At 47.7% G+C, this 57,671-nt stretch carries 50 protein-coding genes and 3 tRNA genes (1 of these 53 only partly in view); 30 read left to right on the forward strand and 23 right to left on the reverse strand.

What is annotated here, in order from left to right; translation table 11 throughout:
- From AC2T0J_RS15205 to AC2T0J_RS15265, 13 genes are all read left to right on the forward strand, one after another.
- Nucleotides 1-1,966: the 3' portion of a chemotaxis protein CheA gene (locus AC2T0J_RS15205; RefSeq protein ID WP_489806628.1), read on the forward strand. Its footprint begins 278 nt before the window's first position; the window shows 1,966 of its 2,244 coding nt (coding positions 279-2,244); its start codon lies off the left edge, out of view; it ends in the stop codon at nt 1,964-1,966.
- 27 nt (nt 1,967-1,993) lie between these two features.
- A complete protein-coding gene (locus AC2T0J_RS15210) occupies nt 1,994-3,166 on the forward strand; it encodes a protein-glutamate methylesterase/protein-glutamine glutaminase (RefSeq protein ID WP_489806629.1) in 1,173 nt (390 codons plus the stop codon).
- Nucleotides 3,167-3,197: 31 nt separating this feature from the next.
- Nucleotides 3,198-3,965 (forward strand): ParA family protein, encoded by a 768-nt coding sequence (locus tag AC2T0J_RS15215; protein ID WP_489806630.1) that lies wholly within the window; start codon nt 3,198-3,200, stop codon nt 3,963-3,965.
- A gap of 1 nt (nt 3,966) precedes the next feature.
- Nucleotides 3,967-4,719: a chemotaxis protein CheW gene (locus AC2T0J_RS15220; RefSeq protein ID WP_489806631.1), complete on the forward strand. Its 753-nt coding sequence runs from the start codon at nt 3,967-3,969 to the stop codon at nt 4,717-4,719.
- Between the two features lie 18 nt (nt 4,720-4,737).
- Nucleotides 4,738-5,226 (forward strand): chemotaxis protein CheW, encoded by a 489-nt coding sequence (locus AC2T0J_RS15225; RefSeq protein ID WP_489806632.1) that lies wholly within the window; start codon nt 4,738-4,740, stop codon nt 5,224-5,226.
- Nucleotides 5,227-5,316: 90 nt separating this feature from the next.
- On the forward strand, nt 5,317-5,667 hold the full coding sequence (locus tag AC2T0J_RS15230; RefSeq protein WP_489806633.1) for a DUF2802 domain-containing protein: 351 nt from the start codon (nt 5,317-5,319) through the stop codon (nt 5,665-5,667).
- 252 nt (nt 5,668-5,919) lie between these two features.
- Nucleotides 5,920-6,858: a homoserine O-succinyltransferase MetA gene (metA, locus tag AC2T0J_RS15235; protein WP_489806634.1), complete on the forward strand. Its 939-nt coding sequence runs from the start codon at nt 5,920-5,922 to the stop codon at nt 6,856-6,858.
- Nucleotides 6,859-6,861: 3 nt separating this feature from the next.
- Nucleotides 6,862-7,917, forward strand: coding sequence for a homocysteine S-methyltransferase family protein (locus tag AC2T0J_RS15240; protein ID WP_489806635.1), 1,056 nt, complete (start codon nt 6,862-6,864; stop codon nt 7,915-7,917).
- Nucleotides 7,918-7,926: 9 nt separating this feature from the next.
- A complete protein-coding gene (metH, locus tag AC2T0J_RS15245; protein ID WP_489806636.1) occupies nt 7,927-10,551 on the forward strand; it encodes a methionine synthase in 2,625 nt (874 codons plus the stop codon).
- Between the two features lie 5 nt (nt 10,552-10,556).
- On the forward strand, nt 10,557-11,147 hold the full coding sequence (locus tag AC2T0J_RS15250; RefSeq protein WP_489806637.1) for a DUF938 domain-containing protein: 591 nt from the start codon (nt 10,557-10,559) through the stop codon (nt 11,145-11,147).
- 212 nt (nt 11,148-11,359) lie between these two features.
- Nucleotides 11,360-11,890: a PAS domain-containing protein gene (locus AC2T0J_RS15255; RefSeq protein WP_489806638.1), complete on the forward strand. Its 531-nt coding sequence runs from the start codon at nt 11,360-11,362 to the stop codon at nt 11,888-11,890.
- 13 nt (nt 11,891-11,903) lie between these two features.
- Nucleotides 11,904-13,388, forward strand: a complete 1,485-nt coding sequence (locus AC2T0J_RS15260) for a methyl-accepting chemotaxis protein (RefSeq protein WP_489806639.1) — start codon at nt 11,904-11,906, stop codon at nt 13,386-13,388.
- A 133-nt stretch (nt 13,389-13,521) separates the two neighbouring features.
- Nucleotides 13,522-15,183: a vWA domain-containing protein gene (locus tag AC2T0J_RS15265; protein WP_489806640.1), complete on the forward strand. Its 1,662-nt coding sequence runs from the start codon at nt 13,522-13,524 to the stop codon at nt 15,181-15,183.
- Between the two features lie 325 nt (nt 15,184-15,508).
- Here the strand turns inward: AC2T0J_RS15265 and AC2T0J_RS15270 are convergent, their stop codons facing one another.
- The 5 genes from AC2T0J_RS15270 to AC2T0J_RS15290 form a co-directional block, all read right to left on the reverse strand.
- A complete protein-coding gene (locus AC2T0J_RS15270) occupies nt 15,509-17,125 on the reverse strand; it encodes a methyl-accepting chemotaxis protein (protein WP_489806641.1) in 1,617 nt (538 codons plus the stop codon).
- Between the two features lie 84 nt (nt 17,126-17,209).
- Nucleotides 17,210-17,620 carry a type 2 periplasmic-binding domain-containing protein gene (locus AC2T0J_RS15275; protein ID WP_489806642.1) on the reverse strand — a complete coding sequence of 137 codons (411 nt, stop codon included), beginning with the start codon at nt 17,618-17,620 and terminating at the stop codon, nt 17,210-17,212.
- Between the two features lie 12 nt (nt 17,621-17,632).
- Complete coding sequence (locus tag AC2T0J_RS15280; RefSeq protein ID WP_489806643.1) at nt 17,633-18,775, reverse strand: porin; 1,143 nt, start codon at nt 18,773-18,775, stop codon at nt 17,633-17,635.
- Between the two features lie 1,025 nt (nt 18,776-19,800).
- A complete protein-coding gene (locus AC2T0J_RS15285; RefSeq protein WP_489806644.1) occupies nt 19,801-19,974 on the reverse strand; it encodes a hypothetical protein in 174 nt (57 codons plus the stop codon).
- On the reverse strand, nt 19,968-20,651 hold the full coding sequence (locus AC2T0J_RS15290) for an FMN-dependent NADH-azoreductase (protein WP_489806645.1): 684 nt from the start codon (nt 20,649-20,651) through the stop codon (nt 19,968-19,970). Before AC2T0J_RS15290 ends, AC2T0J_RS15285 begins: the two co-directional genes overlap by 7 nt.
- Nucleotides 20,652-20,783: 132 nt before the next feature.
- On the opposite strand from AC2T0J_RS15290, the gene AC2T0J_RS15295 reads away from it, so the two are divergent.
- Nucleotides 20,784-21,638, forward strand: coding sequence for a LysR family transcriptional regulator (locus AC2T0J_RS15295; protein ID WP_489806646.1), 855 nt, complete (start codon nt 20,784-20,786; stop codon nt 21,636-21,638).
- Nucleotides 21,639-21,711: 73 nt separating this feature from the next.
- Here AC2T0J_RS15295 and AC2T0J_RS15300 read toward each other — a convergent pair whose 3' ends face one another.
- The 3 genes from AC2T0J_RS15300 to AC2T0J_RS15310 all read right to left on the reverse strand — a co-directional run bounded on the left by AC2T0J_RS15300 (nt 21,712) and on the right by AC2T0J_RS15310 (nt 26,044).
- Nucleotides 21,712-22,479, reverse strand: coding sequence for a 3-keto-disaccharide hydrolase (locus tag AC2T0J_RS15300; RefSeq protein WP_489806647.1), 768 nt, complete (start codon nt 22,477-22,479; stop codon nt 21,712-21,714).
- Nucleotides 22,480-22,719: 240 nt separating this feature from the next.
- Nucleotides 22,720-24,792, reverse strand: coding sequence for a M13 family metallopeptidase (locus AC2T0J_RS15305; RefSeq protein WP_489806648.1), 2,073 nt, complete (start codon nt 24,790-24,792; stop codon nt 22,720-22,722).
- A gap of 16 nt (nt 24,793-24,808) precedes the next feature.
- A complete protein-coding gene (locus AC2T0J_RS15310) occupies nt 24,809-26,044 on the reverse strand; it encodes a GNAT family N-acetyltransferase (RefSeq protein ID WP_489806649.1) in 1,236 nt (411 codons plus the stop codon).
- A 94-nt stretch (nt 26,045-26,138) separates the two neighbouring features.
- Between AC2T0J_RS15310 and AC2T0J_RS15315 the strand changes: the two genes are divergently transcribed.
- The 6 genes from AC2T0J_RS15315 (at nt 26,139) to AC2T0J_RS15340 (ending at nt 30,290) form a co-directional block, all read left to right on the forward strand.
- The gene (locus AC2T0J_RS15315; RefSeq protein ID WP_489806650.1) at nt 26,139-26,594 is read left to right on the forward strand and encodes a regulatory protein RecX; all 456 of its coding nucleotides are present in this window, start codon (nt 26,139-26,141) and stop codon (nt 26,592-26,594) included.
- A 216-nt stretch (nt 26,595-26,810) separates the two neighbouring features.
- Nucleotides 26,811-29,408, forward strand: a complete 2,598-nt coding sequence (gene alaS, locus AC2T0J_RS15320; protein ID WP_489806651.1) for an alanine--tRNA ligase — start codon at nt 26,811-26,813, stop codon at nt 29,406-29,408.
- 125 nt (nt 29,409-29,533) lie between these two features.
- Nucleotides 29,534-29,725 carry a carbon storage regulator CsrA gene (gene csrA, locus AC2T0J_RS15325; protein WP_105936514.1) on the forward strand — a complete coding sequence of 64 codons (192 nt, stop codon included), beginning with the start codon at nt 29,534-29,536 and terminating at the stop codon, nt 29,723-29,725.
- A gap of 280 nt (nt 29,726-30,005) precedes the next feature.
- A tRNA-Ser gene (locus tag AC2T0J_RS15330) sits at nt 30,006-30,096 on the forward strand.
- Nucleotides 30,097-30,117: 21 nt separating this feature from the next.
- Nucleotides 30,118-30,194 (forward strand) — tRNA-Arg (locus tag AC2T0J_RS15335).
- Nucleotides 30,195-30,213: 19 nt separating this feature from the next.
- Nucleotides 30,214-30,290, forward strand: a tRNA-Arg gene (locus tag AC2T0J_RS15340).
- A 392-nt stretch (nt 30,291-30,682) separates the two neighbouring features.
- On the opposite strand, the gene AC2T0J_RS15345 is transcribed toward AC2T0J_RS15340, so the two are convergent.
- Entirely contained in the window at nt 30,683-31,255 is a 573-nt protein-coding gene (locus AC2T0J_RS15345; protein WP_489806652.1) for an NAD(P)H-dependent oxidoreductase, read from the reverse strand.
- Between the two features lie 112 nt (nt 31,256-31,367).
- Between AC2T0J_RS15345 and AC2T0J_RS15350 the strand changes: the two genes are divergently transcribed.
- A complete protein-coding gene (locus tag AC2T0J_RS15350; RefSeq protein ID WP_489806653.1) occupies nt 31,368-31,934 on the forward strand; it encodes a TetR/AcrR family transcriptional regulator in 567 nt (188 codons plus the stop codon).
- 81 nt (nt 31,935-32,015) lie between these two features.
- Here the strand turns inward: AC2T0J_RS15350 and AC2T0J_RS15355 are convergent, their stop codons facing one another.
- The 4 genes from AC2T0J_RS15355 to AC2T0J_RS15370 are packed head-to-tail and all read right to left on the reverse strand — an operon-like array spanning nt 32,016 to nt 36,250.
- Nucleotides 32,016-32,435, reverse strand: a complete 420-nt coding sequence (locus AC2T0J_RS15355; RefSeq protein ID WP_489806654.1) for a group I truncated hemoglobin — start codon at nt 32,433-32,435, stop codon at nt 32,016-32,018.
- Entirely contained in the window at nt 32,429-33,259 is an 831-nt protein-coding gene (locus AC2T0J_RS15360) for a DUF3034 family protein (RefSeq protein ID WP_489810351.1), read from the reverse strand. Before AC2T0J_RS15360 ends, AC2T0J_RS15355 begins: the two co-directional genes overlap by 7 nt.
- On the reverse strand, nt 33,243-35,597 hold the full coding sequence (locus AC2T0J_RS15365; protein WP_489806655.1) for a bifunctional diguanylate cyclase/phosphodiesterase: 2,355 nt from the start codon (nt 35,595-35,597) through the stop codon (nt 33,243-33,245). Before AC2T0J_RS15365 ends, AC2T0J_RS15360 begins: the two co-directional genes overlap by 17 nt.
- Nucleotides 35,594-36,250, reverse strand: coding sequence for a methylamine utilization protein (locus tag AC2T0J_RS15370; protein WP_489806656.1), 657 nt, complete (start codon nt 36,248-36,250; stop codon nt 35,594-35,596). Before AC2T0J_RS15370 ends, AC2T0J_RS15365 begins: the two co-directional genes overlap by 4 nt.
- A 260-nt stretch (nt 36,251-36,510) precedes the next feature.
- On the opposite strand from AC2T0J_RS15370, the gene AC2T0J_RS15375 reads away from it, so the two are divergent.
- A complete protein-coding gene (locus AC2T0J_RS15375; protein ID WP_489806657.1) occupies nt 36,511-37,305 on the forward strand; it encodes an SDR family NAD(P)-dependent oxidoreductase in 795 nt (264 codons plus the stop codon).
- Here the strand turns inward: AC2T0J_RS15375 and AC2T0J_RS15380 are convergent.
- The 5 genes from AC2T0J_RS15380 to AC2T0J_RS15400 all read right to left on the reverse strand — a co-directional run bounded on the left by AC2T0J_RS15380 (nt 37,298) and on the right by AC2T0J_RS15400 (nt 42,024).
- The gene (locus AC2T0J_RS15380; RefSeq protein WP_489806658.1) at nt 37,298-39,643 is read right to left on the reverse strand and encodes a PilZ domain-containing protein; all 2,346 of its coding nucleotides are present in this window, start codon (nt 39,641-39,643) and stop codon (nt 37,298-37,300) included. The two genes, AC2T0J_RS15375 and AC2T0J_RS15380, sit on opposite strands and share 8 nt — an antisense overlap.
- Nucleotides 39,644-39,775: 132 nt before the next feature.
- On the reverse strand, nt 39,776-40,111 hold the full coding sequence (locus AC2T0J_RS15385) for a nuclear transport factor 2 family protein (protein WP_489806659.1): 336 nt from the start codon (nt 40,109-40,111) through the stop codon (nt 39,776-39,778).
- Nucleotides 40,112-40,225: 114 nt separating this feature from the next.
- Nucleotides 40,226-40,819, reverse strand: coding sequence for a hypothetical protein (locus AC2T0J_RS15390; protein ID WP_489806660.1), 594 nt, complete (start codon nt 40,817-40,819; stop codon nt 40,226-40,228).
- A complete protein-coding gene (locus AC2T0J_RS15395; protein WP_489806661.1) occupies nt 40,816-41,376 on the reverse strand; it encodes a sigma-70 family RNA polymerase sigma factor in 561 nt (186 codons plus the stop codon). The genes AC2T0J_RS15390 and AC2T0J_RS15395 overlap by 4 nt, the downstream gene beginning before the upstream one ends.
- 9 nt (nt 41,377-41,385) lie before the next feature.
- Nucleotides 41,386-42,024, reverse strand: a complete 639-nt coding sequence (locus AC2T0J_RS15400; protein ID WP_489806662.1) for a TonB family protein — start codon at nt 42,022-42,024, stop codon at nt 41,386-41,388.
- A gap of 168 nt (nt 42,025-42,192) precedes the next feature.
- On the opposite strand from AC2T0J_RS15400, the gene AC2T0J_RS15405 reads away from it, so the two are divergent.
- On the forward strand, nt 42,193-43,254 hold the full coding sequence (locus AC2T0J_RS15405; protein ID WP_489806663.1) for a M23 family metallopeptidase: 1,062 nt from the start codon (nt 42,193-42,195) through the stop codon (nt 43,252-43,254).
- Entirely contained in the window at nt 43,251-43,634 is a 384-nt protein-coding gene (locus AC2T0J_RS15410; protein ID WP_489806664.1) for a hypothetical protein, read from the forward strand. Before AC2T0J_RS15405 ends, AC2T0J_RS15410 begins: the two co-directional genes overlap by 4 nt.
- A gap of 7 nt (nt 43,635-43,641) precedes the next feature.
- Here the strand turns inward: AC2T0J_RS15410 and AC2T0J_RS15415 are convergent, their stop codons facing one another.
- Nucleotides 43,642-44,352 (reverse strand): response regulator transcription factor, encoded by a 711-nt coding sequence (locus tag AC2T0J_RS15415; RefSeq protein ID WP_489806665.1) that lies wholly within the window; start codon nt 44,350-44,352, stop codon nt 43,642-43,644.
- Nucleotides 44,349-45,908 carry a sensor histidine kinase gene (locus AC2T0J_RS15420; protein ID WP_489806666.1) on the reverse strand — a complete coding sequence of 520 codons (1,560 nt, stop codon included), beginning with the start codon at nt 45,906-45,908 and terminating at the stop codon, nt 44,349-44,351. Before AC2T0J_RS15420 ends, AC2T0J_RS15415 begins: the two co-directional genes overlap by 4 nt.
- Before the next feature lie 194 nt (nt 45,909-46,102).
- Here AC2T0J_RS15420 and AC2T0J_RS15425 point away from each other — a divergent pair, with 194 nt between their 5' ends.
- On the forward strand, nt 46,103-47,854 hold the full coding sequence (locus AC2T0J_RS15425) for a methyl-accepting chemotaxis protein (protein ID WP_489806667.1): 1,752 nt from the start codon (nt 46,103-46,105) through the stop codon (nt 47,852-47,854).
- 39 nt (nt 47,855-47,893) lie between these two features.
- Here AC2T0J_RS15425 and AC2T0J_RS15430 read toward each other — a convergent pair whose 3' ends face one another.
- The gene (locus AC2T0J_RS15430; protein ID WP_489806668.1) at nt 47,894-49,084 is read right to left on the reverse strand and encodes a diguanylate phosphodiesterase; all 1,191 of its coding nucleotides are present in this window, start codon (nt 49,082-49,084) and stop codon (nt 47,894-47,896) included.
- A 265-nt stretch (nt 49,085-49,349) separates the two neighbouring features.
- On the opposite strand from AC2T0J_RS15430, the gene AC2T0J_RS15435 reads away from it, so the two are divergent.
- Entirely contained in the window at nt 49,350-49,985 is a 636-nt protein-coding gene (locus AC2T0J_RS15435) for a phosphoribosyl-AMP cyclohydrolase (protein ID WP_489806669.1), read from the forward strand.
- A 39-nt stretch (nt 49,986-50,024) separates the two neighbouring features.
- On the opposite strand, the gene AC2T0J_RS15440 is transcribed toward AC2T0J_RS15435, so the two are convergent.
- Both AC2T0J_RS15440 and AC2T0J_RS15445 read right to left on the reverse strand, forming a co-directional pair.
- Complete coding sequence (locus AC2T0J_RS15440; RefSeq protein ID WP_489806670.1) at nt 50,025-50,903, reverse strand: 5'-methylthioadenosine/S-adenosylhomocysteine nucleosidase; 879 nt, start codon at nt 50,901-50,903, stop codon at nt 50,025-50,027.
- A 19-nt stretch (nt 50,904-50,922) separates the two neighbouring features.
- Nucleotides 50,923-52,188, reverse strand: a complete 1,266-nt coding sequence (locus AC2T0J_RS15445) for an NRAMP family divalent metal transporter (RefSeq protein ID WP_489806671.1) — start codon at nt 52,186-52,188, stop codon at nt 50,923-50,925.
- A gap of 282 nt (nt 52,189-52,470) precedes the next feature.
- Between AC2T0J_RS15445 and AC2T0J_RS15450 the strand changes: the two genes are divergently transcribed.
- The 4 genes from AC2T0J_RS15450 (at nt 52,471) to hxpB (ending at nt 57,640) form a co-directional block, all read left to right on the forward strand.
- Complete coding sequence (locus tag AC2T0J_RS15450) at nt 52,471-52,791, forward strand: hypothetical protein (RefSeq protein ID WP_489806672.1); 321 nt, start codon at nt 52,471-52,473, stop codon at nt 52,789-52,791.
- A 41-nt stretch (nt 52,792-52,832) separates the two neighbouring features.
- On the forward strand, nt 52,833-53,360 hold the full coding sequence (locus AC2T0J_RS15455; RefSeq protein WP_489806673.1) for a nucleotidyltransferase family protein: 528 nt from the start codon (nt 52,833-52,835) through the stop codon (nt 53,358-53,360).
- 166 nt (nt 53,361-53,526) lie between these two features.
- The gene (locus AC2T0J_RS15460; protein ID WP_489806674.1) at nt 53,527-56,598 is read left to right on the forward strand and encodes a DUF748 domain-containing protein; all 3,072 of its coding nucleotides are present in this window, start codon (nt 53,527-53,529) and stop codon (nt 56,596-56,598) included.
- A 376-nt stretch (nt 56,599-56,974) separates the two neighbouring features.
- Nucleotides 56,975-57,640, forward strand: coding sequence for a hexitol phosphatase HxpB (gene hxpB / locus AC2T0J_RS15465; RefSeq protein ID WP_489806675.1), 666 nt, complete (start codon nt 56,975-56,977; stop codon nt 57,638-57,640).
- Nucleotides 57,641-57,671 lie beyond the last annotated feature (31 nt).

The following is a 57,671-nucleotide window of genomic DNA, read 5'->3' on the forward strand; positions in this document are numbered from 1 at the left end:
GCAGGCCACTGATGTTGTGGTCGAGATGTTTGAAAAGGTCAAAATGCGCGAGCCGCTGGAAGCGGCTGATGCGGCGCTGGTTGAAACACTGCATAAATTGAGTCATCCGGAAACCCCAGGTGAAAATATCTTCGGCGACACTCAGGACGAAGCGCCAGCTTCTGAACCTGAACCAGTGGCAGAAGAAGAGACTTTCGAGCTGGAAGAAGACGTCTCAGAAACCGGCAGCCCATCAGAACTGATTGAAGACATCACAGAAGATGAGTTTGAAGCTTTACTCGACGAGTTACATGGCACCGGTGGTGCGCCGGGCACGACGGCGGCTAAATCGCCATCACCGACACCAACGCCAACTGCCAGCAGCGGCGGTAATGAAGACATTACCGACGATGAGTTTGAGGCGTTGCTCGATGAGTTACACGGTAAAGGACAGTTTGGCGGTGAGGCTGCTACACCAGCGACCCCGCCTCCAGCCAGTCCGGCTCCGACTGCAGAGTCGGGAGGCGATGAAGAAATTTCCGATGACGAATTTGAGGCCTTGCTCGATCAATTACACGGTCAGGGCAAAGGCCCGGGCGTCGGAGCACCTAAAGACGAGAAACCTGCTGAAAAGCCACGGGTGAAAGTCGAAAATACCAAACCCGAACCGACTAAAGCCGAAGCGCCAGCGGCTAAACCGGCTGCTAAGGCGCCAGCGCCGACAAAAGCCGAGAGTAAACCGACAGCACCGGCTAAAGCGGCAGAACCTGCCGCTAAAAAAGAAGAGAAAAAAGCAGCGCCCGCAGCGCCACAGCCTGAAACAACGGTACGGGTGGATACCCGCCGCCTTGATCAGATCATGAATATGGTAGGCGAGCTGGTACTGGTACGTAATCGACTGTTGAGTCTGGGCATTAGCATTAACGATGAATCAATGTCTAAAGCGATTGCCAACCTTGATGTGGTGACCGGCGACCTGCAGGGTGCGGTGATGCAAACCCGCATGCAGCCAATCAAAAAAGTATTTGGTCGCTTCCCCCGGGTGGTACGGGATTTAGCGCGCAGCCTGAAGAAAGAAATTACCCTTGAACTGGAAGGTGAAGAGACCGATCTGGATAAAAACCTGGTAGAGGCGTTAGCCGATCCGCTTGTTCACCTGGTGCGAAACTCGGTAGATCACGGTATTGAAATGCCCGACGACCGTCAGGCAGCCGGCAAGCCCCGCATGGGTAAAGTTAAGCTTTCAGCGTCGCAGGAAGGGGATCACATATTACTGGTCATCGAAGATGACGGTAAAGGGATGGACCCCGATAAACTGAAAGACATTGCGATTTCCCGTGGCGTACTCGATGCTGATGCCGCAGCGCGTATGTCAGATGTTGAAGCGTTTAATCTGATCTTTGCGCCAGGGTTTTCAACCAAAACGGAAATCAGTGATATCTCAGGGCGTGGCGTTGGTATGGACGTGGTGAAAACCAAGATTAACCAACTTAATGGCACCGTGAATATTGATTCACAGCTGGGGCGTGGTACCCGTCTGGAAATCAAGGTGCCGCTGACGCTGGCGATTCTGCCTACGCTGATGATCGTGGTAGGCAAGCAAACCTTTGCGTTACCGCTGGGCGCGGTTAGCGAAATCATTAACATGGATATCAAAAAGACCAACACCGTTGATGGTCAGTTAACCATGATAGTGCGTTCTAAGGCGATACCTTTGTTTTTCCTTGGCGAGTGGCTGATCCGTGGTCCCAAAAATATTGAGCGCGATAAAGGTCACGTAGTGGTGGTGCAAATGGGTACCAAGCAGGTGGGGTTTGTGGTGGATGCCTTAATTGGTCAGGAAGAGGTGGTCATTAAACCTCTGGATGCCTTACTGCAAGGTACGCCTGGTATGGCCGGGGCAACAATTACCTCAGACGGTGGTATTGCACTGATTTTAGATATTCCGAGCCTGCTTAAGCGATACGCCCGCAAAGCGATCAAATAAAGGCGTAGAGAAGAGGATTGTTATTGAATGGCTTTTAAAGTCCTGGTTGTTGACGATTCCAGCTTTTATCGCCGTCGGGTCAAAGATATTCTGAACGAAGACCGGTCACTGCAAGTGGTTGGCGAAGCCGCCAACGGGCGCGAAGCCTTAGAAAAAGTGAAAGCACTGCGTCCGGATGTGGTCACCATGGATGTTGAGATGCCGCTGATGGACGGCATTGAAGCAGTCAAGCGTATAATGACCGAATGCCCGGTGTCGATTATCATGTTTTCCTCGCTGACCCATGAAGGAGCAACAGCCACGCTGGATGCACTGGAAGCCGGTGCGGTGGACTTTTTGCCCAAGCGTTTTGAAGACATCGCCAAAGATCGCAGTGATGCGGCAATCCTGTTAAGAACCAAAGTACGTTTGTTGGCGCGCCGGGCACCCGTTGCTTCATTGCGACCCCGGCCCACACCGCGCCCCGGTAGTTTACTAAAAAAAGCGTCGCCGGAACCGGCCAAACCCGCAAGGCCAATGCCGGCTAATGCGCCCAAATCGAACTTTGTCAGGAGCTCGACGTTACTCAGTGGTAATCAGGATACTGTTGAACCGGATGTTGTGTCGCAGGTTCAACGTAGTGGCAAGCGCTATCGTTGCCTGGCAATTGGCGCTTCAACCGGCGGCCCCGTTGCATTGCAAAAGGTGTTAACCCATCTACCTGCCCGGTTTCCTTTCCCGATATTTTTGGTTCAGCATATGCCGGGTACCTTCACTCATGCGTTTGCTGAGAGGTTGAACCAGCATTGTCAGATCCAGGTAAAAGAGGCTGAACACGGCGAGGTTGTGCAGGCGGGCTGTGCCTATCTGGCCCCGGGCGGTAAGCAAATGGAAGTCGAAAAGCGGGCAGGTCAGGCCTATATTGTTATCAAAGAGGTAAATTCCTCGGATATCGGTTATAAGCCCAGTGTAGATATTACCTTCAACAGCTTGTCACAAATATATGGTGGCGATACCCTGGCGCTCATTCTGACCGGTATGGGGGCCGATGGTCGGGAAGGGTGCCGGACACTGAAGTCACTGGGCGCGAAGGTCTGGGCGCAGGATAAAGACAGCAGTGTGGTGTATGGGATGCCACAAGCGGTAACGGTCGACAGACTTGCCGAAGTGAATATTGACATTAATGACATTGGTGAATGCATTAAAACCGAAATGTCCTGATCAATAATTACTGGCAGGCGGGAGAAAAGCGTTGAAAATTTGGACCATAGCCAATCAGAAAGGTGGCGTCGGCAAAACAACCACGACGGTCACTCTGGGCGGAATACTGGCAAAACGTGGTTTTAACGTTCTACTGGTAGATATGGATCCTCATGCCTCGCTGAGCTATTACTTTGGCATTGACTCAGAAGAGCTATCCACCTCGGTGTATGATATTTTTGCTAATCCTTCCGGCTTAAGTGACGATAAGGTACTGGATTGTTTATGTTCCAGTAAGCTCGATAGCTTGTTTATTTTGCCATCCACCATGGCCCTGGCCACCTTAGACCGGTCACTGGGCAACCAGATTGGTATGGGACTAGTGCTTAAAAAAGCACTGCAACAAATCGAGTCGCAATTCGACTACGTGTTAATAGATTGTCCGCCTGTACTGGGCGTGCTTATGGTGAATGCGCTGGCGGCATGCCAGAAAGTGATAGTGCCGGTACAAACTGAGTTTTTAGCCCTTAAAGGGCTGGATAGGATGATGCATACACTCAAAATTATGAGCAAAACCCTGTCCCGGGATTTTGATACAACCATAGTGCCGACCATGTTCGATCGGCGGATCAATGCGGCCTTAGCAGCCCAGAAACAATTGCTGTTGGACTACAAAGAACACATTTGGAAAGGTATGATACCTGTGGATACCCGATTCCGTGACGCCAGCCAGATGCAGGCACCGGCATCCATAGTGTATCCTAAAGCTCGGGGTGTCTTCGCCTACGAGAAATTACTCAACGTCCTGGATAGTGACTAATATGAGCAAAGATACACCGTTTGCTAAAGAAGAGGTGATGGAAGAATACCTCAGCAGTTTATTACGCGATGTCGAAGATCCGACAGACGTAACGGCGCGCACCGCCAAGCTGTTGGAAAAGGCAACGGTAGAACTGTCACCTCAGGCGCCGGAGAAGGCGCCTGAGCCAGTGAAAGAAGCGGTTGAAGCCAAACAGGCTATCCCGGCCGAAGATGTGATTGCCGAAGTGAAGGCGAGTGTTGAAGAGCAGTTGTCGGTGCCACCGCCGGGCGTGCCCCTAAAACCTTTGGAAGAACGGCTTGATAACGCTTTTCAGGCTTTGTTTTTTGAGGTTGCAGGCCTGACACTGGCTGTTCCGCTAATTACCCTTGGTGGTATTCATAACCTGACCAAGATTGGTCCGTTATTCGGTAAACCGGCCTGGTTTATGGGCGTAATGCTGCACCGGGAAGAAAAGTTAAACGTGGTGGACACGGCGCGATGGGTTATGCCGGAAAAATACGACCAAACTCTGGCGGATAAGCTAAACTATCAGTATCTCATCATGTTAGGTGATAGTCCGTGGGGGTTAGCCAGTGAGAAGCTGGTCAATACGGTGACCTTAAACAAAGATGATGTGAAATGGCGTCAGGCGAATGCAAAGCGTCCCTGGCTCGCCGGTATGGTAAAAGATAAAATGTGTGCATTGTTGGATGTTGATGAACTAATATCAATGCTGAATAACGGCTTGGGCAGTAAAGACCAGGTACTATAGTCAAGTGGAGCCAAGTGCATGAGTGATGACAGAAATAATAACGCAGGCAATGTCGACGATCAGGTATTGCAGTGGGTAACCTATCGGTTAGGCGATGAAACCTATGGCATCAATGTAATGCAGGTGCAGGAAGTTTTACGTTATTCTGAGATCGCCCCGGTACCTGGCGCCCCGGATTACGTGCTGGGTATTATCAACCTACGCGGTAATGTGGTAACGGTAATTGATACCCGCGCCCGGTTTGGTTTGCCACCGGAAGACGTCACCGATAATACCCGCGTGGTAATCATTGAGTCTGATGAACAGGTGGTAGGTATTCTGGTAGACAGCGTTGCCGAAGTGGTTTACCTCAAGTCTTCAGAAATCGACAGTGCGCCTAACGTTGGCACTGAGGAAAGTGCCAAATTTATCCAGGGTGTCAGTAACCGCGACGGTGAACTGCTTATTTTGGTTGATCTCAATAAACTTCTCAGCGATGAGGAGTGGGACGAGTTAAGCAGTCTGTAACCCAAACGGCCGTTTTTTCTTCACATGGACGTTAACCTGCCTTTGCTGATAGCAATAGCTGCCTTGTGTGTATCGGTGCTCTGTAGCACCGTGAATTGGATTGTCAGTCGTCGCAGCAATGCACGGCTGACCGAGGCGCTGGCGCAGCAACAGCAGCAGCTCAGTGCGCTGAAAAAGCAACTCCATATCAATGCCAGCACGCTTGAAGAGGTTCAGGCGCGTAGTCTGGTGGTTGCCAAAAATACCGAACAGACTGACGCGGCTTTGGTTGCTCTGCAGCAACAGTTCACAGCCCTGGGTGAACAGGATCCTGACAGCCGCTTGTATCAACGCGCCGCTGAAATGATCCAGTCAGGCGCGAGCGTTGAAGAAGTGATGCATAATTGTGATCTCCCCTTAGCAGAAGTTCAACTGCTAATGAATCTCCATCAGCCCAAATAATCTCTAGCAAAAACCTGCCATTGGCAAAATTTCTGTGCGGACTTATATCTAATCGATACATGCTCCTTTTAGTTTGTACCTAAGCTTGACGTTCGTAGTCTGTATTAGACGGCAAGGTGACGAGAAATCACATACACTTCGGGTAACGCCGCTTTGGATATAACTAAACGTTTAGACGTCTAGACGTAAAGATGTTGACATTAGTGCTACTTTAGCGACAATAGCTGCATAATCATATTTCCCGGAGTTGCCATGCCAATCAGGATCCCAGAAAATCTGCCCGCACAAAACGTGTTATTGGGTGAGAATATTTTCACCATGGATAGTCAGCGAGCGGCGAGTCAGGATATTCGCCCCATGGAAGTGGCAATTCTCAATTTGATGCCGAATAAAATTGAGACCGAAGTACAGTTGTTAAGGCTGCTTTCCAATACGCCGTTGCAAATCAATGTGGATTTACTCCGCATCAATGATTTAACGCCTAAACATACCCCACAATCTCACATGGATGCGTTTTATCATGACTTCAGCGACGTTGCTGATAAACGCTACGACGGCCTGATTGTAACCGGCGCACCACTGGCACTGCTCGACTATGAGGACGTGAACTATTGGGACACCATGAAAACCATTCTGGAATGGGCAAACCGGCATGTACAGTCAACATTGTATTTGTGTTGGGCCGCACATGCTGCAATGTATCACTTTCACGGCATTCAGAGAAAACTCAGGAAAGAGAAGCTATCCGGCGTGTTTCGCCATCGCGTTAATGATCCGCTCAACGAGCTGTTACGGGGCTTTGACTCTGAGTTTTATGCGCCGCATTCCCGGTATGGCTACATTGACCCTGCTCAATACAACAGCATACCTGGCCTGAGCGTAATTGCCGAATCAGAGGAAGCAGGTGCTTATGTGGTAGCCTCGGATGATAAGCGAATGGTGTTTATAACCGGTCACCCGGAATATGATCCTGAGACGCTCAACGACGAATACGTTAGAGATCTTAACGCTGACTTAGAACCAAAAGTTCCGTGTAACTATTATCCGGATGACGACCCGGGCAAGCCCCCCGTGGTAAGATGGCGCGCACATGGCAGTTTGCTATTTACTAACTGGATAAACTATTACGTTTATCAGACTACGCCGTACGATTTAAATCAGCTGGTGGAAAAAGACCAGCGCAAGAGGTAGCACGTGAGCCGATACACAGACAAACAGATATTTGATCTGGCCGCTAACCGCATTCTGATCCTGGATGGTGCCATGGGTACCATGATTCAACAGCACAAGCTGGAAGAAGAGGACTATCGCGGTGAACAATATAAAGACTGGCACTGCGACATTAAAGGCAATAATGATCTGTTGGTGATCACCCAGCCGGATATTATTTATGATATTCACTGTCAGTATCTTGAGGCCGGTGCGGATATCATCGAAACCAACACCTTTAATGCCACGACCATTTCCATGGCCGATTACGATATGCAGGCCATTTCGAGAGACATCAATGTGGCGGCTGCACAGCTGGCCCGCAAAGCCTGTGATGAATATACGGCAAAGAATCCCGAGAAACCACGCGTGGTAGCCGGTACCATCGGCCCGACCAGCCGTACAGCATCGATTTCGCCTGACGTTAATGACCCGGGTAAGCGCAATGTAACATTCGACGAACTGGTCGAGGCCTATACAGAAAGTTGTGAAGCACTGATTGAAGGCGGTGCCGACCTCATTCTGATTGAAACCATTTTTGATACACTCAATGCCAAAGCTGCCGCTTTTGCGGTTGAAAGTGTTTTTGAAAAACTCAATTTGCGTTTGCCGGTAATGATTTCCGGCACCATTACCGATGCCTCAGGGCGCACCTTATCCGGTCAGACTGCCGAAGCTTTTTATTACTCCATGCGTCATATTAAACCGGTGTCATTTGGTTTGAATTGCGCCTTAGGACCAGACTTGCTGCGTCAGTATGTTGAAGAGATCAGCAATGTCGCGGAGTGTCTGGTGTCTGCTCACCCTAATGCCGGTTTGCCCAATGAGTTTGGTGAATATGATATGGAAGGACCAGAAATGGCTGAGCACATTAAAGAATGGGCTGAGTCCGGGTTGGTGAATATTGTGGGCGGGTGCTGTGGTAGCACGCCAGATCATATTCGCGACATCGCTAATGCGGTTGCCGGTGTGCCACCCCGCAGTATCGTTAAACTTGAGCCGAAGATGCGTCTTTCCGGCTTAGAACCCTTCGTGCATTGAGGAATAGTCGTGTCAGCAGAGTTTTCCAGTTTTATTAATATCGGTGAGCGCACGAATGTCACCGGTTCTGCCAAATTCAAACGTCTGATCCTCGAGGGTGATTACGAAACGGCACTCGATGTGGCCCGCCAGCAGGTAGAGAACGGCGCGCAAATTATCGATATCAACATGGATGAAGCCATGCTGGATTCGGTGGAGGCCATGCAGACTTTCCTTAATTTGATTGCTTCGGAACCTGATATCAGTCGAGTGCCAATTATGATTGACTCTTCTAAGTGGGAAGTCATTGAGGCCGGTTTAAAGTGCGTACAAGGTAAGGCAATTGTTAACTCAATCAGCCTCAAAGAAGGTGAAGAGAACTTTATTCACCAGGCCAAACTGGTTAAGCGTTATGGCGCAGCAACGGTGGTTATGGCGTTTGATGAAAAAGGCCAGGCCGACACCAAAGAGCGTAAAATTGAAATTTGTCAGCGCAGCTATCAGGTGCTGGTAGAAAAGGTCGGTTTTGCGCCTGAAGACATTATTTTTGACCCGAATATTTTTGCGGTAGCTACCGGTATCGAAGAACATGACAATTACGCGGTAGACTTTATTGAAGCGACCCGGGTGATTCGCCAGACCTGTCCCCATGTACACGTGTCTGGTGGACTATCGAATATTTCTTTTTCATTCCGCGGCAATAATCCGGTGCGTGAAGCGATGCACTCGGTCTTTCTTTATCACGCCATTCGTGCAGGTCTGGACATGGCCATTGTTAACGCCGGCCAGTTGGAAGTCTATGATGAAATTCCAGCAGAACTTCGTGATGCCGTCGAAGACGTTATTTTAAATCGTCACAGCGGAGCTACCGACAAACTGCTGGAACTGGCACCGAAGTATCAGGGTGATGGTAAGGCTGTGGTTAAAGAAGATCTCGCCTGGCGTGACCTGCCGGTTAACAAACGGCTGGAGCACGCACTGGTAAAAGGGATCACCGATTTTATCGAGGACGATACAGAAGCCGCCCGCCAGGCAGCAGAAAAGCCACTGCACGTGATCGAAGGGCCGTTAATGGACGGGATGAACGTAGTCGGTGACCTGTTTGGGGAAGGAAAAATGTTCCTGCCACAGGTGGTGAAATCAGCCCGGGTAATGAAAAAGGCCGTGGCGTATTTGCAACCATATATTGAAGCCGAGAAGTCTGAAGATACTAAGAGCAACGGCAAGATCCTGCTGGCCACGGTAAAAGGCGATGTTCACGATATCGGCAAAAACATTGTCGGTGTAGTGCTGCAGTGTAATAACTTTGAAGTAGTGGATATGGGCGTCATGGTGCCTTGCGCGGCCATTTTGCAAAAAGCCAAAGAAGAAAACGTCGATATGATTGGCTTGTCGGGGCTTATCACGCCGTCGCTAGATGAAATGGTCCATGTAGCAAAAGAAATGGAGCGGCTGGACTTCGATCTGCCACTGCTGATTGGTGGCGCAACGACCTCTAAAGCCCACACCGCAGTGAAAATTGAGCAGAATTACCATGCCCCGGTGGCTTATGTACCCAATGCCAGCCGCGCGGTAGGTGTTTGCCAGAAACTGTTAAATAAAGCATCCCGCGATATCTATGCCAAAGAACTGGCGAAAGAATATGACATCGTACGCGATCAGCATGCGCGTAAAAAGCCGCGCTCCAAGCCAGTTACCCTGGAAGAGGCCCGTGCCAATGCACATGTGCCGGACTTTAGTGTATCGCCGGTAACGCCTAACAAACTCGGGGTTACCCCGGTTTCGGCGGATATAGCCACCTTGCGTAAGTACATCGACTGGACGCCGTTTTTCCTGACCTGGTCACTGGCCGGAAAATATCCGCGCATTTTAACCGACGAACTGGTAGGGGAGCAGGCGCAGTCGTTATTTGATGATGCCAATGAGATGCTTGATAACCTGATTGCCAACGGTGGTCTTGAAGCAAAAGGGGTTCTGGGGTTATTCTCGGCCAATCGTCAGGACGATGACGTGCTGATTTATACCGATGAATCCAGAACCGAAACCCTTGGCGTGTCCCATCACCTGCGTCAGCAAACGCAAAAGCCAAAAGGTGCTAATTATTGCTTAAGTGACTTTGTTGCGCCGGCGGGTTCGGGCATTAAAGATTACATTGGTGCCTTTGCTGTTACCGGCGGCATAGGCGAAGACGAACTAGCGGCTCAGTATGATGCACAGGGCGATGATTACAACGCCATTATGGTGAAAGCCGTGGCTGATCGACTGGCCGAAGCCTTTGCAGAATACCTGCATGAGCGCGTACGTAAAGAGTTCTGGGGTTATGCCCCGGATGAGAATCTGGATAACGACGCCCTGATCCGCGAGAAGTATCAGGGTATTCGCCCGGCTCCCGGTTATGCTGCGTGTCCTGAACACACTGAAAAACAGCTTATCTGGGATTTACTCGATGCGGAAAAACATACCGGCATGACTCTTACTGAAAGTTACGCTATGTGGCCAGGTGCGTCGGTTTCCGGCTGGTATTTCTCTCACCCAGAAGCCCGTTATTTTGCGGTCGCGAAAATTCAACCTGATCAGCTGGAGAGTTATGCCGGGCGTAAAGGCTGGGATCTGCAAACGGCCGAAAAATGGCTGTCACCTAACCTGAGCGATTAACGGTTATGTCCAAGCCCTTCAGTCAGGCCTGCGAAAACAACAAAGGACCAATTTTAGCGGTGCTTCGTGATGCGTTTGAGCAGGCCAGCAAAGTGCTTGAAATCGGCAGTGGTACAGGGCAACACGCCGTGCATTTTGCTGCCGGATTGCCTCATCTGCATTGGCAAACCAGTGATGTGCCTGTGCATCATCAGGGTATCAACGCCTGGGTAAACGAAGTGACCTTGCCAAACCTGTCGGCACCTATATCACTTCATATTGGTCAGGATAGTTTCCCTGAAAGTGGCTTCGATGCGGTTTACTCTGCTAACACAGCGCACATCATGTTTGCTCATGAAGTTCAACAAATGATGGCGGGTATTGCCAAGTTGTTACCTGATGGTGGGGTATTCTGCCAGTATGGCCCGTTTATTTATCAAAACGCCTTTTCCAGTGCCAGTAATGAAGCCTTTCATTATAGTTTGCTGGAACGAGGACTGGGCGGCTACAAATCCATCGAAGATCTATTGCTGTGGGCTGGCGAGCTCTTGCAACTTACTGATATTATTGATATGCCGGCCAACAACCTCTGCCTTATCTGGCGCAAACATAGCTAACTGGTGCTGGATATTTCGCAATGATTCCATGCGCGATTAGCGGTTAATATTCCGGCCTCGATGATGATATAATTAACACTGTGAAACGCTTGATATTAAACTAATTTTTTAAGTACAGAATAGGTCGCACCGCGTCTGATGATGTCTTCAGGGCACTTGCTGTCGTCAGCCTCGGGCTATGACGGGCAAGGGATAAAAGAAGTGAGAAGAATGTGATTGCAGTTTCTGCCAATGCCAGAGAAGTAACCTTTTCTGCCGACGAACTTATCGTAAGTAAAACCGATTTGCGCGGCAACCTGACTTACGCAAACCGGCACTTTATGCGGGTTTCCAACTTTGCTGAGAGTGAACTACTCGGTCAGCCACACAGCATCATTCGACATCCGGATATGCCCAGAGGGGTGTATCACGCAATGTGGAAAACCCTGAAATCCAAGCAAGAATTCTTTGGGTTTGTTAAAAATCTGACATCCGATGGCAATTTTTACTGGGTGTTTGCGAACGTCACTCCTGACTTTAATAAAGGCAATGTGGAAGGTTTTTTCTCTGTTCGCCGTCAGGCGCCAAGAGCCGCACTAGGGGGGATTGAGCTGGTTTACCGACAAATGCTGGAATTGGAAAAGCGCAGCCGTAAAGAAACAGCGCCAACCGATTCCTGGAACTGGTTACAGGAGCACGTCAAAAACGAAACTGGCCTGAGTTACGAAGAGTTTGTGATTGGACTGTACGAAGAGCATTGTTAAGGGAATGGCTATCATGAAAGAAAACGCTAGTAAAAACATTCCCTTCTTATCGCAGAAGTTTTTAATAAGCTGTGTGGTATTTATTGTGCTAACCGCTGTACTCGCAGTGTATAGCATCATCGCTAACGGCGTAGGATTTGTAAGTGTGAGTTCGCCGATTATCGCGGTGGTGTTTGCAATTTACGCTTATCGCTATCATCAGCACCACATGGATGCGCTGAGTGCCATTCATTTAACCCTTAAAGAAGCGAATCAGGGCAATACTCACGTGCGAGTCACTCAAACTGGTAGGCTGGGCGAAGTGAGCAAGGTGGCCTGGGAGCTTAACGACTTCCTCGACATCGTAGAAACTAATTTTAAAGAACTGTCCAACAGCTTCGAAAGGGCAGGGAAAAGGCAGTTTTACCGAAAAGGCCTGGTAAAAGGTCTGCCGGGTGAATTTGCTGAGATAATGAACAATGTTAACGGAGCCATTGAGGCGATGGAAAAAGCCGATACCTTTGCGCGGCAAAATCGTCTGCTTAGCGAAATGCACCAACTGAACACCAGTAACTTGCTGGATAACCTCAAAGACAGCCAAAGTCAGATGGTATTACTGTCTGAAAAAATGGACGATGTGGTGAATATTGCCGGAGAGAGCAAAAATGGTGCCGATCGCAGTTCTAAAACGGTTGGAGAGCTAAAGCTCTCCATTGAACAGGTTAATGAACGCATGGTGTCGGTAGAGGGAACCGCCAGTCTGTTAGCCCAGGAAAGTAGCAGAATTGCCGAAACCGTGAAGCTGATAGGCGACATTGCAGAGCAAACCAACTTACTGGCACTTAACGCCGCTATCGAGGCTGCCCGGGCCGGTGAAGTGGGTCGGGGGTTTGCTGTGGTGGCGGATGAGGTGCGCCATCTGGCGGATCGTACCCGTAAATCCACCGAAGAAATCAGTGATATTATTTTTAACCTGACCGGCAAAATAGACATCATGGTGTCACAAACGCTGGAGGTTGCGCAGAGCACCAAAGACATCGGTGATGAGGTAGCGAGTTTTTACACTAATTTTGAGTCGGTGGCGAAAGCCGCAGAGGATACGATTACACTGATAGGCCAGGCTAAAGACAGTTCATTTGCCTCATTGGTGAAACTCGATCACATCATTTACATGCAGAACGGGTATATTGCCATGGAAAATGATGCCGAAGGTAAAGAGGCTGATGCGGTAAAAGTTGATCACATGTCCTGCCGTTTAGGGAAGTGGTATTACGAGGGCATCGGTAAAGCGATATTTAGCGGGCTAACGGCTTACCGGGAGCTGGAGAGTTACCATGCAGGGGTGCACCAGAATGTGCATAAAGCCGTAGAATATGTCACCCAGGACTGGTTACGCAACGACGATGTGTTCGAAGGTATCATTCATCACATGAGTCTGGCTGAGCAAAACAGTTTACAGGTAATCAATTGCCTGACCAGACTGGTAGATGAAAAACATCGGTTGCCGGCAATCCGCTGATTGCTGTCGTTAACGTTATCAGAAAAGGCAAGCGTGTTCGCTTGCCTTTTCTTTATCCGGCTATTCAGCTTACAGTTAACTTACAACTGATATCGTTGCTTTATTAACTACATCTGACCTCATGGAGCGGAATATGACAATAACAAGGTTTGGTCGCAGCGCCTTGGTAATTACTATGGCAGTTGCACTGGTTAATTGTACTTCAGGTCCCAGCGAACAAGAGCTTGCCGCTGAGCGACAGGCCAGCAAGGAAGCCGAAAAAGCACAATACATGAAAGTACAGCGCGAGCACCAACTGGCAGCCGAAATGGTCAGGTCGCTCGCGGTAGAGAACAGCCTGATGGCACCAATGCCTGCGCCTGTCCAGCCAAAACATCAGGATGACTTTGAGCCGTTTGATGCCAACCCGGTAAAGCGGGTTACCGATGAACCGGTTTCTACGTTTTCAGCCGATGTGGATACCACCTCCTACAGCTTTGTGCGTAAACAATTAAACCGTGGCTATCTCCCTGCGAAAGACGCCGTGCGGCTGGAGGAAATGGTCAATTATTTTGATTTTCACTATCCGTTACCTACCAGTGCGAACCGGCCATTTTTACCCACCGTGGTGGTCCATGATTCGCCCTGGGCCGAGCATCGCAAACTGGTGCATATTGGTATCCAGGGATATGAACTGGAGGAAACCGAACAGCCTGATAGCAACCTGGTATTTTTGCTGGATGTATCGGGTTCGATGAACGCGCCCGATAAACTCCCGCTGGTGAAGCAATCCATCAAGTTGTTGCTGAAAACGCTCAAACCGACCGATACCATTGCCATTGTGGTGTATGCAGGCGCTGCTGGGACCGTGCTCGAACCGACAAAAGTGGAGCAGGCCGCAAAAATCATCGCAGCGCTGGATAAGCTCAAAGCCGGTGGCTCCACCGCTGGCGGCGAAGGCCTGCAACTGGCGTATCAACTGGCCGAGTCGAATTTTGATGAGCAGGCGGTTAACCGCATTATGCTGGCTACAGACGGTGATTTTAACGTTGGTCTGTCAGACCCAGAACAGCTAACAGACTTTGTTGAGCGTAAACGCCAGAGCGGCATTTATTTATCGGTTATTGGTTTTGGTCAAGGCAATTATAAAGACGCGCTGATGCAGTCACTGGCGCAAAACGGCAATGGGGTAGCCGCTTACATCGATACGCTGGGAGAGGCGCAGAAACTGTTTGTGGAAGAAGCTACGTCATCACTGTTTCCCATTGCCAAGGACCTCAAAATCCAGGTTGAATTTAATCCTGCGGTGGTTAACGAATACCGGTTACTGGGCTACGAAACCCGAGCCCTGAAAGAAGAAGACTTTAATAACGATAAAGTGGATGCGGGTGATATTGGCTCTGGTCATGCTGTAACGGCAATCTATGAGATTACCCTTAACGGCCAGCCGGGGAGTTACCTTGATGAATCCCGTTATACCAATGACGACAGTAGCGCCGCGAGTGATACATCGGCAGAATTGGGGTATTTAAAAATTCGATATAAATTGCCGAAAGAGGAGAGTTCGCAGTTATTGGAGCAACCGATAATGAGATCCGCTAAAGCTGCGCCTGAGGTAATGCAGGAGGTTAACTTTGCCACTTCGGTGGCTGGCTTTGCCCAGTTAATGAAAGACGGCAAGTATACCGGCCATTGGACATTGGATGATGCGTTTAACCTGGCGTTGGCAAACAAAGGCGAGGATTATTATGGTTACCGTGGGGAGTTTACCCAACTGATCCGTCAGGCAAAAGTGGCCGAAGAAGCTGAGTTCTAGCTCGTATCAAAGCCGCCTGCTAACTGCTTGTCTTCCTCAGGAGGCCATGGTTTACAGGCACTAAGGTCTGTTTAGCGAAACTGACTTGATTAATCGAAGCGAGAGCAAAACATAAGGCTAACTTTATTTAGTACCTTGCCTGCTGGCGAATAAATCAAACTTGTTTTCCTAATGTAAATACCATACGGTTTAAGTGCATCGAAAATAAGCGAAATTCTTTATATCAGAGATGCGCTATATTCTGTTGGGAACAAAGTCGACAATTGTATAGATTTATCACATTGTATGGAATTTGCCCGCTATTTAACAAACGGGCAAATAGCTATTAATTAAGATTAAACCTAGAAGTGGCATCAAGTAGATCATCAGATAACTGATGTAAACTACGGGCTACTTCTCGAATAGCATTTAGCGCTTCTTTGGTCTCTCCAAACGACAGATGCATTTCAATAATGTTCTCGACCACTGAAACCGCAACCATACTTTGCTCTTCTGTTGCCGTGGCTATTTGCGTGTTCAAACTGTTGATAACTTCAATTTGCTCGGCTATTTGCTTAACCGAGTCACCCGTTTCGTTGGCAAAGCTCTGATTCTGTTCGGCTTTGGTTCGAGCCAGCTCCATTGAACTTACGGATTCGCCAGCCGCTTCTGTCAGAATCTGGAGGAGTTCTCGAATTTCAACAGTCGACTTTGATGTTCTTGAGGCCAGCTCGCGAACTTCATCGGCCACAACTGCGAACCCCCGGCCTTGCTCACCGGCGCGCGCGGCTTCAATAGCAGCATTGAGTGCCAACAGGTTGGTTTGTTCTGCAATTGACGTGATCACATCCAGAATCTTATTTACGTTTTGTGTGTCTCTGGCCAGTTTGTTGATTTTGTCTGAAGTATGGTCAATCTCTGCTCTGAGTTCGCTTGATGTTGCTAATGAACTTTTTAATATTCTAAGACTTTGCTGAGCTTCCTGTTCTGCTTTGCTGGCTGCTGCTGCAGCATCACTAGCGGAATTAGAAATATCACCGACACTGGTTTTCATTTCTTCCATTGATTGTTGAACAGTTTCTGCATCCTGAGATTGCTTGCCAATGGCTCTTTCCGATTCGTCCATCCGCTGTACCAGGCGAGTAGAGTTATCGAGTAATGGCTGTACAACGTTCACTACATTTTGCACTGATGTACGCAAAGTATCCGCAAAGTTATTAAAGTTACGCGAAAGTGTGCCAATCTCATCCTGGCTAAGCACTTTAAGGCGAGAATTCAGGTTCCCCTCACCACGTGCCAAAATATCCAGTGTATCAGCCGCCGCTTGCGCTGAAGATTTTATTTCTTTACTGATCACAAAACTAAGAGAAGCAATAATGCCCAGTAGTACGATGGCGATGATAATGCTGTTGTATAATGCGTCTTCTGATCTGGACTGGGTGGATTCAGCAAGGTTAGAAAATCGGGTGTCCGAGGTTTTTTTGTATTGATCCAACGCTTTAAGAATCTGTTCATAGTAATCGGCTTTTTGTTTTATTTGTCCCTGGACTTTTGCCATGTCGATGGAATTATTGAGAAAACCTACAGCGATATTTTTGGATATATCGTGATAGCGTTCAAGCAAGTGCTGTAAACTGGAGATATCTGCTTGCTTATCAAGCTGCTGAATTTTTGCAAAGTTTTCTTTTAATTCACCAAATTGGTTATCTGCCTGGGTGATGAGATCTTCATCTGCAAAAGACACTGCTTGTGTATATAGTTCGTCTACCCGTTTAACTAAGAACGAATTGGCGGTGGAATATTGTACGATGAGATAAAGTTTGTCTTTTAACTCATTCAGGTTACGGTTGTTTTCAGTGATGGTCATTGCGTAGATCACTGAGATAATAATAAAGGCCAAAACTGCGATGACCGTTATAATATTGATTTTAATAAAAACACTTAAATCTTTTAACGCTTGCATGGTGATAGCCTGTGTTGCAGTTAAATAAGCAAGGCACTTCGTTCAAGAAGTGCCTTATATTGATAGTTAGTGCATCGTATCTACTTAGAAAGTTGCGATAACTTTTACGCTACCATCTACCTTTGCTGCATCGACATAGCCGATTACATTTGGATTTGAGGCTACAAGCTTGATAACTTCTGCATCATCGGGCACTTCTTTGGGCGCAGTACCTTTTCCAGTGAATACCAGTTTTGACCAGTATGATTTAAGCTGGCTTGACGTTTTGTTCAGAACCTTTTCATTGAACTCGTCACTCGCACTGGTACCTTCAGCCTGATTGACTGGAAGTGCCTGAGAACCGTCAGGGAAAGACTTCGATTTCCCCAAAAAGATTCGAGTGATTTCCTGATTATCAATGGTACTGCTATTGGCTGGATTAACAACAATCGCTACGTCGGCCAGGGCACAGTGAGATAAAGTTAGTAATGCCAGTGAACTTATTAATTTTTTCATTTTCAACACCCCTTAGAAAACCAAATCAATACCGACAGAAAAGATATCTACATCCATATCGTAGTTAGCAACTGAACGAGTGGTGTAGTCTGCTTTAAGTGCAGCAGCTGGATGGAAGTCATAGCGAATGGTTGCTGAATAAGTATCAACTTCATACAGGTTTGAATTGTAAAGATATGCGACTGCTGCGCGTAACGAACCAGAATTCTCGTCGCTTGGGTCGAGGTATAAGTCGGCTGGCGTTGCAGTTAAGTCGCCTTGATCTCGGATTTCAGTATCGTATTTTTCGTAAGTCAGGCTGAAAGTGAGCTGATCTAAACGGTAACCAGCTGAAACGTAATACTGTGTTTGTTCTGGTAAACGGGAGTCGTCGATGGTGTACACAGTGTACTCTGCATCCAACAAGAAGTTGTTCCAGTCGATGCCCAAACCAAATTCCAGGAATGTAGTATTGTCTTCTTCGATGAGCAGTTCATCGGCGATATCAGATAAACCTTGAGACTCAAGAGAATCTACAACAGTGGCAAGGTACGTGCTGCTGGATTCAGAGGTAATATCGGTAACAAAGTAGCCAACGCGAGCAGTCAACCAGTCTTTAGTTAATTCCCAGTTTGCACCCATCAAATCCTGAAGTTCTACGTTTGTGCTATCGCTGTTGCCGTAAATAACTTGCACTGCGCTATCCCAATCACCAATTGCAGAACGGTATACTGCACTTACGCCTTCAAAAGTTTCGCCTGTTGGGCCGTAAACTGATTGTGGTGTACGGATCCAGCGATAAGCATAACCAACGTGCATGAAGTCTGAATAACGATAGTACGGTGTGCCCAGACGACCAGCGCTTACCGTTAATTCGTCAGTCAACGCATAGCTTAAGTATGCCCATTGAAACTCTACGTCAAAATCATTTTCGCCTTTTGCCATGAGTTGCGCAGTGGCAGTAAGGCCATCACCTAAATCGGCATTTGCCTGCAAGGCAAAGCGACTTTCATTTTTAAACGTTAAGTCTTCTTCGTAGCCAAAATCAATGGAGCTTGAATCACTGGACTGGCCAGCAATAATAGAGGCAAAACCATTGAAGTTAATATCAGCGTGCGCTGTTGAAACCAAAAGAGTGCTAGCAACCAGGCTTGCTAAACGAGCTTTTTTTATCATTACATCTACTACCCTTTAAAAGAGATGATTAGAACCCCAGCCATAGAGGCTGATGACGATTTACGTTTTACTTATATTTTTTGTTGTTACCTGAAGCTACCTGGGCAAATCCTCGGGAGTATTTACGGCAAGTAGTGTTCTGTATCCCCCGGCTTTCACAGCAAATGCAAAAGCGCTTTAAGAACGATTCAAGTAATTAGGTTTGCTGTTAACTTTGTATTTGCCTGTGGGGCTGGATAAGGAGAGACGTTGGATAACGATAATCTTAAGTTATCTTGCGACGTAAGAACGTAGCGTCTTCGAAACTCCATTTCGTAAACAAAAGTATGCCAAAGCAAAGCTTTTGTTTAATGCTGCCCTGCAGAGATTAATAATAAATTAACATTGGTGGTGAGTATGCATTCAAAAGTTATAATGTGTCAATAATATAACTATATATCATTATGCGTTTATTAATACTGAAGTATATATTTCAATACCTTTTTGGGGCGGGCCATGATTTCTGTTAAATTGATTATTTTGTAATAAAATCAAATTATTATGGTTGTTTTTAATAATGATCGGCTGGATAAGCTATAGGAACGATATTGCGTTATGAGATTGTTACTAATATTTGCACTACTTTTTTAAATGCTGTAATCGGTGGGGTTCCTCCTTGCACAAGAGCGCGTTACTACATCGATAGCATGTTACCGGTGCAGTGATATTTCTAACTTAGAAAAGCAGGTAGTTACAGACAAATAAGCAGTAATAACATGTTCCAACTGTCAAAGTTCCGGTGGCTTTATGTATGCAGTCGCAGAAAATCGTAATTTTTCTGCAACAAGCGTTCGAAGTTGTGTGATTTCAATCTTGGCAACTAGATGATAGTTAACAGGCTTAGTATCAAGTCTGAAGTGCAACATTGATTATTGATATTCATTCTTTAATTCCCATGGCGTTTTAAAGTCGTAGCGCTTACGGGGACGGCTGTTTAGCCGACTCTGGATTGCTCTACACGTGGGCTCCCGTCACTTCGTTCCGTATTATAGCCCACGTGTTATTGCCCCAAGGAGTGGTTCGTTAACGCCTTCGCCTACAATTTCGCCATACTCGTCAACAACAACGCTGGAGAAAGGCAGTCCGCCGTTACTTACCTGCATGCAGGTAAGTGTCATAGTGTGATGGGCGAGCTGTGTAGTTTTGCTCTCAGTTAGCATCGTTCAGTCTTCATTTTATCGGCCAGCAGTGAGGCTATGCGGTTAGCCTTTGTTCTGGCCCGTTTTAATGACTGCAGATGTCTGTCATCGGCAAATTCCTGATATTCCGAAGCAATCTCATAAATTTCTGAAACTCCCAGATATTTGCTTAGTGTCCGCAGGTGCGGAATTAAGTGACCCGATTGTTCGTTTATTCCTCCTTTTTCAAAGCCAAATTCGCCACTAGAGGTAATGATCACTAACGTCTTTCCAGTTAGTAGCGGCGCCAGTGGTTGATCGCCCCGGGCTAAATCAAAGTCGAAAGTTTTATTAATACGCACGATTTGGTCAAACCAGGCCTTTAACTGGGCTGGCATACCGTAGTTGTACATAGGCGAAGAAATGACGATGATATCGGCCTTTACGACCTCATCGATTAGCTCATCCGACTGGGCTAATAGTTGCTGTTGGTGTGTGGTTCTTTTATCCGGCGGGGTAAACACCGCACCAATCCAATCCTGGGTAATAAACTGAGGTGGATTGACCCCAACATCACGATAGGTATATTCATCTATTTCGGCCATTTTCTGAAACGTGTTAATAAACTGGCTGGCCATCTTTTTAGAAATGGAATCGTGCTCGGGATTGCTATTTGTAATGGCTCTGACACTAGAATCTACGTGTAAAATTACATTCATGATAACTACCTTTGTGGGTTAATTGTTGCGGTCATTGTTATGCGTTACCCATCCACTGACAAACGAGTAAAAGGCATTTACAGATGAGTAATATTCATCTAGTTTAATTTTATCTATCAGCAGGAGCACAACATGCAAGTCTCTCTGCCTGCGTTAAAGGCATTCGAATCTGCAGCCAGGCTAGGCAGTTTTAAGGCTGCCGCTGCTGAGTTATCTATTTCGCCTACCGCGGTGTCCCACCACATTAGTAATCTTGAGCAGCGTTTAAATGTGAGCTTATTCCAGCGGCAGACAAGAAAAGTCACTCTTACAGCGGCCGGGAAAGAGTTAGCTGTCGCTACCAATCAGGGGTTTCAAACGATTGACGCCGCGCTTAATAACATTTCGCAAAAGGATAAACACATCAATGTGGCGACCACTTCATCCTTTGCCGCCCTGGTGCTGCTACCAGCTTTGCAGAGCTATTATCATCAACACCCGCGCAGTAAAGTGAACATAATCAGTGGTGAAGACATTGGTACCGACCACTTCAGCCTGCCTATACGGCTTGGTGCCGTGGCAGAGCAGGCAGATGGCGATGTGCTCATTCGGGAACGGTTTAACCTGTTTGGCAATGCATTGCTCACCACTCAGCCGGGTCAGACTGCGCCAATAACAATTTATACAACCCGGTGGAAAAACAGCACATTACCTGAGGTACCACTGCAAGTCTGGTTAAACCATAACGGTTTATTGCGCACGCAGTTTGAAGTACGCTATTTCGATCAGGAATTATTCGGTATTCAACAGGCTTTGCTGGAAAACGCCTGCGTATTTTGCTCAACAACCCTGACCCGGGACTACGTGAAAGCAGGATTACTCATGGAATTGGGGTATAAGCCAAGCGACTCTGCTCTCTGCTATTACATCGCTAACAAAAGCAGGTTGATTACCCGACACAACGTTTTGTTTATTGAATGGCTGGAGAAGCTACTTAAGCAGCACTGACATGCAACTTTTACTACAGCGTTTTTCAAGTATGGGCGGCAAGCTTTGAATGTCTTCCCGCCATCACAATCCACTAAAGTGCTTTGATTTTAATGTTGCGGAAATAAATAAGTGACGTCCACTGCTGCAGCACGATATGGCCTTTGGTATAGGCGCCAAAGCCGGCTTGTTCCTTAAACCTTGACTGGGCTACCTGTAACTGCCATTGCTCACTGTTAAGGTCAGCCCTGGCGGTTAATTTGCCATTCAGATAAAACTCCACCTTGCCATCCTGCTGCTTAATGACAGATTGGTTCCAGTCACTGCTGGCCAGAAAGTCTGAGGCGGTTAGCGTAGAGGCAAAGCCAAAGATGCCGCCGGAGCGTTTGATGGGATCTGCGTTATCGCCGTGAGCTACGCCAAGTAGCTGATATTCGGGCCCGGTTTGCCAGGGCGTTATGCTATCAGGTGTTTCCTGAACGTTGATAAACACCCCGCTGTTACCATTTTCAGGGGATTGCCATTCAAATCTTAATTCAAAGTTTTCAAATACCTGATTGGTGGCTAAGTCACCGTGTTGGGCACCTCTGGCCGCTGGGTTAAATGTCAGCAGATTGCCCTCAACAGTCCACGCTGGCACCGTATCCGGATAGTGAAAAACGTGCCAGCCGTTGAGCGTTTTACCGTCAAAGAGGAGTTGCCAGCCCTGTTGTTTTTCAGTTTCGGTAAGGTGGTTATGTTGATTTATCATCGCTGAATTTGTTGCAGCTGTATTATTAAGCTTGTTGGTGCTGGCATTAGAGCTAACTGACAAGAGTACGGTTAGCGCGGCGAGAAAACCCGGGCGGAACTTCGCTATCATGAGGGAGAACCTTCACTAAAGAATACTGAGGGTGTCAAAACGGCAATCCATGCTTCTGACGTCTTAAAGAACCACTTTCAGGTAACGACATCGCGCCGTTGAAAGGAGTGAATCTTATTTGCTTTGTTTACCAAAATTTTACAAGCGAAGCAAACCTGTTAGTCGGCAACCCTCGTGTCGGGGATATTTTCCCAGCCATAAAAAAGCAGCCCGCAGGCTGCTTTGGATGCGTTAGTGTTACTACCAGATTTTAACGCGCTCTTCTGGTGCCAGGTACAGTGCATCGCCTGGCTGTACGTTAAAGGCTTTGTACCAGGCATCGTGGTTACGAGGTGCCAGGGCACGGTAGCGACCCGGCGAGTGAGTACCGGCGCGTAACTGGTTAAGCATGCTTTGTTCGGTACGTTTTTCCTTCCACACCTGAGCCCAGGCCAGGAAGAAGCGTTGGTCACCGGTCAGACCGTCAATCACCGGCGCTTCTTTACCGTTCAGGCTCAGTTTGTAAGCGTGGTAGGCCATCGACAAGCCGCCCACGTCGCCAATGTTTTCACCCAGGCTGTTGCGGCCATTCACGAAGTTACCTTCGATTGGTTCATAGGCGCTGTATTGCGCAGCTAACATGTCGGTTTTTGCTTCAAACGCAGCGCGATCTTCGTCGGTCCACCAGTTTTGCTGGATGCCGTTAGCATCAGATTTGGAGCCCTGATCGTCAAAGCCGTGACCCATTTCGTGACCGATAACGGCGCCGATAGCCCCGTAGTTAACTGCAGGATCAGCGTTTGGATCGAAGAACGGTGGTTGCAGGATAGCCGCCGGGAATACAATCTCGTTGAACGATGAGTTGTAGTAAGCATTGACTCGTTGTGGCGTCATGCCCCAACGTTCACGATTGGTTGGCTCCAGCTCTTCTTCTACTTGCTTGGCATGGAAGAACTTGCTGATGTTGCGCTCGTTAGTCAGCAGGTCCTTATCGGTAATTTCCAGGCCCTCGTAGGAAATCCACTCATCCGGATAACCAATTTTAGGATTAAATGCGGCGAGTTTAGCTTTGGCATTGACTTTAGTGTCTTCGCCCATCCAATCCAGGCCGTCGATACGCTCGCCCAGTGAGGCGCGCAGGTTTTCTACCAGCTCAGCCATTTGTGTTTTAGAGCTTTCCGGGAAGAAACGATCCACATAGCTTTTACCAATGGCAAAGCCTAACGAAGTGGTGCCAGACATGGCGCTAAGCGCGCGCTTCCAGCGTGGACGAGGCTCTTGTTGACCGTTGAGGGTTTTACCATAAAAGTCGAAGTTGGCCAGGTAGATGTCATCCGATAACATCGACGCATTGTTCGAAATAGTGTGGTAGGTCAGGTAAGTTTTCCAGTCTTCCAAAGGCGTATCGTTGATAATTTCGATAACGTCTTTAACTGGCTCTGGTTGCGAAATATTGAGTTCTGGCGCTTTAAAGCCCATGGCATCTAACCAGGCATTCCAGTCGAAATCAGGATAGATGTCGGCCAGTGCGCTGCGCTCGATTTGGTTTAAGGTCAGGTCGCGGTCACGACGCTTTTCACGTGGCCACTGAATTTCGGCAATTTTGGTTTCAAGGGCCAGGATGGTCCGGGCTTTTTCTTCCGGGTTTTCCTCATCGGCAAATTCAAGCATTTGGGCAATGTGCTTAACGTAGGCATCACGGATATTGCTGAAGCGCTCTGAATCGTTAAGGTAATAATCGCGGTCGGGTAAGCCCAGGCCGCCAACGCCAACACTAAGTTGATACTCGTTCGGATCCAGACGGTTGTACCACAGGCCACCGTAAAGCGGGGCAGATGCACCGGTCAGCCAGCTCTCGCCGAAGAACTCGGTAAGGTCTTTTACTGACGACAGATTTTCAATGTCAGTCAGGGTAGGGTTAATTGGCGTAATGCCTTTAGCGTTAATGGTTTCAGTATCCATATACGCTTTATAGTAGTCGTGAACCAGCTGTTCCTCAGCGGTTAAGTTATCCGACGCCATAATATCGTCGATGATTTGCTTAACCTGTTCTTCGCTGCGGTCGGCCAGGGCGTTAAACGCGCCAAAGCGAGTTTTATCGGCGGGCAGTTCGTAGTTTTTATACCAGGTACCACTGGCATACATAAAGAAGTCGTCACCGGGTTTTACGCTCTCATCGCGAGCGGTCAGATCGACACCAAATGAGCCAATTTCTGCTTTGGCTGCCGGTGCTTCGGTTTGTGAATCTGTTGTTTGAGTGGTGCTCTCTGGTTTGGAACAAGCCGTCAAGGCTAATGATGCAGCAATGGTAGCTGCGAGCAATGTGTACTTCATATTATCTGTCTCTGTGTTAGGATTTTTCGGGGGGTATTGGTGCCCCGTTATTACTTGTTGGTGTTACAAATTCGTTTAAATAGTCTGCGTTGAAAGGTAATACATCCCGGGCCTGATTGAAATAGTCTTCGATAACCGGTTTTTCCCGCTGTAAAAAATCTGCCACAGCCTGCTGAAACCTCGGATCGTGCATTTTATGGTGGGATACACAATAAACCGGTTCAAAGCCGCGCAGGATTTTATGTTCGCCCTGGGTGCCAGGATTAAACAGCGGTAAGCCTTGTTCTATAGCAAACTCAATGCCCTGAAAGTAGCAGCATTCAAAATGCAGTTCATCAACGTCTTCCAGGCAACCCCAGTAGCGCCCGTACAGTCCGGTGTCATCAAATAAAAACAACGCCGCCGCAATGGCTGTGTCATTGTGACGGGCTTTCACGAGCATGATATTGTCCCGGCAATGGGTAAACAATTCATCGAAAAAAGCCGGCGTTAAATAGCCGGTGTGGCCACTCCGCTTGAGATAAGTATCCTGATAGCAATGGACAAAAAAGGCCATATCCTCAGCGCTCAATAATTCACCCTGCAAGCGCTCAATTTGAATGGTGGGAGCGGTAAAGCGCTTGCGTGTTTTTCTGATGCTGCGACGTTTACGCGAAGTCAGTCGTGACAAAAAGTCATCGAAGTCGCCGTATCCACGATTCATCCACTGAAACTGTACGCTGTAGCGTGAGCTAAACCCGAGTTGAGCATAATCGGCCTGGGTTTCAGTTGGGTTAAATAACCAATGACAGGATGAATAGTGATTGGCGCTGGCCCAGTTGCTAATATGAGTTACCAGACTGTGCCACTGAGCACGAGAGACATCGTTGGCGATGAGTATGCGAGGACCGGTGACCGGAGTAAACGGAATGGCCGCAATCCATTTTGGGTAATAGTCCAGACCGTGCTGATGATAGGCGTTGGCCCAACTATGGTCGAAGACGTATTCGCCATAACTGTGAGTTTTTAAATAGCCTGGCACCACTATTTTGAGCTCACCGTTTAGCGAGCCACTCCAGAATGCGGTTTGCCAGCCGGTCTGCCCATTGGTGTGGTTATCGACACACCGGGTATTTTCCAGTGCTTTAAGCCATTGATATTGCAAAAACGGGCCTGCTTGCTCTGCTAACGTCTGCCACTGCGACGCATCAATTTCGTTGATGCTATGATGCAGAGTAAATTTAAGCGTATTATCCGCGGCTTGTTTTGGCATAGTCTTATGGCATATCCTGCCGGCAGTAAAGCGTCATAGCTGGTACGATACCGGGCATATATTGAGCACTAAGTTCTAAAAAATCATCGGTAAAATGACAGATAACCCACGTAAAATCATTATAGAGTCGATTACCCGCATGCTTTCACGACGAGAGCATGCTTATCACGAATTGTTACGAAAATTATCACAGAAAGGTTTTGCAATGGATGATTGTGCGCCGGTGTTAGAAGAGTTTAAACAAGCCGGAGTTCAAAGTGATGCCCGTTTTGCCGAAATGAAAGTACGCTCCGGCGTTGCCAAAGGGCAGGGGCCGGCCAGGATAAAGGCTGAGTGTCAGCAGTTTGCCATTGACGAATCGCTGCTGGAACAGGCGATGCTCGAAAATGACACCGATTGGTTTTTGCTTGCCGGGCAGGTAAGACGCAAGCGATTTGGCCTCAAACCACCGGCATCAGACAAGGAAAAGTTTAAACAAATCCGCTTTTTACAATATCGGGGCTTTTATTCTGACCATATTCAGCACGCCTTCGACGACGACCACGAATAGCCAGAGTCTGCCCGCTGCCCTTAATCAATATTTTCTATGCTGACGATTCGCCTGTTTTCACGGTGGATTGCTTAACAAAACAGCATTAACCATGGTATTGTTGCGCCCTCATAATAATGTGGCCAGGCATGTGCTTACTAGTCGAACTAACTTGAATTCACTGCACACAGGCTGCATATAAGCTTCTACAGGTTAACTAAGGATTTCAGGATTTCAATGACATTATCAACTGCTGATATTCGCCGCAAATTTATCGAGTATTTTGGCCAGCATGGCCACCAGGCTGTTTCCAGTTCTTCACTGGTACCAGCAGATGATCCCACGTTATTGTTTACTAATGCGGGTATGAACCAATTTAAGGACGTTTTCCTGGGTTCCGAAAAACGCAGCTATACCCGGGCGGTATCGTCACAGCGTTGTGTTCGCGCCGGTGGTAAGCATAACGACCTCGAAAATGTGGGTTATACCGCACGTCACCATACGTTTTTCGAAATGCTGGGTAACTTCAGCTTTGGCGATTATTTCAAAAAAGAAGCCATTCAGTTTGCCTGGACGTTCTTAACCGAAGAGTTGGGGCTGCCGAAAGAAAAACTGCTGGTTACTGTGTTTTCTGAAGATGACGAAGCCTTCGATATCTGGGAAAACACCATCGGTGTACCGAAAGAAAAAATAATCCGCATCTCAACCTCGGATAACTTCTGGTCGATGGGTGATACCGGTCCTTGTGGTCCTTGCTCGGAAATCTTCTACGATCACGGAGAGCACATCTGGGGTGGTCCTCCGGGCACACCGGAAGAAGACGGCGACCGTTTTATTGAAATCTGGAACCTGGTTTTCATGCAGTTCAACAAGCAGTCCGATGGCACCATGGAGCCGCTGCCTAAGCCGTCTATTGATACTGGTATGGGGCTGGAGCGTATCTCAGCCATTTTGCAGAACGTTCATAGTAACTACGAAATCGATTTGTTTGTAAATCTGATCAATGCGGCAGCGAAAATTGTTGGCACGACCGATCTGGATAACAAATCGCTGCGGGTTATCGCCGACCACATCCGTTCCTGCGCTTTCTTAATCTGCGATGGCGTAATGCCCAGTAATGAAGGTCGTGGTTATGTATTACGTCGGATTATCCGTCGAGCGGTACGCCATGGTTATAAAATGGGTGCTAATGACATCTTCTTCTACAAGCTGGTGGATGCGCTTACCCAGGAAATGGGTGGTTTCTACCCTGAACTGGCCGACCAAAAGCCAGTTATCGAGAAAGTATTACGCGTAGAAGAAGAGCAGTTCAGCAAAACCTTGTCGCGAGGCATGAATATGTTGAACGATGCGCTTAACGAACTGGAAGGCGACACCGTGCCTGGCGAACTGGTCTTCAAGCTCTATGACACTTACGGTTTCCCGGTGGATTTAACCAATGACGTTGCCCGCGAACACGACTATAAGATCGATGAAGAAGGTTTTGAGGCGGCCATGCAGGCACAGCGTCAGCGTGCTCAGGACGCCAGCCAGTTTGGCGCCGATTACAACAGTGCATTAAAAGTTGACTCCGAAACGGCCTTTACCGGTTACACCGATGCAGAAGGCGATGCCAATGTGGTGGAGCTAATCAGTGGTAACAGTTTTTGTGACGCACTGACCGATGGCCAGGAAGGAGTTGTCGTACTGGACCAAACGCCATTTTATGCCGAATCGGGTGGTCAGGTAGGTGATACCGGTGTACTGAAAGTGGCTAATGGCGAGTTTTTCGTTACCGATACACAGAAAATGGGTAATGCCTTTGCGCACCGCGGTAAGGTAAAAGGCACCATTAATAAAGGCGACAAAGCAGTGGCCAAAATTAATGATGTCAAGCGCAGTGCAATCAAGAAGAACCACAGTGCGACACATTTATTGCACGCTGCCCTGCGTGACATTCTTGGCGACCATGTAACGCAGAAAGGTTCACTGGTGAATGCTGAGCGTTTGCGTTTCGACTTCTCGCATTTCGAGGGGGTCACCGCGGAGCAACTGGCGCAAATTGAAGTAAGGGTTAACCAGGATATTCAGGACAATCATCCGTTAACCACGCAGATGATGGATTTGGAAGAAGCCAAAAAGACCGGTGCCATGGCGTTGTTTGGCGAAAAGTACGACGAAAAAGTGCGTGTGGTTTCAATGGGGCCGGTGTCTACCGAACTTTGTGGTGGTACCCACGTTAAGCAAACCGGTGATATCGGTTTGTTTAAAATTGTCACCGAAGGCGGTATCGCGTCCGGTGTACGTCGTATTGATGCAGTAACTGGTATGGGCGCACTGGCCTATGTTCAACAGCAACAGGCAGTACTGAGCAGTACCTGTGGGCTGTTAAAAACCGACGCCAGTGGCCTCACAGAGAAAGTTACGCAACTTCAGGCTCAACAAAAAGAGTTAGAAAAAACAGTTACTTCACTAAAACAAAAGATGGCGAGTCAACAAGGCGCTGATCTACTTGGCAATGCAGTGGATATAAAGGGCAACAAAGTACTCATTGCAGCGCTTGAAGGTGTTGAGGCCAAATCGTTACGCGGTATGGTTGATGATCTGAAAAACCGCATTGGTGAAGGCATCATCGTGCTGGGTGTGCCCGCAGATGGTAAGGTCAGTCTGATTGTTGGAGTGACTAAAGGCTTAACCGGCAAAGTGAAGGCTGGTGAACTGGTTAACCATGTCGCTACACAGGTTGGCGGTAAGGGCGGTGGCCGGCCTGATATGGCACAAGCTGGCGGTAGTCAGCCAGAAAATTTAGCCGCTGCGTTACAGTCTGTTAACGCTTGGTTAGAAGATAAGCTATAATGCAAGTATTGGTAGATTAACGTTGTCGTGACACCAGCGTTAATCCCACCGAAAGCGCTTTTACGGAGTGAAAGGCGTCGAAGATCGCTTGGAGGCAATGTAATCAAGGAACCAGGAGCAACAGAATGCTTATTTTAACTCGTCGTGTGGGTGAAACACTGATGGTGGGTGACGATGTCACCGTAACCGTGTTAGGCGTTAAGGGTAATCAGGTACGTATTGGTGTAAATGCACCAAAGGAAGTCTCGGTGCATCGCGAAGAAATTTATATGCGGATCCAGGCAGAAAAAGGCGGTCAGCCTGATGGTAATAAGTAAATAATCAGAGGTAAGACCAGTTTTTTTGGTCATTTATCATTTTGAAGGCCGGTTTTTCCGGCCTTTTTTATTGGTGCTGAGTAAATTGAGTCACTGATGTGGTTTCATCGCCCTGTAGAAGATGGGTGAAAACGGCTGTAAACGGTGCTTTTTCGGGCAGTAAATGTGTGCTTTTTAGGCAAAATATAGTGATTGTTTAAAATCCCGGCATACGAAATGTATTTATCTAAAAAAGCATTGACTTCCCACCGCATGTCATTAAAATGCAGCCCCACATGACGGAGAGGTGGGTGAGTGGCTGAAACCAGTTCCCTGCTAAGGAACCATACGCATTACGCGTATCGAGGGTTCGAATCCCTCCCTCTCCGCCATTTTTAATTTAGTGTATCAGCGCGTGCGTAGCTCAGCTGGATAGAGTACCTGGCTACGAACCAGGCGGTCGGAGGTTCGAATCCTTCCGCACGCGCCACTCACTAAATTAAAACTTCGCGTGTGTAGCTCAGCTGGATAGAGTACCTGGCTACGAACCAGGCGGTCGGAGGTTCGAATCCTTCCACACGCGCCACATTAAAAAAAAGGCTTGCAGTAATGCAAGCCTTTTTTGCTTTCTGCGGTGTGTCAGGATTTCCAGCCCCCCGTCAGAGCGGAGGGCGTTCAGCCGGGGCAAGCCAAACTGTTGGCTTGCCATAAAAGCACCGGCTTCACCCATCCACACGCGCCACATTCTCAAAGCCCGTTGCAAATGCAACGGGCTTTTTTGTTTGTGTAGAATTAAATGTATGTAAGTAATACATTCTTGTAGCACTACCGAGCCTCTAATTGAGCTTCGGGTGTTCAACCAACGAAATTATCTCCACGCCAAGACATTCGACATCCTGCTATACGTTATTCTCAGCATTGTGTGTTGCGATTTGATGTCAGGCTGGAGCTTCTTGTTCAACGCACACGGTACGTTACTTATATTGCTTTTGCGCGCTGCTGTGTTTTCTCAAGCCAGCGTTCACGCTGTTTGGGTTTACTGTTTATGACCGGGCCAAAGTAGGTGACAGCGGTATTTTTAATGCCTGCAAAGCTGAGGATCGTATTGTTTAAATGTTTATACACCACATTACCCTGAACAAAACGGTACCACCAAACCGGGGTGTCCATCGTTACAATAAGCTCTGACGTTTTACCTGTTAATAATTTGTCAGGGATGGCTTTACCCGCATTGTATTTAAAGGCAAAACCCGGTAGGAACACACGATCTATAACGCCCTTGAACTTTGCTGGTACGCTTCCCCACCAAACCGGTGAGACGATAACAATATGATCAGCCCATTGGATATTTTGCTGAAACGCATTTAAATCTGGCTCCAGTATCTGGGTGGTCTCGTAACCTTCTTTTAAATTTAAATCAAACTCAAGATCGCCAATGTGCACAGTACGCACGTTATGTAAACCAGAGGCATTTGTGGCGTATGTGTGACTTAGCGCTTTATTAAAGCTTGAAGACTTGGGGTTGGCATTGATCACTAAAATATTTTTCATTTAAAAGATGCTCTTTTAGGTCGGTTGACCTATTTTATTTTAGGTCAGTCGACCTAATTGGTCAAGCGTGTTAATCTGACTAAATATAAATGTCTGTAGATGAGAACTTTACGTGTCTAAAAGTGGTGAGAATGCCAAACAACAAATTGTTATTGCAGGTTTAGAACTCCTTAAAGGTGTTGGGGCTGAAGGGTTAACAATGCGACAGGTTGCAGCCAAAGCGGGTAAAAGCTTAAGTAATGTTCAGCATCATTTTAATAACAGGCAAGCACTTCTGATGGGGATGGCGACCTATTACTTTAATGAGTGTGACAACTTGCTGGAAGAATTCATTCATCAGCAGAAAACTGATGATTTACCCAGCCAGGTTGTTAGTTTTATTGAGTTTAATTTAAGTCAGGTTGAGCAAATCAGTGATGCTTGTCTGGTGTACAGAGAATTATGGGCGCTTTCAATGCGCAATCAGGACATTGACGCTTTGCTAACCAGCCACTACCAGATGCTCGCTGACAAAAGTGTACAGATGTGGTCGCAGTATGGGAAATCCCAAGCGCAGTTAGCCGTTTCAATATTATTACCCTACATTGAGGGCTATGCTCTGATCCATAAGTCACTTCCGAGTTCCCGGCGAGAGATTGCAGAGGCGCTTGCTAAGCAGGTTTTAACGTGTTTGGTATAATGGGTTACCGCTTTTGATCAAAGCAAAGCCCTGCGTATCCAGGACCGATAAAAGAGATAATTGTAATAAACACACTCTTTATTATTTATTCAACATTTGCGCCCGGGTATGCGTCATTCGATTGAGCAATTTATTTTGCAAAGGATACGGTACATTGGCCTTATTCATAGCGTTGATAAACAAGTCAACGGTCAGGTTATAGTGTGCTTCAGTAATTTTCATACCACCGTGCACCTGTTCCATGGTGTCACCACTATACGTGCATGGGCCACCTGAAAATGCACAAAGCTGCTCGGCGAACTTGTCCATAAACCGGTTGATGTCGGTATCGGCAAAATAGGGCAGAATAGTGTCGTTATATTCTATTTCATACACAAAGTTTTCAACGATTTCGTTGATTTTAGCCCGACCGCCTAACTCATCATAGAGTGACGCTGAGCGGCTGGCACAGCCGTTCAACATCATCACACAAGAAGCAATGAGTAACAGGAGTTTTACCATAACTGACCTCCCACCGATAAATACAAGCCTTTCTGACCAGTGGTACCGGCGATACTGCCCAAATTCGCCCAGGCCAGGGTGAAGTTAACTTTCTTTGAAGGAATATAAGTGACAAAAACATCCATCCAGTCATCTTCACCGAGTCTTAAGTTGTCAGGTTTCTGTCGATACTCGATACCCGCGGCGAAGTGACGGGAAAATAATACGCCAATACTGCCTTCAAGCATCAGTTCATAATCACTGTTTTCGGGTCCGCCAAAGCCCAGCAATCCCAGCTGGTTAGCTTTCGTAAGCCGGGCGGTGACATTCCATACCAGGTTATAGCCGCCAGCGGCACCTAAATGCACCTTCGTGGCTGCCAGGTATACATCAGTGCCTGACGAATCCTCGCTGCCCACTAAGTTCGCTACGACGGTGTCTTCCAGATCTTTATATTGCAGGCCAGCGCTTATTTGTGGCCAGTCAGTGTAAATAACATCGCCGTACAGTTTGAATTTTGCACCATAAACCGTTTGCGCTATTTCGCCGCCAAGGGTGGTCAGATCAAACACGTGGCGCGCCACACTGAATTCCGCGCGGTCATAAAGCGACACGCTGGCGCCCAGCACGTTTAGCCGGTAATCATCAAGGTTAACCTGAGTGATAAAAGCATTGGCAGACACTTCGTCCTGGGTATCGTAACCTGATAAGGTAGCCCATGGCACGATACCGCCACCGCCGCTGCCTTCCAGTTGATTGAGGCCCGCGGTGCCTATGAGTTTACCGTCTCCGGCAAATGCCAGGCCGGTGCAGAGTATAAGGGTACTGCTAATTAGTGTTGTCAGTCGCACGCAAAACTTCCTGCTGTTGGTAATATTCAGATGAAGCCAGCCAGTCTATCAATCCGCTCAATGGTAATGGTCGGCTAATGTGAAAACCTTGCGCGGTGTCGCAACCCCAGTCAGCCAGAATTTCCATGGCGTTGGCATCTTCCACGCCTTCAGCCACAACTTCTAAATCAAATATATTCGATAAGCTAAGCACAGTATGCACAATTTGCTGGTCTTCGGTGTCGGTGCTGAGGTTGAGTACAAAGGCCTTATCAATTTTAATTGCTGAAACCGGCAAATTTTTTAAATAGGCTAACGATGAATAACCAGTGCCAAAATCATCGATGGCGATACTGAAGCCTTTGTCCTGCAGGAATTGCAGATTATCAATAGCGATCTTGGCATCGGCCACCAGATCGCTCTCGGTGATCTCAAGGGTGATATCGTTGGCGCTTAATTCATTGGCATCGAGTAAGGCGATAAGTCGCTCAAGCAATGGACGGTTCTGGATATCCTGAGTCGACAGGTTGACTGCCGGTTGAATTACTATCCCGTGTTTACGCAGGGTCTGGATATCGGCGACAACCCGGTTGAGCACCCAATCAGTTACCTGTTCTATAAAACCAGCTTGTTCTGCTATTTCAATAAACTCATCCGGCGGAATAAAACCAAGTCGTCGACTGTTCCAGCGTATCAAGGCTTCAAGCCCATTCACCTGACGGGTCTTAAGGCTGATCTTAGGCTGGTAAACCAACGATAACTCATCTTGTTCGCTTTGCAGTACATCTTTTAACTCGGTGATGATACTCAGGCGGCGCAGATAACGCTGCTCTTTTTCCGAGCTGAACTGCAGCAGCCAGTTTGAGCCCAGTTCTGCTTCATCAAGCAGAATATTCATGCGCCTGAAAAGATCCTGCGCATTGTCAGCATCCACGGGGCAGTTAACCACGGTAAACACCATACTAATGGGCATCACCAGCTGCTGAGTGGAAACCGGTTGCTCCAGAATAGTATGAAACGTTTCAAGCTGCTCATCGCTGAGCGGCTCATTAGCAAACCACACCAGTTCACCGCCGGATAAGCGGGCAGCGGTGCCGCGCCAGCGTTTTATCCGCTCGGCAGTAGTGATGATACAGGTATCGCCGTTGGAATATCCGTAGAGGTCGTTAATCGTTCTGAAGTCGCGGATATTGATCCCGATGACCTGTAAGGATTCCCCGGCATCCAGGCGCTGTTGGATAAGCTCTTCCATGTAGCTGCGGTTATACAGGCGGGTAAGCATGTCTAGCCTGGACTGCATCAGGATCCGCTGTTCACGGCTTTGAAGACTGTCTTTCATTCGCACAAAAGCGTCAGACAGTTCGTTTATTTCCTGCAGGTGGCCGGAGACGTTTACATCCTGCTCGTAATTGCCGTCAGCCAGATTATTCGCAGTATTCACCAGACTGGCTACGGTTTTGTTAACGCGGCTGGCCATAAACATTGATAGCAGCATAGAGCCGGCAATGGCAAGTAATGAAATACCCAGAATGTTAAACTGTAACTGCGTAAAGTTATCAAAATGGGTCGACACATCCACGGCAAGGGTAATGGAGACTTCGTTATCCAGTGTGTCGGGAAGTTTAATGTCTCGGGTCAGGAAGGGAATATCCCTTGAAAACGTTACATCAAACCAGTTCAGTGTTTGTTGATGGGTATTAACAACGCGCTGAGCTTTAATGTAAGGCAAGCTGCTGTGTAATACCACATATGAGCCATTCACCGAGCGTTTCGATGAAACGATAATATCGGCCTGAATGATCTTCCTGACCTGCTTTAAAAAGTCATCGCCGTCCATAAAACCAATGCCGGCAATGGCAATTGGGTTGGGAGCGTATACCGGCAACATAATCATCTGGTAAAGGCTACCGTCTACAATGACTGCATTCTCTGAGCCGCCGTTTTCCAGTACCTGATTAATGATGTCTGGATAGGGAAACTTGGTGCCGCGGGCAAAATAGCCGGGCTGGCTTTCCAGTACTTTACCGGATAAATCTGTCAACATCATAAAATCCGACTCAATACGCTGCCCGTGATTTTGCAAAACACTTTGAATGGTTGGAATGTCGCCGGTGGCAACCGCTTGCTTAAAGCCAAAATCGTCGGTTAGTACCCGAGCCGAATTAAGTAATTGCTCGCTGCGGTCTTGCAACAATTGCTCAAGCACAGAATTGGCTACCTCAATATTCCTGGTAACCTGATTAAAAGCGGTTTTTGAAGTGACCGTCCAGACATTACCCAGGATCATTGACGCAGTGAAAAAAATACCAATAAAGAGGATTTGGAACAGCGATTGACGTAGGGTAACGGTCATTGGCGCTTAAACTTACTGTTGCCAAACACTCGCTTGGAAGTCTCTAGTGGGGCAACACGTGGTAGGGTGATAGTGACAGGAACACCGTCGTTGCTTAGCGTATAGGGCAGGCGTTTAAGGTGGTTAACAGAGAGATCAGGGTGCCAGACAATAACCTCAGTTTGCGCGGTGTCTATTTCTGCCTGGCCGTTTTGATCGGTTTCCCACGAGGGACGGCTATCCTTGATGTAAATGAAGCCAAGCATGGAGTCATGAATATTACACCCCAGCACCACAATTCCGGGGGTTTCAAACTGTACCGGTGGCACGGAGTCACCGGCGTAGAGTTTAATTTCAAACGGTTTGGGCTGTGAAAAGCTGTAAACATGATGGCGAATATTATCGCTATTGGGAAATACTACCGTTCGGCCTTGCTCAATCACCAGTGTAGTGGGTTCAAACTGACGGTTTATCTGGTCCATGATGGCGGGTTGTTCAGATGGAGCCAACGGCATCGCTTCGTCTATCGTTGCGGTGTTCATGCTGATAACGGCACTAATAAACGGCCGTCCTTGTTCATCAACCAGCGTTACGGTTTTTGCAGTCGCCACAGCGGTACTGGTAAAGCTCACCGTAAACAGCGTTATTTTTAGAAACAGTTTGGAGTTAATCATATTTTTGTGTGCTTTAAACAACCCAAAGCATTGAACTGCCTGAAATAGTTACCAAGCAGTTTCTAAACACTAGGTCTCACATTAGCAACATTGCACAAAGCTATGCAATAGTTATTTAGGCTGGCCAGATGCCAAAACGCATTACTCTTTATGGATGCCTTTATTCGATTAGTTAGAATAAGACATTCCATAACCGCCTATGACAAAAAATTAAGTTTCAACGTATAACCCCCAGACCCTACAAACACGGAGCTTAGCATATGAAAATTGATTTACATGAGAAAGTCGCAGTTATTACCGGTTCAACCGAAGGTATCGGATTGGGCGTCGCCAAACAACTTGCCGGGTGCGGTGCAAAAGTTATCGTTAATGGCCGTACCGAGCATAAAGTCGTCCAGGCAGTTGAGGCAGTCAAACACGTGGTTGCCGGTGCAGATGTGCAGGGTGTTGCTGCGGATTTAAGCACTGCTGAAGGGTGTAATAGGCTTATTGATGCGGTACCGGCTGCTGATATTCTGATAAACAACCTGGGTATTTACGGCACTCAGGACTTTTTTGACACCGATGATGATACCTGGCAACAGTATTATGATGTCAATGTGATGTCGGCTGTTCGTTTGAGCCGTCATTATGCGCCTGCCATGGTGGATAACCAGTGGGGCCGGGTTATTTATGTAGCCTCTGAGTCTGCCCTGAATATTCCAGGCGATATGATCCATTATGGCGTGAGTAAAACAGCACTGCTCGGTTTATCAAGAGGCCTGGCCAAACGCCTGGCAGGCACCGGTGTAACAGTGAATTCAGTGCTGCCAGGGCCAACCCTTAGCGAGGGGGCGCAGGCTTTCTTAGCACAATCGGCAGAAGAAAATGGGATTTCCATAGAAGAGGCCGGTGTGAAGTTCGTCATGGAAAATCGTCCGTCTTCAGTGATTCAACGCATGGCAACGGTGGAAGAAGTGGCAAGTATGATTACCTACACATGTTCTAAACTGGCGTCAGCTACCACAGGGAGTGCATTACGAGTTGACGGCGGAGTTGTCGATTTTATTATGTAGCGGTTTGGCCGGATGCCGCACTCTTGGCATTTTCCTTGTTGGTATCCGGAACCACAGAACCTTTGAGTAAAGCATTTATTAACGCCGACATATCGATAATATGAATGACATGGGAATAATTTTGCTGCAACGTCAGTAATTTTTCATAGACGTCCAGGTCAATTCGCGACAATAACGCAAGACGCTGCTTTGTCATCGGGGTGGTAACAGATTCGGTTTTCTGGCATTCAATCCCCGCTACGTACAACTGGGTTTCTCCATCTTCCAATGACTGCTTTATTTTTTGCCGTAATGAAGACTCAAAACACTGTACCTGTGTAAGGTTGATAAGTTTGTTATCAGACTTGCGTTCACAGTGGATTGCCAGATGATAACGTTCGGCCTGTTGTAACAATTTGCGCAGCACCGCAGAGTCGGGTGGTGATTTGCCCATGTCAGCAAAGAAGCCGTGCAGCGGCGCATTATGGTCGCACACTGCAAAAGGGTGCAGGTCGTTGTTTTGCTGTGTGATGTACAGGGTTTTCATACGGTAGATCATTTGCCTGCCAGTGACCACTTGTAAAGCGGCGTTGGGATAATGACGGCTAACGACTTCCCACATGTAGCGGAAATACAGGGATTGCTGCAGCATAATGTTTTCAAAACTGGATTGTAGTGACGATGCTGAGCTGAGCTTTTTGAGCACTTTTGACGTGTTATCGGTGGTAATAGCGAGCAATCGCAACACCCCGGTTTGCTGATTATAATCCAGCACTTTATAACGTTGTGATTTAAGCTTGAAGTCGACAATAGTGACCTTTACCTCGGGCGGTAACTTGACCTCATGACAGTCGTGGATATGGAGCTGGATGCCACCTAGTGAAAAATCCCTCACCGTGGCAGCATAACTGCTCATCAGGCTTACTTTAACCTGGGCATCGGTTTCAATCCTGAAGCGCGGTTCCTTGCGCCGGTCGATATCATCATTCATTACGAAACGAAGGGGATACTGACTGTCGTTATCAATATACTGGCGGGGGAGTTTCGCTTTTTTGGGTGGGCTGAGTAATTGTAACGGGCCAATAGCCTCATTGATGGAGCGCATGAACAGAATGTGTCCCATTGACAAAATATCATTGTTATCCTGATGAGACATATCCTGCAGAATACACGCCGTTTCCTGACTGTCACGGCTAATCTTTGCCAACCGGTACTGCCAGAGTTCCAGACTGTTATTTTCTAATCCGAGTTGAATAAAGTTCGCCAGCAGATCCTGTCGCTCCAACTGACGTACGGTGGTACACAAGGATACCGGCGCGTTGTTCTGTTGAGCAATGGTCAGACGCAGCACAAAGGCTTCCTTAAAAGCGCTAAGTTCTTGCAAAATCCGCTGCAGCGCCGTTTTACCTGGTAATAACTGTTTACTTCGATAAGCCGGATTGCGCTGGGTGTTTACCGGGGTAAGAAGTACCATTCTGGGGGCTAGTGTCGCGCCGTCTTTTTTCATTAAAACGGGCAACCATGGCGCACTTTGGACAATTCTATCGCGGTCGAGCGCTTGCATCGAACGCTCAATTTCAAGGTCACGTTCAAGGGGTAAACGTAACATGACGCGGTTAAGGTATTGCTGAAAAACGGCCTGCCATTGCTTGTCCTGTTCCGCCAGTTGTAACACCGCATGATGGCGCTGAGAGGCGGCGTGATAGTCCACTTTTACATAGTCGAAATGAATCACTTTAGTGGCTGAACACAAGCCGGGTATAGGCGGGAAGTTGACCGGAATGTCTGTTACCGCAGTAAACTTGGGCGAGCGGGTACAGGCGATAGTCAGTTGTGTTGCACTTAAAGCAACAACAGCAACGGTTCTGCTATTTTGATAAGCCGGAGTAGTCACCGAGAAGTTGGGTGTTACGGAAAGGTCGTTGTTAAACTGAATATCCTGATACGTCTGCGTTTGAACCGTGAATGCCCTGATAATTTTTTCACGTAACTGACGTTGTACCAAGCCCTGATAGTGGGCTGAGTTGGTAATGGATTCAAACACCCCAACAGTGTACTGCTCCATGTAGCGGGCAGTTTCTCTTTGTAATATCTCAGTACCCACTTTATCGAGGGTCATTTCGATACCAAAATGCGAAAAGCGCTTTACCGGGAATTGAGCGAAGGCTGAGTTATCTGCCGGTGCGTCGGTTTGTGACGTTAAGCGGATCACTTCGTCTTTAATGACTTGCCTCGCCTGAGCATTGAGGCGTGATGAAAAACGGTTTAGCCCCTCCAGCAGTCTACCTTGCTGCTGATAGGGTATTAAAGCCTGGATCACAGGCTGATGTTTTTTTATTAATTCCTGATCTGTACTCATCTTGTTTGTTTTTATTTAAGTACAATTGGTAGAAAATAAACTTAGCACAGTTGTTCAGCAAAAAGCATGCATTTTTTTACGGTGGGCCGCCGCGCCACAGCAGGGTGGTTTGGCGCGTTGACAGGCAATCAGTTAAAGGGCCGAGACATCTGCATAAATGAGGTATTCTTCGATCAGGTCGTCATTAACCTTAAAGATATTACAAAACGGTATGGTCAGTGTGCTGTCATCAAAACGGGTATAGGTGACGGATCCCTGACAAATCACCCCGGTTGGGGTCGACCAGGTTTCTGTAACGTTGTGAGATAACGTTTTGATACTGCCAAAAAAGCCGTCGACTACCGTAGCAATGTTGGCCCGGCCTTCTACGATTGGTGCGTTGCCAAAGCGAAATGAGGCATGTTCGGATAAAAAGCCGGCAAAGGTCTTAGTGTCTTTATTGTCGATTGCTTGAAACAGGTTGTTCATGGTGAGTATCCTCTTGCCGGTAAAGCTGCTTGCGCATTTGCCTCTTTAGTCTGAAAAGTTATAAAACCATGTTGTGGCGCGATTGACCAGCAAAAAATAGCCGCCACGGGCAGGCTAGCAACTTTTTGTGGAAGCCTGTTCAATTTTTATCAGTCTGCCTTGCTTATCAAAGGCCAGCGCCACAAAAGTGCCATCAACCAGCGTCGGATCGACCCGCTGCAGTGCACGCAAATCATCAATCAGTTCAGGTGAAACCGTGATAGTCTGATTGTTGCAATCAGTGAAAAGCCAGTTGCCCTGGTGACTGGCAAGTATGGCGGGACGTGAATAAAACACATGTAAGGTGGCTAACTGTCGGCTAAATTCACGGTTATACAGGGTGAGTTTTTCGCGATAGTCGGGCAGGCCGGCTACGTCGTCCCGATAGCCATGGTATTCTACTTGCAGAGCTATTATCTTATTCTCAGGCATCGGCTGTTGAACAAACAGCGTGCCATTCACCAGCAGCAGTAAGCAGCCCATCGCGGCGGCCAGGGCCAGCCATTCGCGGCCGGGCAGTCTCGCTTTGACTTGCTGTAAAAAGTGCCAACGATGGCCGAATGACCGTTGTTCAAGCACGGCCCGTTTAATCCGCCCGGGGGCCGGATAACGTTGCTTTGCATCCTGATATGCCTGTTGCAGTGGATCTTGACGATCGGATTCGTTCATGATGATTTCCAGTGTTTTTTTAGGCTGTCGCGGGCATATCGCAAGCGTGTTTTTACTGTTTCTACCGGCACACCGCAAATAGTGGCGATGTCCTGTAGACTAAACCCTTCCTGCTGCAAAGAGAAAGCTTCCCGCTGTGAAAAGGGGAGTTGTTTTAACAACTGGTGAAAATCGGTTTCCTGGTCGCTGAATTGGGCGGTAGTGCTTAACGTATCCGGATCAGTATCGGCGTGCCAGCGTTTGGTTTGTCTGAACTCGTCGATAAGCATTCGGTGACCAATAGTAAATAACCAGGCCTGAAAACGCCCCTTGTCCTTATAATCCTGTCTGGATTCCATTACCTTAAGCCAGACCTTTTGGGTAACGTCCGCCGCTGTATTGGGATCACTCATCACCAGCAGATAGTAATACAGGTTATTACAGTGTTGATTGTAAAGTGCGCTAAGGGCAGCGCTATCACCTGTCTGGCGATAGCGTCTGAATAATGACTCGTTACAGCTTGTGGCTGTTCCCGTTTTCAGAAAAGTGCGTAGAAATCCGAATTTGGCAATCCCCACCTTTGGTCCTTACTGCTCTAGCTTGAAGGTGAGTACTACTTGTAACCCGGTTTGTCCAACAGGTACACCTTTTTCTAACTGTGGCTGATAACGCCATTTCGCCAGCGCTCGTTTGGCTTCCCGGTTAAAAATGCGTAGCGGCTCTGCATCCACTACGGTTATATTCGTGACTGTTCCCTGTGGAGTCAGGTCAAATGTCAATTGTACCCAACCCTCAATACCTTGTCTGGCCGCATCGGCCGGATAGCTGGGATTAACCCTGACAATAGGTCGGGCCGAAGTATCACTTTGTTGTCGAAAGTCGTTATTAATGGCTATTTGATTACTGGGTATTACCGGGTTTAGGTTAATGCTAATCTCATTCGGACCGGGATCGGATTCAACCGGCTCTGGTAGCGAGGGCGGTTGCTCAAGCGTTTTCTCCATGGGTTTAACCGGCTGTTTTGTATTGGTGACCGGTTCTTCCACATGCAGCAAAAAGTCGTCGATAACCACCGGGTCTTCAACTTTCGGGGCTTCGCCGTGTTGTTCTATTAATTTGGCCATCATCACAAACAGACCAAAAGTCACCAGTGCGGCCAGTATCAAATGACCAAATGGCCGAACATATTGACTGGTAGCGAAGGTTGGATTTGCGGTTAATTGCATAGTAAGTACTCCCTGGTTTTGGGTATAACGACTGGCGAACACAAAAGGGGTGAATTATTTTGCAAAAATTTTACTCTACAAAATCTTACAATTTTGAACTTGCCGGGTGCACTACAGCAAGTGATGCTGGGAGCCTAAGCGGCACGGCCTTGCAAAGGGGGGAAAGTGATGAAACCAACCAGGCAGCAACCTCAACCAGAGGAATCTGCTAACGATAACCCCTGGGAGTGGCTTTGGTCTATTGTGCTGGCTCTGGTGCTCACTGCAGCCATAGAGTTCGGAATCAACTATAGCTTACAGCGCGATTTACCCGGGTGGGGAAGTGTTTTGCTTTATCTGGGCTGTTATTTCCTGGTCAGTCAATGGTTATCCCGTAAACACCGGTCGGTAAAGACCACGCCGCATCCCGCTAGCCAATGGCCGGTGAGTGGTCCTATAGCAAAAGTAGGGGCATGGGGGATGTACTTTACTTTTGTACCTACGCTGCTGCTTTCTGCTTTTAACCCCTGGCTGTTATGGGGACAGATTCGTCAACTGGTAGGGCAGGCTGAAATCAGCAAGCGGCTTAAACAACGTCCTGAACCGATTGCCCGTTATCAGTTAAAAGTAAGGTATCAACTGCCATTTGACGGTGAGTGGCTTATTTATAATGGTGGCCTTAGCCCCGAGACATCCCATTCGTGGCATGTTCTTACCCAACGCTATGCTTATGACTTTGTGAAAGCCGACGCTGACTTTTGCCGTCATCAGGGAAAAGGTAATCAACTCAGTCATTATTACTGTTACGCACAGCCTATTCTTGCCGCTGCCGCCGGCCAAGTGGTTTGTGTCACCGATAATATTGGTGATGCGCCGGCCGTTGGCTATGGTGTAGCAGATTTCATGTGCCGCCATATTGCAGGTAACCATGTTGTTATTAAACATGCGGAGAATGAGTACGGTTTTTATGCCCATCTTATTGCGGGCAGTATTACAGTTAAACTTGGCGATATTGTGCAGGCGGGTCAGTCCATTGCTCGCTGCGGCCACAGTGGCCATTCCAGTGAGCCCCATCTGCACTTTCACATACAGGACGATGAAGATTTTTATACGGCTATGGGATTACCGGTGCGATTCAGCAATATTCTGCTGGATGGCAAGCCCAGGTCGGGACCGGTGGAAATCGTCAGGGGGCAGCGTGTATCACCGCAGCGTGAGACACTACTAGCGCCACATAAGGAGAGTCAATGAACCATATTAACAACCAGCCAGAAGATTATTTTGGTTGTTATGGGAAAAACGCAACGGCGGCGTTAGCGTTATTAATGCCGGTGGTTGATAAAGCGCTAAAGGCCCATGAAATTGGCGATTACCAGGCTTTTCGCGCGGTGATGGCGGACTCGCTGGCGGCCAGAATTACCCCTGCAGGTTTTCAAAAAGCCTTTGAACAAATTACGCCTCAACTGGGTAAGCTGGAATCAAAACGGCTGATAGCATCGGTTAACCGGGCGGGAAACCCAAGGCTGATTTTTGTCGCCAGATACGCTAATACCAGCGACGATATTGTGATAAACATCACCTTCAGCAATCACTCTGAACCACCGCTTATTGACGAGTTGTGGATAGAGTAATCCAGGCTCACTGGCCGGGTAATGCTTGATTAAGGTTTTTTAACCGGTAGCCATTGCCGCGAATTGTGGTGATCTCAAGACCTGCTGAGGGCGGTAGCTTGTGCCTTAGTCTGCTGATATAGACATCCACGATGTTAGTCAGCGGGTCACTATTGCTTTGCCATACACGGCTTAAAATACGTTCCCGGGTAAGCACTTTATTTTGCGACTCTATAAAATAACTCAGCAGGTTAAACTCAATATTGGTTAGGGTAAGCTCCTCTGCACTCCCATTGTGAATAATGCTTGCCAGCTTTGATTCTAAGTCCAGTACCATGTTGGCAAACCGTAATTGCCTGGTTTGTGCTTCGGGTTGAGCTCGGTGGCGTCTTCCCAATGCATTCACGCGGGCCAGTAGCTCGTCGAAATCGAAGGGTTTACATAAATAATCGTCTGCACCTTTGTCCAGTCCGTTCACTTTTTCGCCAATATCGTCAAGAGCTGATAACAGTAAAACCAAAGGCCCATGGCCTGGTTGCTTAAGGGCGGGAAGAATATCAACGCTGTCGTTCTCGCCAAACATCCGATCTAGCACCAGCAGATCCGGCTTCTCCCGTTTAACCAGGTCAACCAGGTTGTGCAGTGCAGTCTCTTTAATGCATTCAAAGCCCTCTGCAGTAAGACCCCGGTACAGGAAGTTCACTAAAGAGAGTTCATCGTCGGCAATCAAAATTTTCATGAAACAACATCCATTGGCAAATCAATTTGAAACAAGGTGCCTTCTCCTGGTGTTGAGTTAACCTGAATTTCGCCACCATGTGCTTCAACTATCGCTTTGGCGATAGCCAGACCGAGCCCTAGTCCCTCAGATTTATGCTTAAAGCGTACGAAACGCTCGAAGATATGATTAATATCTGAAGGCGAAATCCCTTCACCAAAATCCTTTATTTCTATGCAGGCACTGGCGTTTATTTGTTTAAGAGACACTTTAACCGGCATATGCGGCGCTGAATATTTGCATGCATTATCAAGGATGATTGCCACTACCTGTTTAAGACGCTGATGGTCAAAACTCACTTGCAACGCTTTGGCATTGTTGTCTATATCAAGCGTAAACTGACGATCTTCGTGCAGACGTTGCCATTGGCTCACCTGATTTTGTAAAAAGTCGCCAAGTGGCTGACAGGCGGTGTCGAGTTTTAACCGGCTTAGTTCGGCTCGGGCCAGTAACAATAAATCATCTACCAGCTCACTAAGATTGACAGCCTGAAGCAGAATTGAGTCGAGGGTTTCCCGATAAACTTGTTCTGAAGCAGAGGACTGACGCAGTGTTACCTGAGCTTCGCCCCGGATAATGGTAAGCGGTGTTCTGAGCTCATGGGAGACGTCAGCAAGAAACTGACGCCGCCGGGAATCGACTTTGGTGAGTTGTTCATTCACCTGGCTGATTTCCCGGGTTCTTTGTTCGACCTCAAACTCAAGTTGCCTGCGAGACTGTTCGGCTTTCATTTCGTGATCAGCCAGTCTTGAGGCCAGCAGGTTGAGTGATTTGACGAGTTGAGAAAACTCAGTATCCAGCGTTTCGGGCAACCGCTGGTGGTAATCACCTGCTGCTATGGCATTAGTACCGTTATTGATAATGGTAAGCGGCTGGTAGAGCTGATTAAACAGCCAGTAGCAGGCGAGAATAATACACGGCGTAGCAAATAGTGCTATACCAACGGCAAACCACACGATAGCGGTATTTAGTGTTTCTATTTTGGCATTGATTGCCGATACCACATTACCCTGACGCACCACTGCGGCATTGATGGCTTCCCGGAATTCGTTATCGATTTTCACTTCAAGCAGGGATTGCAGACGGAACTGTTGATCAAGCGGAGTATCATTGTAAGTGGCAGTAATGGCTTTGAATTCGTTGGTGATGGCGTTAATGAGCGCCGCCAGTTCATCGGTGTCTTCAATACTGCCAGCCGTCATTCTACTGCCTAGTGCCTGCCGTTGCTGTAACTCAAGACGCCTGATTTTTTCTAAGGACTGTGCAATCAGCGCTTGCTTATTACGAATGATGGCCTGATTGGCACTTTCGCCAAAGATGAGCTCATCGGTGAGCTGCTTAAACATGCGATAAGAAATGCTGCTTAGCTTTTGATGCTCTGCCAGCAGGGTTTGCGCTGTATTGCTCTGTTCCAGGTTGATTTGTGTCAGGTAGGAGGAAGCAGCCGTAAAGCAAAGCGCAATCATCATTATGAGCCCGGAGGTGATCCCAAACAGGTAGATTTTTCGCTTATACATAAACTTACTTAGCCATTATTTTGCTTTTTATACGCATTTTTCCGAAAAAGAGCACAGTTTAGACTACGCTTTTTGAAGGCACCGTTTAAACTGTTCGTATCACATTCGATTAGTCCGGATTTACCGGTCAGGTGCTGTTTAGTGTCTGGCAGACACTAACCTGATGTAGAAACAATTTACAGGTAGAGTATTGTATGTTCTGGCAACAGAAGACGAAGACCAACCAGGCTATTCAGGCCCTCGAGCAAAGTATTATTGCGGTAGTCAGCATTGACGAAAAAAATAAGGTCACTTTTTTTAACCGTGCCGCAGAACAGATCTGGGGCTATCGAAAAAACGAAGTCATGGGCAAAAATGTCGCTATGTTACTGCCTCATGAATTGCGCGCTAATCACGATAGTTTTGTAAACCACCATCGCCAGACCGGTCAGGATAAAATTGTGGGTAGCTCCAGGGACGTACAGTTACAACGTAAGGATGGCAGTAAGCTGTGGGTACAGCTGTCATTATCTAAAATCTCGCTCAACGGGCAAATTCATTACACCGCCTTTGTGCGAGATATTTCGCAGGAGCGGGACTCCAGAGAAACCATGGCGCAAACCCTCGAGCAGGCGCTGGATGCGGTAGTCTGCATCGATGAGCATAATTGCGTTACCTTGTTTAATGCCGCAGCTGAAATCCTCTGGGGTTATGACCGTCAGGAAGTACTCGGACAAAACGTTAAAATGTTGGTGCCGCAAGCCATCCAGGCAAATCACGATAGTTATGTGAATGCCAATCGCGAAACCGGGCAGGATAAAATCGTGGGGACCAGCCGGGAAATTAAAATCGAACGAAAAGACGGTGAAGTGCTGTGGGGTCAGTTATCGTTGTCGAAAGTCAGGCTTGAAAACAAAACGCTGTATACCGCGTTTGTAAAAGATGTGACCCAGGAAGTATTCATGCGCGAAGAGCGGGAAATGCTCTCTATGGTGGCTAATGAAACCGATAATTCAGTGATTATAACCAATCCGGCGGGTGAAATTGTCTACGTAAATAAAGGGTTTGAGCGGTTAACCGGTTACGTACTGGCGGAAATAAAAGGTAAGAAACCAGGCAGTTTTTTACAGGGACCGGAAACATCAAAGGACACCATTGCCAGCATTCGCAAGAACCTGCATGACCATACGCCGTTTTATGACGAGATTCTCAATTACAGTAAAAACGGAGAGCCTTACTGGGTGTCACTGTCCATTACGCCGATTCTTAACGAGCAGGGGCAAGTAAAAAACTATATCTCGGTACAGGCTAATATTACCGAAGTTAAACAAATGGCACTTGATTTCACTAGAAAAATCAATGCTATCGACAATTCACTGGTGTTAATCGACATTGATAAAGACGGTCAACTCAAAACCCCCAGTGATCTGCTGGCGGGCAAACTGGGTTCAAGTGCCACTCAGCAGGCCTTTGTTGACCATGTTTTAAATGCACTCACGGCGCAACAAAAAACGGAATTGCAGGATAGTGGCAATATTAAATTGCAAATCAATTTTGGTCAGGGTGACTTCCTCTTGTCACTGGATGCCGGGATTTGCGCTCTGAAGAATTTTAAGGATGAAATTACCCAATACGTATTATTTGGCATTGATATTACGGCCCGCAGGATTGCGGTCAATCAAACCCAGGAAGCGATGAAAGGCGTGCTGGGTGTGAGCCAGACGATCAGCAATATTATTGGCACTATCAACGGTATTTCTGAGCAAACCAACCTGTTAGCGCTGAATGCGGCTATTGAGGCAGCGCGGGCGGGTGAAGTAGGGCGCGGCTTTGCTGTGGTGGCAGACGAAGTCAGAAATCTGGCTTCGCATTCACGGGATGCCAGTAATGAAATTGATAAACTGGTGAAAGATACGGTTACCCGAATAGATGACCTGGCCGGAATGTTGGGTAAAATTGATAAGTAGGAGACCGGGCGAATTGCGCACCCTGTGCAGTTGGCCTGATTATTGGTTAATTAAAGCACAGGCATTAAAATGAATAGCGTTAACACCATTTAACTGTGGCCTGGCAAACAAAAATCCCTGGAATTTGCGCACCCCGGCAGTATTCAGCCATAGCCATTCGTCAAAGGTCTCCACACCTTCTACAATAAGATGGCTACCAGTAGCGTTGGCAAACTCAAATACCGAATGCAGTATGGCCTGACGGGGGCCATTTTCATGGATACCACGGGTAATGGCGCGGTCCAGCTTAATTTTATCCGGCATCAAATCTGCTAGTAACGAAAGGCCGGCGTAACCCGCGCCAAAATCATCTAGTGCCAGGCGGATCCCCGTGGCACGAATGTCTTCGATTACGGCAAAAAAAGTGTCACTTTCTTTCACCATTTCACTTTCGGTGATCTCCAATACTAATTGTTCTGGTTGCAGACCACCTTCCTTCAGGTAGCGCAATAATTCATTTACCACCTGTTCTTTCTGGGTTATTGCGCCCGGCAGTAAATTAACCGATAAAGACTGGCCAGGCTGTAATAGTTTTGCTCCTTGCGTGATGGCAATCGCCTTAGATTTTAAATCGAATTCATATCGTTGTTGTTCGGGCAGATCGGCCAGGATTTGCTCTGGATAGTCCCCTTTATGATTACGTAATAATGCTTCGTAACACGAGATGACGCCAAGCCGGGTATCGACAATCGGCTGAAAGGCAAACTGAATCTGACTGGCAGGGTAGGGCTCCAGCGTAATTGCGCTGGTGGCAATTTTACAGTTAAGCGAAGCTTTGTCTTCTGCCGAAACGCAACTGCGCCAACGGCCGGTAGCAAAGCTGTTAAGTAGCGAAAATATTCTGCTGTCGCGCCTTACGGTCAGATCTTGTGGCAACCAGTAGCACTGGTTATCTGGATTTAAAACTAAGCTCCGTAAATTCCATTTCCCAAATTCGCGCTGGGAACAGGCACTGTCTAGTACTTTTACAATATTGGTATGACGTGGGTCAGTTTTAATATGTTCAAACAGACCGTGAATGGTTTTGCCTTCACCTTCGAGGATCTGAAAGAAGAATTCACCATCAAACAGCAATAAACCGGTTACGTTGTTGGCTTTATTGAAGGGGACTGAGTCAGCGACGATTTTATCAATATCCTGCTCAAACATCTTATGGGTTGTCCGACTCCGATACACCAGTTGTCTTAACATCAACGACTCCAACGATTACAGGTTACTGCTCCACATATTTAGTATAGGCACAAAAAGGTATACGAAAAGCGCTCTTCAAAAGTTTATTGATGCAGGTTAACGCACTTGTTCAGACGACCGAATCCCCGGTTTTTGCTTTTTAATGTTCTTTTAATCTTCCTTTCAAGCTTTATTCAGGCTTAAACAATACGCTTATTTATGTAGAACAGGCGGTGATTATTCAGCACTGGTTAGTTATCCAACCTCGGAATAAGTGAGTAATGTTATGCAAAAATTGAACTTAAAAATGTTAGTTGTTCTGTCGTTTTCTTCGGTCGTGCTAACAGGGTGCGCTACCGCACAGTCTCAGCAATTGAAAAACGCTACTAATGAGCCCGCGACAAACGGTGTGCCTGCGTCGGTTATAGATAATCGTCTGCTCTATTCGGACACCTGTATATCAGAGCGCGAAGTGGTTGAGGCTCAGAAACTTTGGGGAGATGGCATTGTTCGCATCGGTTCGGTGTATTCATCCAATGGGGACTATAAAACGGCCGCGGCGGACTTTATTCAGGATATGTACGGATACGACCTGAGCAGCGTGTTATTTAAACCGACGCTGGCTGCGAAGGTGCAGTTCAGATCGAGCTTTGACGCGGCATTATCCTACTTTGTTGGCGGCAATGAGGCCTACTCAGAAGATAAAGGCTTTGCAATCAAGCCTTATACCAAAGTGAAATTTGATAATGTTGGGATTATTAACAATAGCTGCAGCATGGCGGTGGCCATGGGGAATTATTATTTTACCGACACTAATGGTGGGGAAACCAAGGTCGAATACACCTTTGCCTACGTTAAAGACAAATCCGGTCAACTAAGAATTGTTGCTCACCAGTCATCATTGCCTTATTCACCGGCCTGAACCCTGTTTAGGATAAAAGCAAAGGGTAGCTTCTGAGTGCTACCCTTTATTATGCTTAATATACTGTTCCATTACCTGCTTAACGAATGCCTGACAATTGGTGGCAGTAGAAGGGTCGTAATGGCCGCCGTTAGTCAGATTATTGGAAAGTACCCGTATCCCCAAAAAAGGGATGCCATAACTGTGGGCAACCTGAGCTGCTGAGGCGGTTTCCATCTCTTCAGTGCTGGTCCCGAATTTATCATGTAGCCAGGCAATACGGTCGAGTTCATTATTCCAGAAATTACCACTGGCGATAGTGCCTTCCACTACCTTACCACGCTTATACTGATCTTCTACCGCGTGGGCCGCGGCGAGTAATTCAGCATCGCCAAGATAGTAACGTATACGTTCAGCATCTTTGGCGGAGTCTCCCTCGCCGGCACTGCCCTCGGAGGCGAGTAAATCCATAGGTAACCATTCAAGCGGCTTAGATCCCTCACCTTCATCACGAAAAGGCGTTTTATAATTACTTGCATTGACGCTTCGTTTACCCAAAACAATGTCGCCAACCTGCAAATCAGGATCGTGACCACCAGATGTACCCTGGTTAATAATGGCCCTTGGGTGATAACGCTCAATACCAATGGCCGTAGCGGCCGCAGTGTTTTCCAGGCCTTTGCCGGTTTGTGCTACGACAACCGGGTAGCCTTTGTAGGTACCAATATAAAACGTCGCCTGGCCTGCTTTTTCAGTGCGGACATTGCTCAGTAACGACGCGAAATATTGCGCTTCGATGGGCATTGGCCCCTGGATCATGACAGGTGGTAAGGCCTGCTGTGACGTGCTTATCTCTATACTTCGAAACGCATCTGCGTAGGTTAAAAAACTGCTTAAAGACAAGGCCAGCAACAGGAAGCAGGTGTAGCGTTTTTTCATTATTGATACCTTGATGAGGTTAGAGGAACCATTTCCAGACAATAAAGACAACCAGAAAGCCAAACAAATAAACCAGGCCGGCCCGGCTTAACCACAGTACCACAGGACCGCCTCTGAGTGATTCCGGGATATCGTGACGGTTGACCAGCCGGTAGTTCAGCCAGGCGAATACCGGAGTCGTCATAAAGGCCAGGGTCATGGCAAAACCCAGCATCGCCAGCAGGGCAGACTGGAAGAACAATACCATGGCAAAACTGGCTGCAGCTACCAGTAACAGCCATACCGCAAACACGCTATCAGACACATCCTGCTTACCTTTTAGCAGGGTGTAGCATTCCGCCAGCGCCCGAGAGTACCCGTCGTACACCGTAATGGCTGAGCCAAAAATACACAGAAAAGCGATAACAGCAATCAGATAACGGGACCACTCGCCGATGGTGGATGCATACAAATCCACTAACTGGTGAGAAAAGCCAATACCGCCGCTGGCCAGTTCCTGCCCGCTGCCATGCAGAACCAGACTGCCCAGTGCCAAAAACATTAACGCCAGCAGTAATGTCACCAGATAGCCAAGGTTGAAATCGAATAAGGCCGATTGTGGTGTCACCTTGGCTTCGTGGCATTGTTCTTTTAGCCATAACGATGTGATACCGGAAATTTCAATCGGGGCGGGCATCCAGCCCATGGTGACCACCAGAAAACCGATAGCCGCTAAGGTCCAGGGAGACGGCGACTCAAACTCGGCAGGTGCTACCGGGCCTTGCTGCCAGGCGATCACAGTGGCCGAAATGGTAGCGATGACCAGGGCTATCATAATAAGCTTCGCCAATTGATTAAGTGCGTGGTAATGGCCGGCCAGAAGGATAACCAGTGATACGATGAGTAATACCGCGGCCAGCCAGGGCAAAGCCACATCAAACGGAATAAAGTAGCCCAGCAAGCTGGCGGAGAACAACAATAGTGCTGCGGCATTAACGAAGGAGGAAATGCCGTTCAGCGCAAAGCTCATCAGTAAGTAGGGCTTACCCATAGTCAGGTAACCCTGCTGCAGGGTTTTGCGGCTGCTAATGGTATAACTGACCCCGGCCCGGAAGAACGGGTATTTAAACAGGTTAACGACGAGGATTAGCAAAGCCAGTTGCCAGCCAAATTTGGCCCCGGCCTGCGTCGAAGCCACCAGATGGCTGCCACCAATGGCTGCCGTAGCCATGAGTACACCCGGACCGAGTAGTTTAATTAATTTTGCAAAGGATAATGGGGCTTGGCTGTCAGCGCCTGACTGCATTGAGGGCACTTTATGTTCCTGTTGATTAATGGGGTATAAAAAGATAAGTCCAGTGTAAACTATTCTGCATCAGTGTTTGAGAGGAATTTATCCACTTTATCGGGGTTTACACCGTAATCTTGTGCCGACTATTCTAAAGTTTGCCATTGTATTAGGATAGGTGTTGCAGAAAGTGTTCTGCTAAGGAAAATAGTGAACGGAATCCATGCAAAGTGATTTGTAGGTTTTTTTAATCGCTTGTATGTGCACTTCTTTCAGTTTTTTGTAGCGCAACTGATCGCGATGGCACTGGTAATTGAGTTGGAGCTCAATACGCACGCTAGTCTATGTCAGACTGTAGTGGTGCTCCTGGGGCTTAACCTGGTGATCGCGCTTTGCTTACTGGCCTTTAACCGTGGCCCTTCACGTCTTGAACCGTTCGGTATTTTAATTAGTAATAATCACCTCACTGTTATTGAGTTTGGCCGCAAACACACCATTGATAAACAACATTACGGTGGTTGCCTGATGATTCGGGATATTCACTTTAGTGACTATGCGTTATCCTCGGTACAGAGCGGGCAGCGGTTTAAAGAGTTAGGTTGTGACAGCAAAAGTCGTTAAAACTCAGCAACATTTCACCGGACTTGGCTGTATGGTGACCGATGAAAACGATTAAAGCCATGCTGCGCCGTGACAAGCAGCGCATGCAACTATTACAGACCGTACAGGCATTGCAGTTGCCGGATTGTTTTATTGCCGCCGGATTTGTGCGCAATATGGTTTGGGATCACATGCACCGCTATACGCCTACACCGCTCAATGATGTGGATGTTATTTTTTATGACAAGCAACAACAGTTAGTATCTGAAGACATTGAAAAGAAACTGGCAAAAACGTTGCCTGGTATAAACTGGCAGGTTAAAAATCAGGCCGTGATGCATCACCGCAATCAGGAGCCGGCTTATCAAAACAGTACCGACGCCATGCGTTACTGGCCAGAAAAAGAGACGGCTGTGGGTGTGCGCCTGAATGACTATTACCAGTTGGAACTGGCTGCGCCTTTTGGGGTTCAATCTTTGCTTGAAGGCAAACTCACGTATAATCCACGTCGCAGTAAAGCAGTCTTTGAGCAGCGAATAGCCAGCAAGCAATGGTTGGAAAAATGGCCAAAGCTACAGGTAATAAGGTAAGCGAACGTACTTGTCAGGCTATGCCTGATACATTACCAGTCATGACGGCATTTAGTCTCCGGCAGTGGTGCCGTCTGTCAAATTGTTAGCCAGTCGCTTTGTTGCTGCAGTGACAGGCAGAAGCACCGCAAACCGCCGCTACAGGGGGAATCAGGAATGAATTTTTATGAGCAAGCTTAATACCTGGCGAAAGGGTTATCACCACCAACCGCGCTGGTTGCGTGTCAGTGAATGGTGCCTGCTGGCTTATTTGCTTTATGCGTTGTTACTGGGGCTGGTGACGCCCTATGTGTTAACGTCTAAATTGCCTGATGCATTATCACAAAGCCTCGGGCGTGAAGTGACAGTTGAGTCCATCTCAATTAATCCTTTCCTGTTACGTGTGCGGGTGACTAACTTTCGTATTGCAGAGGCAGACCAAAGCGATGACTTTGTGCGCTTTACGCAACTGGAGGCCGATGCGGCATTTTGGCGCACCGTATTAACCTTTACGCCAACCCTCGAACATTTTTATTTAAACGGCCCTTATGCGCGGTTAGGCCGTGAACAGGGCGGGGAAACCACGGAATTTAACTTTTCAGATATCATTCGGCATGTCCAGTCAAAATCGGCATCTGAACAGGCTAAAGAGGAACCTGATGATGAAGGCAGCATTCCACACCTGCGCCTTGGCTTGCTGAGCGTTACGGATGGCAAGCTGGAAGTCTATGACCGGGTGAGCGGTGCAGAACTGGAATATCCCGACCTGGCGCTGGAACTGATTAACCTGGATACTCACGCCACGATTTCGGATACTGCGCGAAGCGAGGACGACGGCAGTCCGGATAATTTGTATCAGGTAAATGTGACCACAACGGAAGGGGGCATGTTGTACGTGGATGGTCTGTTTCAACTGGCACCACTGGCCTTAACCGGCAAAGTAGTGATAAAAAAGCTCGCGCTGCCACCGTTATGGCCGTTGTCTGATGATATTATCAAAGCGCGGTTAAGCGACGGTACCCTGGATTTCTCGGTGGACTATGAGGTAAGTGAAACTCAGCAAGGGGTGCGGTTCATGGCAAGTGACGGCCAGCTGGCCATTCACTCACTGGCGCTGTCTGATACAGCGAGTCAACGCATCTCGCTGGATACCTTTAGCTTAACCGATATGCAGCTCGACACCAATTCACAACGTGTGGAGATTGCCAGTTTGAATCTTAAAGCGCCTTATATCAATGGCGTGTACGACAATGACGGACTGGACCTTGTTAGTCTCCTGATGCCGGCCGGTTTTGCTCAAACGAATACAGAACCCGACGTTAACTCACAATCCGAGGCCGCAACCGCATGGCAGGTTGTGCTGGGTAAGCTGGCGATTAGCGAGGGCGATATTCAACTGCAAGACAAGGCCATTGCGCAAAGCATGTACTGGCGGGTACACCCGATAACGGTGACGACCAGTGAAATAGACAGTCACTTCTCAGCACCAGTTGACTATGATGTCTCACTGACTATCAGCGGTAATTCTCAGGCTATTCCCGAGACTGCTCAGGGGGAAATAGTCACTCGCGGCAGCGCCGATCTGGCAACTCAGGCAGTTACCGGTGAACTCACTCTCTCGGATATCGCGCTGTCACAGGTCCAGTCTTACTTGGCTCCTTTCGTAAACCTATCCTTATCGGAGGGCGCACTGTCTGCCACTACCCGCTACAAAGTCGCCGACAGCGGCAAAACATTGCGGGTGAGCGGCGATGCCAGCGTTGCCAACCTGACCATTCTGGATGGATTGCACTACGAGCCATTAGTAAAATGGCAAACTCTGGACATCGCCGATCTGCGTTTCAGTCGTGATGAAAATACGCTGGATATCGCCTCCGTTGATATTACCGCGCCCTATGCGAAGATCCTTATCGATGAGCAAAAACGAACCAACATCGGTGCCATTCTACGTAGTGGTGAAACAGTCAAAAATGACAGGGAAGCGTCTTCTGACAATGCGCCGGAAATCGGTAACGCTGAGGGGGGCTCGGTACCGCTGGCAATCAGCATTGCGGCGATTAACCTGACTAACGGTAGTGCTTATTTTGCCGATGAGTCTTTAACACCGCAGTTTGCGTCGAGTATTGAGTCGTTAAATGGATCTATTGAGCAACTTACCTCTGATGCGGGAAGTGCCGCTAAGGTTGCGATTAACGGAAAAATAGATAGCTACGCGCCGGTTTCCCTCAAGGGCGAAATTAACCCCTTACTGGAAGCGCTGTTCCTCGATCTGGACTTTGCCGTCGAGGGCGCAGAGCTGACCTCGGTGAACCCCTATTCAGGCACTTACATGGGGTATTACATCGACAAGGGGTTATTGTCGCTGGATGTAAGCTACAAGGTGAAAAATAGTGAGCTAGAAGGTGACAATCATGTGGTCATTGATCAACTCACGCTGGGCAGAAAAAGCGATTCCGAACAGGCGCTGAGTTTGCCGTTGGGTCTTGCTGTAGCGTTGCTGCAGGATAACGATGGGGTGATCGATCTGGGTCTTGAGGTGTCGGGCGATCTGGATAATCCGGATTTCAGTTTCGGGTCGATTATTTTAAATGCCCTGGGCAACCTGATCACCAAAGCCGTGACCGCGCCATTTACCTTTCTGGCCAGCCTGGTGGGCAGTGAGGATGAACTTAACCGGGTCGATTTTACCGCTGGCCAGGTTTCACTTAATGAACAAGCTACACAACGCCTTACCATGCTGGCCGAAGCGCTCAATAAGCGACCGGGTTTACGGGTGAGTATTGAGGGCACGGTTGATGCCGTGAGCGACGCCCGGGAACTGGCCGTGGTGCAACTACACCAGCAACTACTTGAGCGCAGTGAGCTGGATACTTTACCGGATAATCTGACTGCCAGTAATGTCCCCCTTGAAGGACCGCTGGCGAATGCCCTGGAAACCCTGTTCAGCGAAACGCTTGCGGTTTCTGTTCAGGACGAACAACAGCGGATCCGGGCGCAACTGCAAAATAATAACGACGAACCTGTCACCGAACAGCAGGTCACGCGGGCCCTGCATATTGCGATGTACAATCGCTTGAGAGACAGTATTTCTATTACCGAAAATAAGCTGACGGCACTGGCTCAGGAGCGCGGCAAGCGAGTGAAAGCCTATTTGGTTAATCAGGCTCAGGTAGAAGCCGGGCGGCTTTTTTTACTTAACAGTCGGGAGCATCTGCAGTCTCAGTCGAGCAGTGTGGAGTTGTCGCTGCAGGCAGATTAAGTGGATTAGTCACCATTACTCAAAAACAGAAGCGAGATCAAACCTGACAAGTTTCTTGGGTACGCAGAGCGGACATTGGATTTTCTGACCGTATGCGCTAACCGCGCCTGCAAGGAAGCTGATTTTGCACGGTCGGTATAACACGCTGTTAGCGCAGCGAGGGAATAGTGTATGAGCTAGTCAAAGAATTGATAAGGGCAACTATGTCCGCTACTGACAAAATTCCCCGTCAGGCCCTTTCTGTCATGATATCAGTTGTAAAGTACCTTTAGCGCCTTGCATCCCGCCAATTGCTTTATTTAATGAAATTTGATATCCAACTAGAAAAAATGATAACGGCTCATCAGATAGATATTACAGTTTTAATGGATTTTATATGATACAAGCAGTAATTTTTGATATGGACGGGACTCTTATTGATTCAGAGCCTTTGTGGAAACAATCCGAAGAAGAGGTTTTTTCATCTGTCGGTGTCAATGTATGTAAGAAGCTTTCTGCTAAAACTGCCTCTATGACGACGCGAGAAGTCACTGAATTTTGGTTTAGCCATTTTCCTTGGGCGGGTAAAAGTCTAGAACAAGTAGAACATGAAGTTATTGACCGTGTAGCAACACTTATTACTGAGAAGGGTGAGTCACTGGATGGAGTAAAAGAAGTCCTGGATTTTTTTCATAGAAAGGGTCTGAAAATAGGCTTGGCGACAAATGCTCCTGCCAGATTAATTCCGGTAGTGCTAAATAAACTTGGTATATCTAAGTATTTTCATTGTACATCGTCTTCGGAGCACGAAGTTCAAGGAAAGCCGCATCCAGCAGTTTATTTAACGACCGCAAAAAAATTAAAGGTTAACCCTTCAAAGTGCATTGCATTCGAAGATTCGTTATCCGGAATCATCTCTGCCAGAAAGGCGAATATTAAGACTGTCGCAGTCCCACACTGGTCAGAGTTTTCAAATAAAAAATACAATATATCTCACCTAAAGATCAGTCGATTAACAGACTTTAACGATTTTCATCTGGAAGAACTAGCGAATTGTGTATAAGTATGCATACGCAGAGTGGGGCCAGAACAGG

The sequence above is a fragment of the Alteromonas sp. ISO5 genome, assembly GCF_058105165.1.

Bases quoted from the DNA above. Each gene is read 5' to 3' on its own strand.
- AC2T0J_RS15210 (WP_489806629.1), top strand. From the start codon at position 1,994: ATGGCTTTTAAAGTCCTGGTTGTTGACGATTCCAGCTTTTATCGCCGT.
- AC2T0J_RS15380 (WP_489806658.1), bottom strand. From the start codon at position 39,643: ATGAGTACAGATCAGGAATTAATAAAAAAACATCAGCCTGTGATCCAG.
- AC2T0J_RS15355 (WP_489806654.1), bottom strand. From the start codon at position 32,435: ATGGTAAAACTCCTGTTACTCATTGCTTCTTGTGTGATGATGTTGAAC.
- AC2T0J_RS15280 (WP_489806643.1), bottom strand. From the start codon at position 18,775: ATGATAAAAAAAGCTCGTTTAGCAAGCCTGGTTGCTAGCACTCTTTTG.
- csrA (WP_105936514.1), top strand. From the start codon at position 29,534: ATGCTTATTTTAACTCGTCGTGTGGGTGAAACACTGATGGTGGGTGAC.
- AC2T0J_RS15290 (WP_489806645.1), bottom strand. From the start codon at position 20,651: ATGAATGTAATTTTACACGTAGATTCTAGTGTCAGAGCCATTACAAAT.
- AC2T0J_RS15300 (WP_489806647.1), bottom strand. From the start codon at position 22,479: ATGATAGCGAAGTTCCGCCCGGGTTTTCTCGCCGCGCTAACCGTACTC.
- AC2T0J_RS15455 (WP_489806673.1), top strand. From the start codon at position 52,833: ATGAAAACGATTAAAGCCATGCTGCGCCGTGACAAGCAGCGCATGCAA.
- AC2T0J_RS15365 (WP_489806655.1), bottom strand. From the start codon at position 35,597: ATGACCGTTACCCTACGTCAATCGCTGTTCCAAATCCTCTTTATTGGT.
- AC2T0J_RS15270 (WP_489806641.1), bottom strand. From the start codon at position 17,125: ATGCAAGCGTTAAAAGATTTAAGTGTTTTTATTAAAATCAATATTATA.
- AC2T0J_RS15410 (WP_489806664.1), top strand. From the start codon at position 43,251: ATGAACCATATTAACAACCAGCCAGAAGATTATTTTGGTTGTTATGGG.
- AC2T0J_RS15445 (WP_489806671.1), bottom strand. From the start codon at position 52,188: ATGCAGTCAGGCGCTGACAGCCAAGCCCCATTATCCTTTGCAAAATTA.
- AC2T0J_RS15265 (WP_489806640.1), top strand. From the start codon at position 13,522: ATGACAATAACAAGGTTTGGTCGCAGCGCCTTGGTAATTACTATGGCA.
- AC2T0J_RS15370 (WP_489806656.1), bottom strand. From the start codon at position 36,250: ATGATTAACTCCAAACTGTTTCTAAAAATAACGCTGTTTACGGTGAGC.
- AC2T0J_RS15260 (WP_489806639.1), top strand. From the start codon at position 11,904: ATGAAAGAAAACGCTAGTAAAAACATTCCCTTCTTATCGCAGAAGTTT.
- AC2T0J_RS15305 (WP_489806648.1), bottom strand. From the start codon at position 24,792: ATGAAGTACACATTGCTCGCAGCTACCATTGCTGCATCATTAGCCTTG.
- AC2T0J_RS15310 (WP_489806649.1), bottom strand. From the start codon at position 26,044: ATGCCAAAACAAGCCGCGGATAATACGCTTAAATTTACTCTGCATCAT.
- AC2T0J_RS15285 (WP_489806644.1), bottom strand. From the start codon at position 19,974: ATGCTAACTGAGAGCAAAACTACACAGCTCGCCCATCACACTATGACA.
- AC2T0J_RS15420 (WP_489806666.1), bottom strand. From the start codon at position 45,908: ATGTATAAGCGAAAAATCTACCTGTTTGGGATCACCTCCGGGCTCATA.
- AC2T0J_RS15425 (WP_489806667.1), top strand. From the start codon at position 46,103: ATGTTCTGGCAACAGAAGACGAAGACCAACCAGGCTATTCAGGCCCTC.
- AC2T0J_RS15275 (WP_489806642.1), bottom strand. From the start codon at position 17,620: ATGAAAAAATTAATAAGTTCACTGGCATTACTAACTTTATCTCACTGT.
- alaS (WP_489806651.1), top strand. From the start codon at position 26,811: ATGACATTATCAACTGCTGATATTCGCCGCAAATTTATCGAGTATTTT.
- AC2T0J_RS15450 (WP_489806672.1), top strand. From the start codon at position 52,471: ATGGCACTGGTAATTGAGTTGGAGCTCAATACGCACGCTAGTCTATGT.
- hxpB (WP_489806675.1), top strand. From the start codon at position 56,975: ATGATACAAGCAGTAATTTTTGATATGGACGGGACTCTTATTGATTCA.
- AC2T0J_RS15390 (WP_489806660.1), bottom strand. From the start codon at position 40,819: ATGAACGAATCCGATCGTCAAGATCCACTGCAACAGGCATATCAGGAT.
- AC2T0J_RS15440 (WP_489806670.1), bottom strand. From the start codon at position 50,903: ATGAAAAAACGCTACACCTGCTTCCTGTTGCTGGCCTTGTCTTTAAGC.
- AC2T0J_RS15315 (WP_489806650.1), top strand. From the start codon at position 26,139: ATGACAGATAACCCACGTAAAATCATTATAGAGTCGATTACCCGCATG.
- AC2T0J_RS15250 (WP_489806637.1), top strand. From the start codon at position 10,557: ATGTCCAAGCCCTTCAGTCAGGCCTGCGAAAACAACAAAGGACCAATT.
- AC2T0J_RS15415 (WP_489806665.1), bottom strand. From the start codon at position 44,352: ATGAAAATTTTGATTGCCGACGATGAACTCTCTTTAGTGAACTTCCTG.
- AC2T0J_RS15385 (WP_489806659.1), bottom strand. From the start codon at position 40,111: ATGAACAACCTGTTTCAAGCAATCGACAATAAAGACACTAAGACCTTT.
- AC2T0J_RS15295 (WP_489806646.1), top strand. From the start codon at position 20,784: ATGCAAGTCTCTCTGCCTGCGTTAAAGGCATTCGAATCTGCAGCCAGG.
- AC2T0J_RS15460 (WP_489806674.1), top strand. From the start codon at position 53,527: ATGAGCAAGCTTAATACCTGGCGAAAGGGTTATCACCACCAACCGCGC.
- AC2T0J_RS15225 (WP_489806632.1), top strand. From the start codon at position 4,738: ATGAGTGATGACAGAAATAATAACGCAGGCAATGTCGACGATCAGGTA.
- metA (WP_489806634.1), top strand. From the start codon at position 5,920: ATGCCAATCAGGATCCCAGAAAATCTGCCCGCACAAAACGTGTTATTG.
- AC2T0J_RS15405 (WP_489806663.1), top strand. From the start codon at position 42,193: ATGAAACCAACCAGGCAGCAACCTCAACCAGAGGAATCTGCTAACGAT.
- AC2T0J_RS15400 (WP_489806662.1), bottom strand. From the start codon at position 42,024: ATGCAATTAACCGCAAATCCAACCTTCGCTACCAGTCAATATGTTCGG.
- AC2T0J_RS15345 (WP_489806652.1), bottom strand. From the start codon at position 31,255: ATGAAAAATATTTTAGTGATCAATGCCAACCCCAAGTCTTCAAGCTTT.
- AC2T0J_RS15435 (WP_489806669.1), top strand. From the start codon at position 49,350: ATGCAAAAATTGAACTTAAAAATGTTAGTTGTTCTGTCGTTTTCTTCG.
- AC2T0J_RS15220 (WP_489806631.1), top strand. From the start codon at position 3,967: ATGAGCAAAGATACACCGTTTGCTAAAGAAGAGGTGATGGAAGAATAC.
- AC2T0J_RS15430 (WP_489806668.1), bottom strand. From the start codon at position 49,084: ATGTTAAGACAACTGGTGTATCGGAGTCGGACAACCCATAAGATGTTT.
- AC2T0J_RS15375 (WP_489806657.1), top strand. From the start codon at position 36,511: ATGAAAATTGATTTACATGAGAAAGTCGCAGTTATTACCGGTTCAACC.